Origin of the sequence: Streptomyces sp. NPDC046866, from assembly GCF_040704625.1 — a bacterium.
GTDB lineage: Bacteria > Actinomycetota > Actinomycetes > Streptomycetales > Streptomycetaceae > Streptomyces.
The window spans coordinates 112,188-169,858 of sequence record NZ_JBEYXN010000006.1 but is presented as its reverse complement, the minus strand read 5'-3'; the positions used below and the strand labels follow the sequence as shown (position 1 = coordinate 169,858).

Genomic DNA, 57,671 nt, shown 5'->3' with positions numbered 1-57,671 from the left:
TCACCGGCGCCGGCACCGGCCCGCGCCGCGATCTGCGGGTTCCGGGACTTCAGCACCGCCCAGCCGACCGCCAGGCACACCGCCCAGCCGGCACCCACGTACAGGGAGACGCGGCTGTCGGGGTCGATGGCGATCATCGCGGTGACCAGCAGCAGGAAGGCCACGGCGATCCAGCTGCACACCGTGCCGCCGGGGGCCGGGAAGGAGGAGGCGGGCAGCTTGCCGGCGTCCACCGCGCGGCGGTAGCGGATGTGGCTGACCAGGATCATCAGCCAGGTCCAGATGCCGGCCGCGGTCGCGACCGAGGTGACGTAGCCGAAGGCCTTCTCCGGAACGACGTAGTTGAGGACCACGCCGATGCCCATGAGGGCGACGGAGAGGGTGATGGCGATCGCCGGGGTCTTGGTGGAGCTCAGCTTGCCGAGCACCTTCGGCGCCTCGGAGTTGGCGGCCAGGTCGCGCAGCATGCGGCCGGTGGAGTACATGCCGGAGTTGCAGGACGACAGGGCCGCGGTGAGGACCACGAAGTTGACGATGGCCGCACCCGCCGGGATGCCGATCTTCGCGAAGGCCGCCACGAACGGGCTGACGCCCGGCTGGAACTCGGTCCACTTCACGACCATCAGGATCACGGAAAGGGCACCGACGTAGAAGACGATGATGCGCCACGGCAGGGTGTTGATCGCCTTGGGCAGGGTCTTCTCGGGGTTCTCGGACTCACCCGCGGTGACGCCGACGAGCTCGACGGCCAGGTACGCGAACATCACGCCCTGCAGGGTCATCAGGCTGGAGCCGACGCCCTTGGGGAAGATGCCGTCGAAGGCCCACAGGTTCGAGACGGCGGCGGTGTCGCCGGCCTGGCTGAACCCGAAGGTCACGACGCCGATGCCGATCACGATCATGCCGATCAGGGCGGTGACCTTGACCATCGAGAACCAGAACTCGATCTCGCCGAAGATCTTCACCGAGATGAGGTTCGCGACGTACAGGACGACCAGGAAGACCAGGGCCGTCACCCACTGGGGGATGTCCGGGAACCAGAAGTGCACGTAGATGGCTGCGGCGGTCAGCTCGGCCATGCCGGTGACCACCCACATGAGCCAGTACGTCCATCCCGTCACGAACCCGAAGAACGGGCCGAGGAATTCGCGGGCGTACTCCGCGAACGAGCCCGAGACGGGCCGGTACAGGAGCAGCTCCCCGAGCGCCCGCATGATGAAGAAGACGATGACGCCGGCGAGGGCGTACATGAGGATGAGGCTGGGCCCGGCCTTCGCGATGTTCGCGCCCGCGCCCAGGAAGAGGCCGACGCCGATGGCGCCGCCGATGGCGATCATCTGGACCTGGCGGCTGCCGAGCCCGCGCTCGTAGCCCTCCTCGGGCGTGGTGCCCGTGGCCGTGGTGTCGTCGCCGTGGTGGTTGTCGACCTGCGTCGAGGTCATGCTGTGGTGCGCCTTTCCGCTCCATGCCGACCCGCGCCGCGCTCGGCTGCGGATCGGGTTCCGATCCCCCGGATGCTGATGGAGTTGCATGCCGGCGGTCGGCCGGCGTCAGCGCCCCTGCTCGGACATGGGTGGTCCGGCAGGCGGTCGTGAAGATGTATCACGGCATCCGCCGCGCCACCGTGGCGTACATCACGGGCATATCGGTCATTCGCCTGTGACCAGGCCCAAAGGCCCTTGTCCGGTGATGCGATCGTTATCCGGATCTGAGCATCCTCTGAGCGAACACCGAATGACATGGCGGCAACCTGTGCCGCCCCCGGCACGAGCCCGCTCCTTACGGACACGTAGCGTGAACGCGATGTGCTGCGTGCCGGGTCTTGTGCAACTGCCTTCTCTCCGCTAGGAACCCGAACGCTGCGGCGCAGAGCCGTAGTTCACCGCGACGGGCATCCGCCGGCGCACGGCCCCGCGTCGGCCGGAGGCCGTCGGCGGTGTCACCGTGGGTGTCGGCCGGGGCCGGGAGCGGGGACTGCGGCCGGCGGGAACCCGGGGGGACGGGCATCCGACTGTCTGTTGCGTGGCCCTCCGCCACACCCTCCCCGCCCCACCCCAACCGGCAGGAGTACCGCATGCACCTCAACCGAAGGGACGTGCTCCGCGCGTCGACCGTGCTGGGCGCCGGCGGCGCCGTCGCGGGGCTGGGCGCCGCGGCCCCGGCTGCCGCGGCGGCGACCGCCGCCGTGGCAGCCGCGTCCGGTCCGTCCGCGTCCGGCACGCCCCGCTCGCCCCTGCGCGTGCACGTCGTCATGTTCGAAGGGGTCGAGGAGCTCGACTTCGCCGCTCCGTACGAGGTCTTCTCGGCTGCCCGCTTCTTCACGGACCGCCCCGTCGACGTCCGCTACGTCACCGTCCCGCACCGCCCCGCGGTCCGCGCGGCCTACGGCACGGAGCTCCGCGGGCTGCATCCCTGGGCGCCGGGGGAGGCCGACCTGCTGGTGGTGCCGGGCGGCGGTTACGCGCGCCGCACGGACCCGGGGGTGTGGGCCGAGATCGACCGGGGCACCCTGCCGCGTGCGCTGGCCGCGGCGGCCCGCCCCGGGCTCACCATCGCCGCCCTGTGCACCGGCGTCATGCTCCTGTCCGCCGCCGGGCTCACCAGGGGACGCCCCTGCACCACGCACCACAGGGCTCGGGCCGACCTGGAACAGCAGGGCGGCGTGCTGAAGAGCGCGCGCGTGGTCGACGACGGCGACCTGGTCACCGCCGGCGGCATCACCTCGGGCCTCGAGCTGGCCCTGTGGCTCGTACGACGCGAGCTCGGGCCCGACGCGGCCACCGGCCTGGAGGGCATGCTCGAGTACGAGGCCCGCGGAACCGTGTGGACCTCCGCCGCGCCGCCCCGGTAGGCGCCCGCCCTGGCACCCCGCGGGCCGGGCGCTACCCGTGCCAGATCTTCTCGTACGCCTCCCGGTAGCCCCTCGGGTCCCAGGACGTGGCCCCGCCGCTGTTGTCGGCCGTGACCACGTGCACGGGGGCGACGTACCCGCTGGGCGGCTGCCCGGCGAAGGCGCGGTTGAACTCGTCGACGACCTGCCAGCCCTGCTGCGCGAGCGGTTCGGGAACGGTGGCCGCCTGGTACTGCCTGCTGTTGATGCGCTGGAAGGCGGACGGGTCGCCGTCGCCCGCACCGATGTTGAACGGCGGCCCCCCGCCCGGCTCGCCGGCGGCGCGCAGGGCCGGGGCGGCATCGGCGAAGTAGAGGTCGTTGACGGCCACGGAGTGGGTCCACCCGCCGCCGAAGCGCGACAGCAGGGAGGAGACCTCCTGCGGGGTGCGCTGACTCGCGTCCGGGATGGGGATGTTCTCGGTGGCGAGGAGCCGCACGCCGGGGCAGCCGGCCAGCTGCTGTTCGATCAGGTCGGACTTGGTCCGGGCGAACGGGATCGAATCGTCGGTGAACACGACGACCCCGGCACGGCCCCCGGAGCGGGCGATCACCCAGTCGGCGCTGATCCTCGCGACGTCCTCCACCTTCGTGGTCACGTTGGTGAAGAGCGGCGGGTCCGTGCTCGGGCCGGGGGAGCCGACCGCGTGCCAGCCGACCAGGGGGATGCCCGCCGCCGCGGCATCGGCCACCTGTCGGGAGGTGAGACGGGGGTCAAAGCCGCCGATGACGATGCCGGAGGGTCTGAGGGTGACGGCCTGGCTGAGCGCGGCCTGGATCCCGGCGGGCGTGCCCTGCCCGTCGATCACCCGGACCGTCCAGCCGATGGCCGCGGCGGCCTTCTCGACGCCCTCGGCGACTCCGGCGACGCCCGGGTTGGTCATGGTCTGGGCGACGTAGACGAGGCTCTTGCCGGGGGCCGCGGCCGGGCCGCTCGTCGGGCCGTTCCAGGAGGCCCGGGTGCTCTCCGCCGCCCGTACGGCCGCCTGGGCCGCCCGCAGGGCGGCCGGGCAGCCGCCGGACGTCGACGGCAGGGCGCTCGCCGGCAGGCCGGTGCCCGGCGGCGCCCCGCCCCCGCACCCGGCGAGGGCGGCGCATGCGGCCCCCCACAGGGCAGCGGCCGCGAGGGCGGTCGTGCGGTTCGGGTACACGGTGCTCCTGACGCAGACGGATGCTGACGGATGCCGACGGATGAGGAGGCCGGCGAACGCGGGCAGCGCCGCGGACGCCGGGACAGCCGGGACGGGGTTTACCCGGTGCCCTGCCCGGCCGGCGCGGGCGGCGGCCCGGCGGGCGGCTGCCGCTCCGGGGCGGCCCGCGTGCGCAGCCGGCGCCGGGAGGCGTATCCGGCCAGGCCGACCGCCACGAGCAGGGCGCCGCCGTTGAACAGCGGGGTGGCCCAGAACGGGGCCCCGAGCTGGCCGATCCCGGCGAGCCCGACGGCGAGCAGGCTGACGGCCACGAGCGTGCCGAGGGCATTGGCCCGTCCCGGCTTGATCGTGGTCGAGCCGAGCAGCGCCCCGACGAACGCGGGCAGCAGGTAGTCCAGGCCCACGCTCGGGTTGCCGATCTGCTGCTGCGCGGCCAGCAGCACCCCGCAGACGCCGACGACCAGGCCCGAGCCCGTGAAGGCGTACACGCAGTACCGCCGGGTGGGGATGCCGAGCATGGCGGCGGCCCGGGGATTGGAGCCGATGACGTACAGGTACCGGCCCAGCGGCAGCCGCTCCAGCACCACCCACAGGACGACGACGACCCCGAGGACGTAGCAGGCGGGCAGCGGCAGGCCGAGGAACCGCCCGTCGTACAGCCCGGTGAAGCCGGCCGGCAGGCCCTCCGGGCCCGGGACGATGCGGCTGCCGCCGGTGATCAGGCCGGTGAGCGCGTACATGATGCTGCCGGTGCCCAGGGTGGCGATGAAGGAGTCGATCCGCCCGAACTCGACCACCACGCCGTTCAGGGCGCCGACCAGAGCCCCGCCGGCGACGACCGCCAGGCAGGCGAGCGGCCAGGCCACCCCCTCGGCGACGATCAGGTGCATCACCATGACGTGCCCCAGCCCCAGCCCGTAGCCGATCGACAGGTCGAAGTTTCCGCTCGCGACGGGGATCGTCGCGCCGAGCGCGAGGAGGGCGGGGACGGACTGGTTGAGCAGGATCGAGGAGACGTTCGCCCGCGTGGGGAAGGTCGCGGGCAGGGCGAGGGAGAAGACCAGGAAGAGCAGGGCGGTGAGGGCCACGAGCCCGTACGTGCCGAGAAGGTGGCCGGAGCCGCGCCGGAGCCCCGGCAGCCGGCGGGGCGCGGGCGGTCCGGCCGTCACCGGTGCACCGCGCTTCCGGTGATCGCGGGCATGGCCGAGGCGGTGCGGGCCAGTTCGGCGGCGGTCAGGGCCGCACCGGCCAGGTCGGCGGCGACCCTCCCGCGGACGAACACCAGCGCCCGGTGGGCGAGGTCGGCGACCTCCTCGAAGTCGGAGGAGACCAGCAGCACGGCCAGGCCGGAGCCGAGCGCGTCGTCGAGGATGCGGTGGATGGCGGACTTGGCGCCGACGTCCACGCTCGCGGTCGGCTCCTCGAGGACCAGCAGGCGCAGCCGCCCCCGCAGCCACCGCCCGACGACCACCTTCTGCTGGTTGCCTCCGGACAGGCCGGCGATCGGCACCTCGCTGTTGCGCGGGTGCACCGAGAACCGCTCGATCAGGGCGGCGGCCTCGGCGCGCTCCCGCCGCGGAGCGGTCCAGTGCCCGCCCGGTACCCCGGCCGCCCGCGGGTTGGCCAGGAAGTTCTCCCGTACGGTCAGGTCGGCGGCGCAGCCCTCCTCCAGGCGGTTCCCCGCCACGAAGCCGACACCGCGGCCGAGGGCGTCGGCGACGCTGCGGGGTCGGTACGGGCGGCCGCCGAGCAGCGCCCGCCCGCCGAGGGAAGGCCCCGCCCCGGCGAGGGCGCGGCCCAGGTGGAGGTGGCCGGCTCCGGTCAGGCCCACCAGGGCGAGGACCTCGCCCGGGCGGAGCTCCAGGCTGAGGGGTGCGGTGCGTTCGGTGGCCGCGCCGTCGAGCCGGAGCACGGGCGCAGGGCCGGCGACCGCTGCGGACGGGGGGACGGCGGGGGCGGCAGCGGCCGTGCGGTGCGCGGGCGGCTCGCCCCCGACGATGTCGCGCACCAGCCGGGCGGGGCCGTACGGGGCGAGGGGCCCGTGGCTGACCACGCGGCCGTCGCGCAGCACGGCGAAGGAGTCGGCGACCCGGTGGACCTCGTCGAGCCGGTGGCTGACGTAGAGGATGCCGTGGCCGCGGTCGCGCAGCGCGTGCAGGACGTCGAAGAGCCGGGCGCAGTCCGCGGCGGGCAGGGTGGCGGTCGGCTCGTCGAGGACGACGACCTCCGCCCGCCGGGCAAGGGCCCGGGCGAGGGCGACGAGGGCGCGCTCGGCCGGGGCGAGGTCGGCGATCCGCGCGTCGGCGTCCAGGTGCCCGGCCACGGTCTCCAGGGCGTCGGCGCAGCGCTCCCGGGTCCGCTGCCAGGAGATCAGGCCGAAGCGGCGCGGGTAGCCGGTGCCCAGGGCGATGTTCTCGGCGACGGTCATCCAGTCGACCAGTCCGAGGTCTTGGTGGATGAAGGACATCGTCCGCGCGGCGGCGTCGGAGCCCAGGGGGTGCCCGGCGACCGTCACCTCGCCGGCGTCGGCGGGGTGGACGCCGGCGAGCACCTTGATCAGGGTGGACTTCCCGGCCCCGTTGGGCCCGAGGAGGGCGAGGACGCTGCCGCGCCGCAGGTCGAGGTCGACGCCGTCCAGGGCGAGGGTGCCGCCGAACCGCTTGGACAGACCGCGCACCCGCAGGAGCGGCTCCGCGCCGGGGCGCCCGGGCGGGCTCGTCGAGGGGGCGGAAGGGTCATGCACGGACGTCTCCCAGGCCGGGGCGGTTCTCGTCCGCAGCGTAGGGCGGACGCGGGGGATCCACGGGGACCTGCGGTGCACTGCCCGGCACATGGCCGCCCCTTGTGGCTCCAATGGTCCAGTGGCCGGGGCGCCGCGCCGCGGTCATGCCACCGCGTCCAGGGCGCACTCCGCCCAGATGACCTTGCCCTGCGGGGTGTGGCGGGTGCCCCAGGCCCGGGAGAGCTGGGCGACGAGGAAGAGGCCGCGGCCGCCCTCGTCCGTGCCGGCCGCCCGGCGCAGGTGCGGGGCGGTGCTGCTGCCGTCGGAGACCTCGCAGATCAGGGTGCGGTCGTGGATCAGGCGCACCCGGATGGGCTCGGCACCGTACCGGACCGCGTTGGTGACCAGCTCGCTGAGCATCAGCTCCGCGGCGAACGCCAGCTCGTCCAGGCCCCATGCGGCGAGCCGGCGGGTGGCGGCGTTGCGGACGTCGGAGACGAGAGCCGGGTCGGCGGCCAGGTCCCATGCGGCGATCCGGTCGGCGGGCAGGGCGTGCGTACGGGCCACCAGCAGGGCGATGTCGTCGCCGGGGTGCTCGGGCGCCACGGCGTCGATGACCGCCCGGCAGGTGGCCTCGGGGGCCCGGTCCGGGTGGGCCAGGGCGCGGCGCAGCCGGTCGAGCGAGACGTCGATGTCGCGTTCGCGGTCCTCGATGAGCCCGTCGGTGTAGAGCACCAGCGTGCTGCCCTCGGGCAGGCGGACCTCGGCCGTCTCGAAGGGCAGGCCGCCCAGGCCGAGGGGCGGGCCCGCGGGAAGGTCGGGGAAGGCCACGGTGCCGTCGGGGTGGACCAGCGCGGGCGGCGGGTGGCCGGCGCGGGCCATGGTGCACTGCCCCGTCGTGGGGTCGTAGACGGCGTAGAGGCAGGTGGCGCCGGCGATGCCGGAGCTGCCGATCGCGTCGTCGTGCTCCTCCCGGTCCAGCCGTACCAGGAGGTTGTCGAGGTGGGTGAGGAGCTCGTCGGGGGCCAGCTCCAGTTCGGCGAAGGTGCGGGCGGCGGTCCGCAGCCGGCCCATCGTGGCGGCGGCGTGCAGTCCGTGGCCGACGACGTCGCCGACGAGGAGGGCGACGCGGGTCCCGGAGAGCGGGATGACGTCGAACCAGTCGCCGCCAACGCCGGATTCGGCCGGCAGGTAGCAGTGGGCGACCTCGACGGCGCCCTGCTCGGGAAGGCCGCGCGGCAGGAGGCTGCGCTGCAGCGCCAGGGCGAGGGTGTGCTCGCGGGTGTAGCGGCGGGCGTTGTCGATGGACAGGGCGGCGCGGGCCGCGAGCTCCTGGGCCAGCCGGCTGTCGTCGTCCCCGAACGGGGCCGGGTCCAGGGCGCGGTAGAAGCTCGCGATGCCCAGCAGGACCCCGCGCGCGAACAGCGGGACGGAGATGAGGGAGTGCACGCCGTGGGCGAGGATCCGGTCGGTGTGCTCGCTCCCCTGGCCCATCCAGCCGGCGGCGAGCCGCAGGTCGGGCTCCAGGACGGCCTGCCCGCTGCTCAGGCAGCGCATGTGCGGGGTCTCGGGGCGGAGTTCGACCCGTCGGCCGGGCGGGTGGAACGGGCAGTCCTCGCGGATGCCGTGGACGACCGTGCGCTGCAGCTCGATCGCGGGGCCGGCGGACTCGTCGCCGCGCAGGACGGCCTCGGGGACGTCGACGGTGACGTAGTCGGCCAGCCGCGGGACCGCCACCTCGGCGAGCTCCCGGGCGGTCCGCCCCACGTCCAGGGTGGTGCCGATGCGGGAGCTCGCCTCGGCCAGCAACTCCAGGCGGCGCCGCGCCGCGACGGCGTACTTCCCCACCCCGGGCTCGCCCACGAGCACCAGCCCGCGGGCGGCGTCCTCCGCGCCGCCGCCCGGCGTGCGGGGGCGTGCGGCGGCGCGGGGCGCGGACGGCGCGGCGGCCAGGTGGTGCACCGGCGGCGGCTCGCCCGTCAGGACCGCCTCGACGACCACCCCCTCCACCCCGGCGCGGCTGGTGACGGGGTGGCTGAGGAGGGTGACCTCCCGGCCGTGGGACAGCGCGACCCCCACCGCTGCCCGCCGGTTCGAGGAGATCAGCTCGGTGGCCCGCTCCTTGAGGACCGTCTGGTCCCGGGGGTCCAGCCCGCTGTCTGCCAGCTCCTCCAGCCCGAACGGCTGCCCGTTCCCGCCGCGGCCGGCGGTTGCCACGACCCCGGTCCGGGCGCGGGCCCGGGCGTCGAGGTAGGCGTACAGCAGGCCCTGCTCCCGGGCCGAGCTCTCCTCCATCAGGCGCAGCTCGATCGTCGCGGCCGCCCGGCGGATCAGCGCGGGCAGGACCGGGTCCTGGTAGCTGTGCGGGTACCCCAAGCACAGGACGCCCACGATGTCCCCGCTGAGCCGGTCGCGGATGGGAGTGGCGGAGCAGGCGTTCGCCTGGGACCTCTCGGCGAAGTGCTCGGCCCCGTACACCTGGATCAGGCGCCGCTCGGCGAGCGCGAGGCCGATGCCGTTGGTCCCCGCGTACCGTTCGGCGAAGACGAAGCCGGGCACGCTCTGGATGGGGGGCAGAGTCCGGGCCAAGGCGGGGTCCCCGAAGCGGCGTTGGAGCACGGTGCCGTTGCCGTCGGCCAGGCACACGTTCATCTGGCTGCCCGAGAACCGGGACTGCAGCCGGTCCAGTACGGGTGCGGCGGCGTGCACGAGCCGGCTGTCCGGGTCGAAGTCGTCCCGGTAGGGGAGCTCGGTCTGGTCCGGCGAGAGGCCCAGCAGCCGACAGCGCTCCCACGAGTTCATGATGTCGCTGCGCACGCCGGCACCGACCGGCTCGCCCAGCAGGAACCGCTCACGGGAGCGTGCAGGGCCGATCGGCTCTCCCCTGACCCCCATCTGCATCACTTCCCTAGTGGGACCGTGGGCCGCGCAGGGATGATTGCGCACTGAACCAGTCCATTTGAGTATATTCCGGGGCCTCGGCGGGCCTCATCATCACCGGCTGCGCTCGCCCCGCCGCCGCCCGGTCGCGGACTCCCGGAGGTGCGTCACAGGATCGCGACCGGATTGACGGGCGACCCCGTGCCGCCCGGCACGTCGAGCGGCGCGACGACGATCATGAACTCGTACCGCCCGGCCGCCGCGCAGGCGCCGGAGAGCCCCTCCAGGTCCAGGTTGTCCAACAGGGGCACCCCCATGGCGGCCACGGCGAGGGCGTGCACGGGGGAGTGGACGCCCTCGACCGGCGAGGGGCGCAGGTCGCTGTCCCCGTCGGCGCCCAGCAGGGCGATGCCGCGCTCGGCCAGCAGCGGTACGGCGTCCACGTACAGGCCGGCGCCGGCCGCGCCGACGTCCCAGGGGCCGAGCTCCCGGCGGCGGCGGAACCGGCCGGAGCGCAGCAGCACGGCGCAGCCCTCGTCGGCCGTGGCACCGAGCGCCTGCTCCGCGGCGAGGAGGTCCGCGGCCCGCACCGCATGCCCGGGCTCCAGCCAGTCCACCCCGAGGACCGCGGGCAGGTCGAGCAGGACGCCCTTGGCGACGAAGGGGCCCAGCGCCGCCACGGACCCGAAGCGGGCGCCGCCGGCGCCGACGGCCTCGCGGGCGGGGCGACCGCCGTAGAGCCGTCCGCGGTAGGCGACGTGGGACAGGGCGTCGAGGTGGGTCACCGCCTTGCCGTGGTAGTCGACGCCGAGGAAGTCCTTGTGGGTCGCCGGCTCCGGGGCCTCCACGTCGCCGAGGTCGGACATGTAGTGCAGCGCGGGCCTGTCGTTGTCCGGCCCGGGCCGGGTGTCCCAGGGCAGCCCCAGCGGCACCGCGGTCCCGGACCGGACCAGGGCCGCGGCCCGGCGCACGTGGTCGGCGGTCACCCGGTTCCAGGCGCCGCGGTCGGCCGGGGTCCAGCGGCCCCAGGTGCGGACCGCGGCGAAGAGGGCGTCGAACTCCTCGCGGGAGACCCGGGGCGCCGGGTCGGGGGCGGGCTCGGTGCTCATCCGTACTCGGGCTCCAGGGTTCGCAGGGGCCGGCACCCGCGGCCGGCGAGGCGGCGGGGGCGGGGCCGGGTGGGTGGGCGGCCGGGTCCGGCGGATGCCCGCCGACCGCCCGTACGGTGAGTCCGATGCCCGCGGGCCCCGGGCGCCACGCGCGCCGGTCCGCCGGGTCCGCCGTACGGCCCCGGGGCTGCGCGGCGGCGGGCGGCGAGTGGCAGCGGTCGGGCCGGGCGGGGCAGGCTGTACCCATGAGGGCGCTCTACCGCTCGCTCTCCCGGCCAGGGGCCGGCCGCCACCATGCCCTGTTCCTGTTGGCGCAGTGCGTGCCCTTCGTGATCGCGCTGATCGTGCTCGGCATCGAACTCTCGCCCGCACACGTCGTGTACACCGGCCCGCTGCTGGTGGCGACCCCGGCTCTGGCCGCCGTCACCATGGGCCCCAGAGGCACCCTGGCGGCGGCGCTGTGCGCCGCCGTGGTGAGCGTCATCACCGCCACGCACAACCACGCCTGGGGCGGCCAACAGGTCTATACCAATTTCCTCGCGCTCGTGCTGGTGTCGACCGCGAGCGTGATGACGAGCAGGACCGTGCGGACCCGCCGCCGCTACGAGCTCAACCAGGTCCGCCGGATCGCCGCGGCGGCGCAGGAGGTCCTGCTGCGGCCCGTTCCGGACCGCCTCGGCCCGGTCCGGGCGGCCAGCATGTACCTGGCGGCCGAGACGGGCGCGCAGATCGGCGGCGACCTGTACGAGGCGGTGGAGACCCGCTACGGGGTGCGGATGATCGTCGGGGACGTCCGGGGCAAGGGGCTCCCCGCCGTCCGGTCGGCCGCGGTGGTGCTGGGCGCGTTCCGCGAGGCGGTGCACTACGAGGACGACCTGGTGGAGGTCATCAACCACTGCGCGGCGGCGCTCGAGCGGGACGCCGTCGCGGCGAGCGCGGAGGACGCGCCGGGCCTCCTGGAGGGCTTCGTGACGGCACTGGTGGTGCAGGTGCCGGACGGCCCCACCGTCGAGGTGGTCAACCGCGGGCACCCCCCTCCGCTGCTGCTGCGCAACGGCGAGGTCCACGCCCTGCACCCCGCGGTCCCCCTGCCGCCGCTCGGGCTGGAGGAGTTCCTCGACGGCGCGTCCGCCGGCCCGGACAGCTACACCTTCGAACGGGGGGACCGGCTGCTGCTGCACACCGACGGCGTGATCGAGGCCCGAGACGGCGAGAACGTCTTCTTCGCCCTGCCCGAGGCGATGTCGGAACTGCGGGACTGCACCCGGCAGGAGTTCCTCGAAGGACTCCACGAAGGGCTGATGCGCCACACGCACGGACGGCTGGCCGACGACGTGGCGGTGATCGTCGTCGACCGGGCCGACGACGGTGGAGGCGGCGACCCCGCGGTGTGACGATTCGCTGCTGAGGGTGAGACGTGTGATCACCGTGAGTAGCGGCGGGCGGGCCGGGGAAGGCAACCGCGTGGATCGCCGACCGCCTGGGGGGATGGGATGGGATCAGCAGCAGGCCCCGGATCAGCAGCAGGATCCGGCATGCGCGCGCCCGCGCCGGCCGTGCAGCGCCGGGCGGCGCCGGACCGGGGTCCGGTCGTCCTGGCCCTGCGCCACTACGGGCGGGAGCTGGCCCGGCTCCGGCGGTACGCGGTGCCCGCGATGCTCGGCCCCGCGCTGGGCAACATCGGCATCAACTACATCGCACCGCTGCTCGTCGCGAAGCTCGTCGCCCGCATCGCCGGTGCCGAGCAGACCACCCTGGACAGCGCCCTGCCGTACGTCCTCGGGTTCGGCGGGGTCCTGCTGCTCTCCGAGGCGATGTGGCGCCTCGGCCTCCACTGCCTGAACCGGTTGGACGCCCTGGGCATCGAGCACCTGTACGTGATCGGCATGGACGAGCTGTTCGCCCGGGACGCCGCGTTCTTCCACGACAACTTCGCCGGATCGCTCACCAAGCGGGTGCTGAGCTTCGCCTCCCGCTTCGAGGAGTTCGTCGATGCGCTGACCTTCTCGGTCATCGGCCGCTTCGCCCCGCTGCTGTTCGGCTCGGTGGTGCTGTGGCAGTACGAACCGCTGCTCGTGGTGTGGCTGCTGGCGATGATCGCGGTGACCGGGCTGTGCGTGGCGCCCCTCATCCGCCGCCGACAGGCGCTGGTCGACCGGCGCGAGGCGGCGATCGCCCGGGTCTCGGGCCATGTCGCCGACAGCATCGTGAACATGGACACGGTCCGGGCGTTCGCGGCCGAGCCGCTCGAGGCCGCCGAACACCGCTCGCGCGTTGCGGAGTCGAGGCGGCTGATGCTGAGGTCGTGGGACTACGGCAACCTCCGCATCGACACCGTGGTCGCCCCGATGTCCGTGCTCACCAACGCGGTGGGCCTGCTGATCGCCGTGGCGATCGGGCTCGGGGCCGGCGGCACGGGCGGCGGCCACGGCGTGGAGGCGGTGGTGGTGGCCTTCACGTACTTCCAGAACGCCACGCGGATCATGTTCGAGTTCAACCAGATCTACCGCCGCCTGGAGTCCTCGATGACGGAGGCCGCGCAGTTCACCGAACTGCTGCGGACCCCGCCGACCGTCCTCGACCCGCCCGAGCCCGAACCGCTGCGGCGGCAGGCCGCCGACGTGCGCTTCGAGGGCGTCGGCTTCGCCCACGCGGGCGCCGAGCCGCTCTTCGAGGGGCTCGACCTGGAGGTGCCCGGCGGGGCCAAGGTCGGTCTCGTCGGCCGCTCCGGCGGCGGCAAGACCACCCTCACCCGCCTCCTGCTGCGGATGACGGACGTCGGTGCCGGCCGGATCCTCGTCGGGGGCCAGGACATCAGCCGGTTGCGCCAGGCCGACCTGCGCAGCCTCATCGCGTACGTGCCGCAGGACCCGGCGATGTTCCACCGCACGCTGCGGGAGAACATCGCGTTCGCCCGGCCGGACGCCACCGACGCCGAGGTCCGCCGCGCGGCCGAGGCGGCGCACGTCACGGAGTTCGCCGACGCCCTGCCGGACGGCTTCGACACGCTCGTGGGCGAACGGGGCGTCAAGCTCTCCGGCGGACAGCGCCAGCGCGTCGCCCTCGCCCGGGCCATCCTGCGCGACGCGCCGATCCTGCTGCTCGACGAGGCGACCAGCGCCCTGGATTCCGAGAGCGAGATCCTCGTCCAGCAGGCGCTGTGGCAGCTCATGGAGGGCCGGACGGCGCTCGTGGTGGCGCACCGGCTGAGCACGGTCGCCGCCATGGACCGGCTCGTCGTCCTCGACCGCGGGCGGATCATCGAACAGGGCACCCACCAGGAACTGCTCGCCCTGGACGGGGCGTACGCGAAGCTGTGGCAGCACCAGTCGGGAGGCTTCCTCGACGAACGCCCCCCGCCGACCGCACACGGCTGAGCGCGACCCCCGGCCCCCGGTTGTCAGTGGCGGCAGGCACCATTCCGTACATGATCCAGACGTTTCCGCTGGCGCTGCCCGGCCCTCTCGTGGACACCCACCGCATCGACTTCACCCGCCTGTACTCCACGGGTTGGGGCGTCAGCGCCCACGACGTCGCGGCGGCCCCGAACGGGGACGTGTACGGGCTGTACCGGGTCAGCCGGTACACGAGGGGCGTGGCCGAGGGCGAACCGGACCCGGCGCGGGCCAACTTCGCCTACATCGTGATCACCCGCTACTCGGCGAACGGCGAGGTCCTGGCGAGCGCCGTGGCAGGGCGGTCGGGCCGCAACTACCTGGACGGCACCGAATCGGCCCTGGCGACCGGCCGGGACATGACCCTGTGCGTGCTGCCCGACGGCACCCTGTCCCTGAGCGCCCACCCGAACTCCACCACGCTGATCGCCCCGGACCTGAGCCGGGTCCTGGCCGCCTACGCCTCGGACGACGGCCGCCCGTTCCGGCGCCCCTACGTTCCGGGCAACCCCTTCGCCGGCTCGATCGGCGTGACGCCCTCGGGCCGTCTGCTGTGCGTCGCCTCAGAGTACGGGGTGTGGAACCACGGCAGTGCGATCCCCAACCTGGTGGGACTGGCCGACGGCGCCCTCACCCCCGGACACAAGCCGGAGATCCGCGCGTTCGCCTCCCTCGACCCGGACCCGAAGCACCAGGGCGACGTCGACGTGCAGCCCCACGTCCGCCACCGGGGCGAGCCGGTCGGCCTCACCCACCGGCCCCGGCCCGCCCTGTCCGAACTCCTCGCCGGCGAGGACCGCTCCTGGCGCTGGCACGGCGCCCGCCTCCACCGGCCCGTCCCCCTGGCCGACGACCTCTTCGTCCTGCCCGTGTACGCGCGCACCCTGCGCGGCGGCAGCCGCGGCCTCGCCTTCTCCTACACCCTCGTGGACGACCAGGGCGCCCGGGCCGGCAGCCTCCAGGGCCTGCACGCCTACCGCGACAGCCCCTTCACCGGTTTCTGCTGGAACCTCGCCTCCGATCCGCACCGCGGCCGTGCCTACCACCTCAACCGCTATGGTCTCTACGCCTGGGACCGGGCGGGAGAGCTGCGCGCCCGGCTCGACACCGCGACCAAGGCCCACCGGCCGCTGACCCGCTTCACCCTGACCGCCTGCACGCCCTCCGGCGAGCTGCTGCTCGTCCACCAGAAGCAGCACCTGGTCCTGCGGGTGCCCGTGCCGGACGACCTCGGCGAGCTCGGCGCCTCCGTCGAGCAGGCCCTCGGCGCCTACGCCAGGCAGCGGACCGCCCTGAAGAAGCGGTGGGCCCCGCAGAACTGGCACTGGACCGACCCGTCCACCCCGGTCCACCACCTCTGACGCCTTGGCCGGTGCGCGCGCCCGCTGCGGCCGCCTGCCCGGCGCGGGCCGCTCCGGCCGGCGTCACCGACCGTCGGCCGGCGGCTCGGCCGCGCCTTCGCGCGCCCGGCGCACGCGTGCGTCGGAGGCCGGGGGCTGCGCGCCCGTCCCCGTCCGCGAGGGCGCGCCGGGCGCGCGGCCGTGGTCGTCCGCCGTCCCGCCCTCGTGCTGCAGCCGCGGCCGCGGGCTCTCGGCCGGGGCGGCGGGCCCCGGCGCCTCCTCGGGCTCTGCGGGCAGTACGGCGCGCAGCGCGCGCTCGGCGTCCTCGGGGTCCGGTACGGACAGCGCCAGCCGGCTGAAGGCCGCCTCCCCGTCCAGGTCGATGCAGAGCACGGGCCCGCCGGCCCTCACGGCGACGAAGTCCCTGCCCCTGCCCCCGTCCACCCGGCGGATCCCCACGCACCGCCCCGCCCGCCACACGCCCCGCTCGGGCGCCCCGCGCAGCACCCGCCACCAGCTGGGCTCCAGGCGGACCCCGCTCAGCGCCGCCACCGGCACGCGCAGCTCCCGCAGGCGCGCAGCCGGCCACTCCCGCCAGGACAGCCGGACGACGACCTCGGCGCCCTCGACCGATATCCGCGCCATGGCTCCTCCCTCGGCCTCGACGGCGGCCCTGCGCGGTGGCCCGCGCGGCGCCTACGCGCCTACCCGCGACAGCCGCCCGGACACGCGCCGGCTCAGCCGCCGCGCGGGGTGGGCCGTACCTCGAAGCGGCGGGAGCCGGCAGAGCCGTCAGAGTCGTCGGCTCCGCCGGCCGGGCCCGGGGGCTCCTCGTACACCTCGACCGCGCGCACCTCGGCCGTCGGCGGTCCGGTACGCATCCACTGGACCATCCGTGCGACGGCGTCCTCGTCCCCCTCGAACACGGCCTCGACCTCGCCGCCGGGCAGGTTGCGCACCCAGCCGGCCACTCCCCGGTCCAGGGCCGCACTGCGGCAGCTGTCCCGGAAGAACACCCCCTGCACCCTCCCCGAGACGACCACGCGCCGGCGCATCACGGCGCCGCCCCGGGGCCGCCGGGGCCGTGTCCACGCCAGGCCATGGGCATCGTCGCCTCCTGCTGCTGCTCCGGCCTTACCACCCCTCGACCCTGCCCCGGGCCGCCCGCCCGCGCAACGCGGCCCCACCCGGACCCGCGCAAGCGGCCTCAGCCGGCGGGAGCCTCCCCGGCGGGGTCCTCCAGCGGCACCACGAGCCCGATGCTCTCCGCGGCCACGGCGATGGCGTAGTCGAAGAACGCGGCCTCGTCCCGGACGCTGTCGTGGGTGCGGCTGAAGACCTGGAAGACCAGGAGCCCGATCAGATTGCTCCAGAGCACGATGCCGCGCTCGATCAGGTCCGGGAACGGCTCCCCGGGCACACCGCCGAAGAGCTCCGCCGCCGCCGGCAGGAGCAGCGGCGGACCGGGCACCGGCCGCCGCGGCGGGGTCAGTTCACCGGCCTCCAGTGCCGACCGTACGATGCCGGCGAGCACCGCGGGGGTACGCGAGGCGGGGCCGACGGTGTCCTGCGGGGCCTCGTAGCCGGGCACGGGCGAGCCGTAGATCAGCGCGAACTCGGCCGGCTGCTCGAAGGCCCAGTGCCGCAGCGCCCGCGCGGCCGCGAGCAGCCGCGCACCCGCCGACGCCCCGGCCTGCGCGGCGGCCCGGTCGGCCTGCTCCATCGCGGCGCCGGACGCGTCGTAGGCGTCGACCACCAGCGCGGTCAGCAGGTCGTCCCGGTGGGGGAAGGCAGCCTCCACCTCGGCCTGGGCCAGACCGGCCGCCCGGGCGACGGCCTCCAGGGACAGCCCCGCGGCCCCCGCTTCCCCCAGGTGCCGACGCGCTGTCTCCTTGACGGCAGCGGCTGACCCGGCGCCGGTGTCGGTCGAACTCAGAGCGGAATGGTCCATGTTGGAACCCTACCCGCCGGCCGGCACGGCCCTCCGTGCGGCCCGACGGGTGCCCCGCGGCGCGCTCAGCGGTCGTCTCGCATGTCGTCGAGGTCCCCCTCGTGCAGGTCGTGCATCACGTCGCGCATCGTCGCGTCCTCCCGGCCGCGCTCGTGGGCGACCTCGTCCGGGGTGCGCGGCCGGCCACCGGTCTTCAGCTGCTCCGGCTCCGGCGACCGCCCGCGGATCTGCTCCTCGCGGCCCTTGCCCGGCGTCTGGCGCTTGTCGTCCATACCGCCGCCCTGCTGCCTGTCTGCCCTGTCTGCGCCCATGACGGCTCACCTCTTCGCAATCCCCCTGAGCGGCGCCTATCCGCTCCCGCGCCCCCCAAACCCGCACGGCGCCCGGGCCGCCCCGTTACCGCCGTTTACCCCCGTGGGGCCCGGGCAGGCGCCGTCACAAGGGCATTCCAGAGGGAGGAATCCATGTCCCAGAAGATCCGAGAGATCATGACCGAGCGGCTCGTCACCACCGCGGCACAGGTCTCGGTGGCCGAGGCCGCGCGCCGGATGCGCGACGAGGACATCGGCGACGTCCTCGTCGTCGACGACGGCCACATCAAGGGCGTCGTCACCGACCGCGACCTCGTCGTACGGGTCCTCGCCGAAGGCAGGGAGCCGGAGCAGACGACCGTCGCAGACGTGTGCAGCGGAGACGTCGTCACCGTCAGCCCTGACGACGACATCGAGAAGGCCGTCGAACTGATGCGCTCCCACGCGCTGCGCCGGCTTCCCGTGACCGAGAAGGACCAGCCGGTGGGCATCGTCTCACTGGGCGACCTGGCCATCGACCGCGACAGCACCTCCGCACTCGCGGACATCAGCTCGGCCGAGCCGAACACCTGAGTCCCGGCCGCACCGCCCGCCTCTCCGGCGCCGCCCTCCCCGGGCGGCGCCGGCCCATCCCTCCCGGCCGGCCCCCGGCCGGGAACGCGTGTGCCCGGGGCGCGGCTACGGTTCAGCACGACCCGTCTCACGGAGGAAGTGCACATGAACCGCTCGTCCGAGTCCTTCCGACTCCTCCCCGGCGCCGCTGCCTCGCCGGTGATCCTGCACGTGCCGCACTCCGCGCGCGCCATACCCGAGTCCGTCCGCAGCGGCATCGTGCTCGACGACCGTGCGCTCGAACGCGAGCTGGACCACATCACCGACTCCCACACCGCGGACATCGCCGCGGCGGCCGCTGCCGCCTGCGCCGTCACCCCCTGGCAGTTCGTCAACCGGTTGTCCCGGCTGGTCGTCGACCCCGAGCGGTTCCCCGACGAGCGCGAGGAGATGCTCGCCGTGGGCATGGGGGCGGTGTACACGCGCACCACCCACCGGGAGCCCCTGCGCCCGGACGGCTTCGACGGACGGCCGCTGGTCGAGCGCTACTTCCACCCGTACGCGGAGGCGATGACACGGGCCGTGGAGGACCGGCTGACCGCCGTCGGGCGCGCCGTGGTCATCGACGTGCACTCGTACCCGGCGCAGGCCCTCCCGTACGAACTGCACGGCGACGGCCCCCGGCCGCCGATCTGCCTGGGCACCGACCCCTTCCACACCCCGCCGGCCCTGCGCGCCGCGGCCGAGAAGGCCTTCGCGGGCTTCGGCGGCACCGGGCTCGACAGCCCGTTCGCCGGCACGTACGTACCCTTGCCGCACTACGGGCGCGACCGGCGCGTCGGCGCGCTGATGGTCGAGATCCGCCGCGATGTGTACATGGCCGAGCCGGGCGGGCCCGCCGGCCCCGGGCTCGACGCCCTGGCAGGAGCCCTGGCGGAACTCGTCGACGCCCTCCACGCGTAGCGGCCGGCCCGCGCGGAACGCCCTGGGAGGTCCCGGAGAGCCGCCGGCGACCCGGCCGTCGGAGGAATCGAGCCCTCCGCTCCCTGCGTGCCAGACTGCGCGGATGCCGCCCTTCGTGACCGTCGCCGCCTATGCCCCGCCCGGAGCGGGGATGCTCGCCGCCGGGATCGCCGCCGAGGTGTTCGACGCCCGGGGGCCGGGCCTGCCCGCGTTCGACTTCGCGCTGTGCACCGACCGGCCCGGCCCGGTGCGCACCGACACCGGGCTGCCGCTGGTGGCCGAGCACGGCCTGGACCGGCTGGCCGCCGCCGACCTGGTCATCACCCTGCCCTGGGCGGACTTCCGCACGCCGCCCGGCCCGGCCGTGCTCGACGCGCTGGCCGCGGCACGCGAGCGCGGAGCGCTGCTCGCGGGGCACTGCGTGGGCGCCTTCGCGCTCGCCGCGGCGGGGCTGCTCGACGGGCGGCGCGCCACCACCCACTGGCGCTTCGCCGCGCTGCTGGCCGAGCGGTACCCGGCCGTGACCGTGGAACCGGAGGCCCTGTACATCGACGAGGGGCAGGTCATCACCGGCGCCGGGGCCGCAGCCGGCTTCGACCTCTGCCTGCACCTGCTGCGCCGCGAGTACGGGGCGGCGGCGGCCAACACCATCGCCCGCGACCTGGTGCTGCCCTCGCACCGGGACGGCGGCCAGGCGCAGTACCTGGCCACGCCCGTTCCGCAGGACTGCCAGGACGAGCGGCTCGCCGAAGTGCTCGACTGGGCCCGCGCCCACCTGCACGAGCCGATGCCGGTGGCCGAGTTGGCCCGGCGCGCCCTGATGAGCAGGCGCTCCTTCGCCCGCCGCTTCGCCGCCGCGACCGGCACCACCCCGCACGCCTGGGTGCTCGGACTCCGGGTGAGCCGGGCCGAGGAACTGCTGGAGACCACGGAACTGCCGGTCGACGAGGTGGCCCGGCTGGTCGGCTTCGGCAGCGCGGCCGTGCTGCGCGCGCAGTTCGTGCGCCGACGCGGGGTGCCTCCGCGCTCGTACCGGCGTTCCTTCACCCGCCTGCCCCGCCCCGGGGCGACGGCCTGAGGCCGGCCGGGTCGGCGCAGCAGCAGTTCTGACGGACGGTTCGCAGCCACGAACCCCTCGCGTGTTACCCGCCGGTAAGCAATGATGGCGGGCGACCAACGACACGGCCGGGGGCTGAGGCAGCGGTGACGACTTACGACGAACGGGCCAGGGTGCACGCCTTCCGGGACGACGCCCTGGGAGAGCACGACGCCGTCGGCCTCGCCGCGGCGATCCGGCGGGGCGAGGTCTCCGCCGCCGAGGCCGCCCGGGACGCGGCGGAGCGGGTCCGGGCGGTCGAGGGCCGCCTCAACGCGGTCCAGGTCCGCATCGACGACCCGGCGCCCACCCGCCCGCACGCCCGCGCCGCCGCAGCCGGCGGCGCCTTCGCCGGGGTGCCCACCTTCGTCAAGGACAACACGGACTACGCGGGCCTGCCCACCGGCCACGGCAGCGCGGCCTTCCGCCCGCGGCCGGCCCCCCGGCACGCCCCGTTCACCCGGCAGTTCCTGAGCAGCGGCGTCACGGTACTGGGCAAGACCAGGCTGCCCGAGTTCGGCTTCAGCCCCAGCACCGAGTACGAGGGCGCCGAGCCGGTGCGCAACCCGTGGCACACGGGCCACTCGGCCGGCGGCTCCTCGGGCGGCAGCGCGGCGCTCGTCGCGGCCGGCGCCGTACCGATCGCCCACGCCAACGACGGCGGCGGCTCGATCCGGATACCGGCCGCCTGCTGCGGGCTCGTCGGGCTGAAGCCGACCCGCGGCCGGGTCGTGGCGAACGCCCAGAGCCGCCGACTGCCGCTGGACATCGTCAGCGACGGCATCGTGAGCCGCTCCGTGCGGGACGCCGCCGCGTTCCTCGCCGCCGCCGAGGCGTACCGGCGCAACCCGCACCTCCCGCCGGTCGGACGGATGGAGGGCCCCTCCGGCGGGCGCCTGCGCATCGGCTTCCTGCTCGACTCGCCGAACGGCGTCCGCTCCGACGAGGCCACCCGGGCGGCGGTCGACCGGACCGCGGCCACGCTCCAGCGCCTCGGCCACACCGTGGAGCCGGTGGAACTGGCCGTCGACCCGCGCTTCACCGACGACTTCCTCACCTACTGGGGCATGCTCTCCTTCCTCCTGGGCGCCACGGGCCGCACCCTCGGCGCGGACTTCGACCGGCGCCGCATGGACGGCCTCAGCCGGGGGCTGCGCGAGGCGTACCTGGACGGCTGGCGGCGGACGCCCGGCGTGCTGCGCAGGCTGAAGCGCACGAGGGAGGCGTACGCGGCGTCGTTCCGCGGGCTCGACCTCGTCCTCTCGCCGGTGCTCGCCCACACCACGCCGCCGCTGGGCCACCTCAGCCCGACCGTCCCGTACGCGGCCCTCATCGAGCGGATCCTCGCCTACGTGGCGTTCACCCCGGTCAACAACGTCGTCGGCACGCCCTCGATCTCGGTGCCCGCCCCGGGTGCGACGGAGGAGGGGCTGCCCATCGGCGTCATGTTCTCCGGCCGCCCCGGCGGTGAACGGCAGCTGCTGGAGATCGCGTTCCAGCTGGAGGCCGACCGCCCGTTCCGGCGCATCCAGGACCTGTGACCTCCTCATGCGGGCCGGGCCGGCCCGCACGGGGCCGTCGAGGTGCGCGGGTTCCGGCCCGGCGGTAGCGTCGGTCGTGTGCGTTCCGTCCGCACCGCTGAGGCGCCGCCCGGCAGGGCAGCTCGGGGATTCCGGCACAGGAACGGGATCACATGGTCAAGCAGCCCCTCGACACGGCGGCCACGGCGGCCACGGCGGCCGCAGCGGCCGTCCTGACGTGCATGGCGGCGTTCGGCCCGGTCCCGGGCAGCGCCGCCGCCCCCGGCGCGGACGGCGCCATCGCAGGCACCGGCCCCACGGCCGGAGCGCGGTTCGTGCCCGGCCCCTGTCCGAAGACGCCGGAGCCGATCGCCGCCCTGGGCAAGGCGCGGTGCGGCTTCCTCGAGGTCCCCGAGAACCGCTCCCGGCCCGGCAGCCGGACCGTCAAACTGGCGGCGGCGGTGATACCGGCCGTCAAGGCGAAGTCCGGTGCCGATCCGGTGGTGTTCATGTCCGGCGGCCCCGGCGGCGAGACGTTCGACGACATCCCGTTCCTCGTCGACTCCGGCCTGAACCGGGACCGGGACCTGGTCGTCATGGCCCAGCGCGGCAATCTCCACGACCAGCCCAACCTGGCCTGTCCCGAGCTGGACCGCTTCGCCGCACGGTCCGTGGGGCTGCCGTCGTACGCCCCGTCGACGCAGCGGCTCATGGTCGACGCGGCGAAGCGGTGCCGGGACCGCCTGGCGGCCGACGGGACCGACCTGAGCGCGTACAACAGCACCGAGAACGCAGCCGACTTCGCCGACCTGCGCACGGCGCTGGGCATCAAGCGGTGGAACGTCTACGGCCACTCCTACGGCAGCGACCTGGCCCTGACCTACCTGCGCCTGCACCCCCAGGGGGTCCGCGCGGTGGCACTCGACTCCGCCGCACCTCCGCAGTACGTCTCCCTGCCGTTCGCCTGGGCCAGCGCGGGGGAGGGCCTCGGCCACCTCTACCGGGCCTGCGCGGCGGAGCCCGCGTGCAAGAGCCGCTACCCGGACCTCGCGCACACCCTGAACGAGCAGGTGCGCAGGCTGGAGGCCCATCCGCTGACGCTGAACGTGCGGCCGCCGCAGGGCGGAGACCCGGTGAAGGTCGTCCTCGACGGCGGCGCACTGGTGAACGTGCTGGTCGCCAAGGGGATTCCGTTCCCCGATGTCCCGGCGGCGATCGACGAACTCGCCCGGGGCCGTCCCGAGCGCTTCGCCAAGGCCCGCGCCGCGGGCTCGGTCCAGGTCGTCGGCCAGACGGCCCACGGCTTGACGAACTCGGTGGTGTGCAGCGAGTGGGTACCGGGCCACTCGGCGTCCGGCGTGCTGGAGGCGGGCCGCCGGGCCTTCCCCGCGTGGCCGGACCCGGTCCTGGCGCAGGCGCCCCAACTGGCCTTCCAGGAGCAGGTGTGCCGGGTCTGGAACGTCCCGGACCGCACCGCCGTGCAGCGGGTGGCCCCCGCCGGTTCGGTGCCGACGCTCTTCCTCAACGGGACGTTCGACATGAAGACGGGGGCGAGCTGGGCGCGGAGGACGGCCCGTGCGCTGCCCCACTCGACCACCGTGCAGATCCCCGGCATCGGCCACTGGGTGGTGCCCCAGTCGCCCTGCGCCCAGAAGGTGCTGGCCTCCTTCCTCACGCGCCCGACGGCGCCCGACACCGGATGCGTGGCCGGCCTCAGGTGGGAGCCGTTCACCATCACCCCCAAGTGACCAAGTGACCAAGTGACGGAGCGACCGAGCGACCGATTGGCCGAAGCGACCGAGCAACCGGGAGGGCAGATGTCTCCCCACCACGTGTTCCGCCGCCGTCCCGGGCGGCGGATGCGCGCCGCACCGGCCGTGGCGGCAGCGGGCATCCTCGTCACCGGCCTGCTCGCCGTCCCCGCGAGCGCGCAGGACACCCCCGTGCCGACCCCCACCGCCACCCCCGGCACCGGAGCGCTCGGAACGGTCGCACGGACCGCAGGCGGCGCCCGCTACGAGCCGGGACCCTGCCCCAAGACGGCCGACCCGGTCCCGGAGCTCGAGGGGGCCCGCTGCGGAACGCTCACTGTGCCCGAGAACCGCGCCAAGCCGAACGGCCGCACCGTCAAGCTCGGCGTCGCGATCGTGCCGGCGGCGGCCGCCACCCCGAAACCGGACCCGATCGTGTGGCTCGCCGGCGGACCCGGCGACGACGCGGTCGGAGAGGCGAAGCTGGCGGTCGACGGCGGCCTGAACCGCGACCGGGACCTGATCCTCATGTCCCAGCGCGGAACGTACTCCGCCGACCCGGCGCTCACCTGCGCCAACATCGACGAGTTCAACGCACGCGCCACCGGGCTCGTCTACGACGCGCCGTCCACCGAGCGCGTGCACGTCCAGGCCACGAAGGCCTGCCGCGACAAGCTGGCGGCCCGGGGGGTCGACCTCAGCGCCTACAACGACATCGAGAGCTCCGCCGACCTCGCGGACCTGCGCAAAGCGTTGGGCCTGAAGCAGTGGAACGTCTTCGGCATCTCCTACGGCACCCACCTGGCGCTGGTCTACATGCGCCTGCACCCGCAAGGCATCCGCTCGGTCGGCATCGACGGCATCCTGCCGCCGTCCACGGCAGGCTCCGCCCTGACCTGGAGCGCCGCCAAACAGGGCTTCGACGGCGTGTTCAAGGCCTGCGCCGAGCAGCCCGCCTGCAACCGCCGCTATCCCGACCTCCCGGCCACCTTCGAGCGCCTCGTCCGTCGGCTCGAAGCCCGGCCGGTCACCACCACCGTCACGCTGCCGGACAGCAGGAAGCAGGTCAAGGTCGTCCTGGACGGCGGAGCGCTGGTGAACTGGATGACCTCCGCCACCCATGTGGCGCCCCAGGTACCGCTGGCCCTCGACGAGCTGGCGCACGGCAAGCCCCGGCGGATCGCCGAGCAGTGGGCGGTCGCCAAGTACGGCCCCCAAGCTGTCGGCAGGCTGTCGCACGGGCTGGTCTACGGCGTGTTCTGCAGCGAATGGACCCCGTACGAAACCGAACAGCAGGCACTCGAGGGGGGCCGGGAGGCCTTCCCGTCGTTCCCCCGATCGGTCCAGGCGCAGGCTCCCCAGCTGACCTTCCTCCGTGCCGACTGCGACGCCTGGAACGTCCCCGCGGTACCGCGCTCGATCCGGGACGCCACACGCAGCGACATCCCCACGCTCGCCGTCTCGGGCGGGTTCGACGCCCAGACCGGGGCCGCGAACGGCCCGTACGTCGCCCGCACGCTGCCCAACGCCACGGTCGTCACGGTCCCCTACGAGCCCCACGTGGTGTTCGCGACGTCGAAGTGCGCGCAGGACATCACCGTCTCGTTCTTCGAGACCCCCACCGCACCGAAGACCGCGTGCCTCAAGAGCCTCAAGCCACCGCGGTTCGAGACGGGCCCCTGACAGGCCCGTACGCCGCCCGCACGCCCGCTTGACCGATCAACCTGCGGCAACGTACCTTCTGCCGCACCGACTCGTGAGCTGAGGGAAGGAGGCGACGTCGGATGTCCACCATCTCCGCACTGCGTCGCCTCGCCCACCACGTCGCCTGGACCCCGGGTCGTGTAGCACACGGCTGCTGAGCAGCCCTTTTCCCGGTGTGCCCTCGTGCGGCCCCGGTCTCTTTCGATCTCTGCAACCGCCTGCGGTTCGTCACCGCCTGCGCCTCGTCACCGCCTGCGGCACGTCGCCGCGCGCCGATGCGCACTGCGGCGGATTCCTTCCTGAGCTACGCCACCGAAACAGAAAGCTCCTGACATGGCGATGAGGACCACCGGATCCACTGCGCACCGAAAGGGGGATGTGCCGTGGTAGACGCGCAGATCACCGTCAACGGGAAAGAAGCGCCGATCGCACCGGCTGCGCCCCACACCACGGTGCTCGACTTCCTGCGCGAGCGCGGCCTCACCGGGACCAAGGAGGGCTGCGCCGAAGGCGAGTGCGGGGCCTGTTCGGTCCTGGTGGCCCGTCCCGGGGTGAACAACCCCACCGACTGGGTGGCGGTCAACGCCTGCCTGGTCCCGGTCGCGGCGCTCGACGGCCAGGAGATCGTCACCTCCGAAGGGCTCGCCACGCCCGGCGCACCCGGCACGCCGCCCGCGCTGCACCCGGTGCAGGAGGAGATGGCGGTCCGCGGCGGCTCCCAATGCGGCTACTGCACCCCGGGTTTCGTCTGCAGCATGGCCGCGGAGTACTACCGGTCCGACCGCTGCGCGCACGCCGATGGGGATGCCGGTGCCGGTGCCGATGCCGATTCCGGCGCAGGCCCGGCCGGCGCCACCGGCCCCGAGCACGGCCCGAACGGCTTCGACCTGCACGCGCTGAGCGGAAACCTGTGCCGTTGCACCGGCTACCGCCCGATCCGCGACGCCGCGTTCGCCGTCGGCACGCCCGCGAAGGAAGACCCCCTGGCGCAGCGCCGGGAGCAGTCCCCGCCCGAACCGGTCGCCACCGCGTACGTGAAGGACGGCAGCGCGTTCCTGCGTCCGAGCACCCTGAGCGAGGCGCTGCACCTGCTCCGCGAGCGGCCCGACGCGGTCGTGGTCGCCGGAAGCACCGACTGGGGCGTGGAGGTCAACATCCGCTCCCGCCGTGCCGGTTGCGTGGTCGCCGTCGACCGGCTGCCCGAACTGCGGGAGTTGCGCGTCGCATCCGACCACATCGAGATCGGGGCGGCGCAGACGCTCACCGAGATCGAGCGCCGCCTCGACGGAAGCGTCCCCCTGCTGGCCGAGCTGTTCCCGCAGTTTGCCTCCCGGCTCATCCGCAACAGCGCGACCCTCGGCGGCAACCTGGGCACCGGTTCGCCCATCGGTGACAGCCCGCCGGTGCTGCTCGCACTGGAGGCGTCGGTGGTGCTCGCCGGCGCCGACGGCGAGCGCGAGGTCCCGCTGGCGGACTACTTCACCGGGTACCGGCAGAGCGTGCGCCGCCCCGGCGAGCTCATCCGCGCCGTGCGCATCCCGCTGCCCCTGTCGCCGGTCACGGCCTTCCACAAGATCGCCAAACGCCGCTTCGACGACATCTCCAGCGTGGCGGTCGCCTTCGCCCTCGACATCGAGGACGGGACCGTCCGCAGGGCGCGCATCGGCCTGGGCGGCGTGGCCGCCACCCCGATCCGCGCCCTCGCCGCCGAGGCGGCCCTGGAGGGCAAGCCGTGGGCGGCACCGACCGTCGAGGCCGCCGCCCGGGTGCTCCGGGACCAGGGCACGCCGATGGACGACCACCGCGCCAGCGCCCGGTACCGCTCCGCGATGCTGGGCCAGAGCCTGCTGAAGCTGTACGCACAGACCACCGAGGCGGTGCCGTCATGAGCCATCTGTCCGAACGCCCCGAGAAGCCCGTCGTCGGCCTCCCGCTGCCCCATGAGAGCGCCCACGCGCACGTCACCGGGACGGCCCTCTACACCGACGACCTGGTCCACCGCACCAAGGACGTGCTGCACGCCCACCCGGTCCAGGTCATGAAGGCCTGCGGCAGGATCACCGCACTGCGCACCGGGCCCGCGCTCGCCGTGCCCGGCGTGGTCCGCGTACTGACCGGCGCCGACGTGCCCGGCGTCAACGATGCCGGCATGAAGCACGACGAACCGCTCTTCCCCGACGAGGTCATGTTCCACGGCCACGCCGTGGCCTGGGTGCTCGGCGAGACCCTGGAGGCGGCCCGGCTCGGTGCCGCGGCCGTCGAGGTGGAACTCGACGAGCGGCCGTCCGTGATCACCCTGCAGGAGGCGATCGCCGCGGGGAGCTTCCACGGCGCCCGGCCCGTGATGGTCTCCGGCGACATCGACGCCGGCTTCGCCGACTCCGCGCACGTCTTCACCGGCGAGTTCCAGTTCTCCGACCAGGAGCACTTCTACCTGGAGACGCACGCGGCCCTGGCCCTCGTCGACGAGGCCGGGCAGGTGTTCGTCCAGAGCAGCACCCAGCACCCCTCGGAGACGCAGGAGATCGTCGCCCACGTACTCGGCCTGCACAGCCACGAGGTGACCGTGCAGTGCCTGCGCATGGGCGGCGGCTTCGGCGGCAAGGAGATGCAGCCGCACGGGTTCGCGGCCGTCGCCGCACTCGGCGCCAAGCTGACCGGCCGCCCCGTCCGGGTACGGCTCAACCGCACCCAGGACCTGACCATGTCCGGCAAGCGCCACGGCTTCCACGCCGCCTGGAGGATCGGCTTCGACGCCGAGGGCCGCATCCAGGCCCTGGACGCCACCCTGACCGCGGACGGCGGCTGGAGCCTGGACCTGTCCGAGCCGGTGGTGGCCCGCGCGCTGTGCCACATCGACAACACCTACTGGATCCCCCACGCCCGCATCGCCGGCCGCATCGCCAGGACCAACAAGGTCTCCAACACCGCCTTCCGCGGCTTCGGCGGACCGCAGGGCATGTTGGTGATCGAGGACATCATGGGCCGGTGCGCGCCCCTGCTCGGCCTGGACCCGATGGAGCTGCGGGAGCGCAACTTCTACCGGCCGGGCCAGTACACCCCGTACGGACAGCAGGTCGTCCAGCCCGAACGGATCTCCGCCGTCTGGCAGCAGGTGAAGGACAACGGCGGGCTCGCCGAGCGCAGGCGCGAGATCGCCGCCTTCAACGCCGCGCACCCGCACACCAAGCGGGGCCTCGCGCTCACCGGCATCAAGTTCGGCATCTCGTTCAACCTCACCGCCTTCAACCAGGGCGGCGCGCTGGTGCTGGTCTACAAGGACGGCTCGGTCCTGATCAACCACGGCGGCACCGAGATGGGCCAGGGCCTGCACACCAAGATGCTCCAGGTGGCCGCGACCACGCTGGGCATCCCGCTGCACAAGGTACGGCTGGCCCCCACCCGCACCGACAAGGTGCCCAACACCTCCGCCACCGCCGCCAGCGCGGGGGCGGACCTCAACGGCGCGGCGGTGAAGAACGCCTGCGAGCAGCTGCGCGGGCGGCTGCTGCAGGTGGCCGGCACCCGGCTGGGGGCGAATCCGTCGGACGTGCGCATCGTCGAGGGCGTCGCCCGCGTCCTCGGCAGCAGCGAGGAGCTGGCCTGGGACGACCTGGTCCGCACCGCCTACCTCCAGCGCGTCCAGCTGTCGGCGGCCGGCTTCTACCGGACCGAGGGCCTGCACTGGGACGCGAAGGCGTTCAGGGGCTCGCCGTTCAAGTACTTCTCCCACGGCGCGGCCGCGGCCGAGGTGGAGGTGGACGGCTTCACCGGCCAGTACCGCATCCGCCGGGTGGACATCGTCCACGACGTCGGCGACAGCCTCTCCCCGATGATCGACATCGGCCAGGTCGAGGGCGGCTTCGTCCAGGGCGCGGGCTGGCTGACCCTCGAGGACCTGCGCTGGGACACCGGTGACGGGCCGCACCGCGGCCGGCTGCTGACCCAGGCCGCGAGCACGTACAAGCTGCCGAGCTTCTCGGAGATGCCCGAGGAGTTCAACGTCACGTTGCTGGAGAACGCCACCGAGGAGGGAGCGGTCTACGGGTCGAAGGCGGTGGGCGAGCCCCCGCTGATGCTCGCGTTCTCGGTACGGGAGGCGCTGCGGCAGGCCGCCGCGGCCTTCGGCCCGCCCGGGGTCAGCGTGGAGCTGGCCTCCCCCGCGACACCCGAAGCGGTGTACTGGGCCGTCGAAGCGGCCCGCGGGGCCCACGCCGCCCCCGCGCACGGAACCCCCGCGGGCACCGGCGCCCTGAGCCATGCCTGACCTGACCTGGGTGACCGCGGTCGCGCGGTTGCGGGCGCGCCGGGAACCCGGCGTGCTCGTGACCGTCGCGACCGTGCGCGGCCACGCACCCCGCAAGGCCGGGGCCAAACTCGTCGTGGGACGCACCGAGACCTGGGGCTCCATCGGCGGCGGCAACATCGAGGCCGTCTCGATCGACCGGGCCCGCGAGGTGCTCGAGGCACCCGACCCGGAGCCGGAGCTGATGGAGTTCGCCCTCAACGACAAGGTCTCCGGCCGGCACGGCGTGCAGTGCTGCGGCGGAGCCGTCGGCGTCCTGCTCGAACCGCTGCCGGTGGTCCCGGCGGTGGCGGTCTTCGGCGTGGGGCACGTGGGACTGGAGCTGGCCCGCATCCTGGCCCGCCAGGACCTGGACCTGCACCTGGTCGACAGCCGCCCCGGCCAGCTCGCCGACGAGCGCCTCGCCGTCCTCTCGGACGCGGTGGCCCGGATCCACGTGCACCACACCCCCCTGCTGCCGGAGGAGGTGCTCGCCGAACTCGCCCCCGGCACCCACGTGCTGATCATGACCCATGACCACGCCGAGGACGCCGCGCTGTGCGATGCCGCCCTGCGCACCCCCGGTCTCGGCACGATCGGGCTCATCGGCTCCGCCGCCAAATGGGCCCGCTTCCGCCACCGCCTGTCCACCGAGGGCGGCCACGATGCCACCGCGATCGACCGCATCAAGACCCCGATCGGAGTGGCCGGCATCACCGGCAAGGAGCCCGCCACCATCGCGGTGGCGGTCGCGGCAGACCTCCTGCGGACCTTCGAACACGACGGCGGGTGACCGGCCCCGGTCACGGGCCGTCCGCCTGCTGCTCCGCGTCCGCCCGGGCCTGAGAACGGCGAAGCCGTCGGAGGCGTTCGCTCCCCTGGCGGGGTGTCCGCGTGTGCCCGGCCGCGGCCGGGAACGGACCGGGCCGGCCATGCGTTGGAAAGGGCAGTGGCCGACGAGAGGTGGAGGTGTCCGCTGATGTCCACACGTGCGGTGATCGCGGCAGCCGGGATCCCGGTAGCCCTGCTGCTGTTCTGGCTGGTCGGGTTCTGGGCGGGCCTGCTGGTCCTGATCGGCGTGCCGGTGGCCGCCTACCTGCTGCTCGACCCCTCCCAGCGGCGCCGCGTGCGGGGGTTGTCCCGCAAGCAGCTCGGCCGCTGACGGCGCTCCGGCGCCTGGGCCGGGGCGGCGGGGATCAGTAGTAGTCCCGCATCAGCTCCGTGGCCCACTCCGGCTGCCGGTGCAGGCCGCGGGGGCCGAACTCCGCCATGTACGGCTTCAGGTCCAGGACCGGCGTGCCGTCCACCGCGTCCAGGCCCTCCACGTGCACGTCCAAGCCGTCCACCCCGAGGATCCGGCACCGCGACAGACCCAGCCGGTTCGGCCGGTTCTTGCCGCGCTGGGCGAAGATGCCGACCAGCGGCCAGTCCGGGTTGCCGCGCGGCCGCCGGGCCCCCGTCTCGACCTTCTCCACCGGGACCCGGTCGAAGTGGTACACCACCTCGACGTGGGAGAAGGCCTCCAGCCCGTACAGCGCCTCCGGGCCGAACCGGTCCGCGTCCAGCCGGATCACGGCCGTCTCCCGCCCCCAGTCGTCGTCGACCACGGCGGTGCGGCCGCCGACCACCACGGCCACCGGCCGCGATTCCACCAACATGACGTCTCCTCCCCGGTGTCCGGTCTGACGATCATGCCGGGCGCACGGCGACGCGGTCCAGAGCCGCGAGCAGCCCCGGCAGCTCCGGAAGCCCCCGCTCGCCGCCCCGCGGGACCGACAGCACCTCGCCCGGCTCCTCGTCCAGCAGGACGAAGGCCGGCCCGTCCGTACGGGCCACCAGCGACCACCCGGGCCCGTCCACCCGGAGCACCCGCGCGCCCTCCCCGGCGAAGGAGGACCGCACCCGGCCCGGCGGCGGGGGCGTGCGCGTGTACTCCAGCGCCTCGGCGAGCGCCCGGGCCAGCCCCGGATGCGCGGCGGCCGCGGCCCCGCCGTCCGTCGCGACCCGCTGGCGCCAGTCCGACCACTCCCGGGCGACCTGGTCCGCTCCCATCCGCCGCTGCACCGGGCCCCAGGCCTCGGCGGACGGCGGGGCGAGCGGCACCCGCCCGGTGCCGTCCGCGCCCTGCTCCGGGTCGTGCGGCTCGGGGATCCCGGGGGCGGCCACCGACAGCTCCAGCGGCCAGCCCGCCAGGGAGGCCACGATCGACCGCTCGTCGGGCGACAGGTCGTACTCCATCCCGCAGTCCCAGGACGCGATGGCCGCGGCGACGAGCGAGACGTCGTCCACGACGACCGTCCAGCGGGCGCCCTCCTCGTCCTGCCCCAGGACGAGCCCGTAGCCCCCGGGGGCCGGCGGGACGCCGAGCAGCGAGCAGGCCTGCGGGAAGTCGTCGCCGAAGACGCCCGGGAACTGCGCGGGGGTCAGCAGTACGGCGGTCAGCACGTAGAGCGAACCGCCTCCCTCCTCGTCGGACACGTGGCCTCCCGGTGCAGCGCTCGTCCTGTGGTGTCGTCGGCGTGCGCGCACCCTAACCAGTGAGTAGCCGCGGCGTCGAGAGGCTTCGCCCGAGGACCTGAGCCCGCGCTCCGCGCCCGTTCCCGCCGCCTGCCGGGCCCGGGGTCAGCCGTCCGTCGCCAGGCGGGCGGCGGTCTCCAGCAGGAGGGCGTGGACGAAGGCCTGGGGGAGGTTGCCGCGCAGCTGGCGCTGCGTGACGTCGAACTCCTCCGCGTACAGGCCCGGCGGCCCGCAGGCCGCGCGGTTGCGTTCGAACCAGCGCGCGGCCTCGACCGCGTGCCCCAGCCGGTGCTCGGCCAGGGCGACGACGAACCCGCACAGCAGGAACGCGCCCTCGGAGTCCTCCAGGGGCAGCGCGTTGTGCCGGAAGCGGTAGCAGTAGTGGTCCCGCGCGAGCTCCGCCAGGACCGCGTCCAAGGTGGCGCGGCTGCGCGGGTCCTCGGCCGGCAGGGCGCCGCGCAGGGCCGGAAGCAGCAGCGCCGCGTCCACGGCGGGGTCGGTGGGGGAGCGCTGCCAGCGGCCGTCGGGGTGCAGGCTGTCGGCGGCGGTGTCGGCGGTGATGCGGTCGGCGAGGGCCTGCCAGTCGGCCGCGAGGCGGCGGCTCGGCCGGGGCAGGGCGCCGGCCATCGCGCGGAGCCCGGCCGCACAGGTCAGCCGGCTGTGGGTCCAGTGGTCGGGGTGGAGTTCCCAGATGCCGGAATCCCTGCGGGTCCGGCGGGCGGCGATCGCCTCGGCCGCGGTCCGGGCGGCCTGCCGGCCGTCCGCGTCCAGCACGTCGTGGCGGGCAGCGGCGGCGAACAGCAGCAGGCTCTCGCCGAAGCAGTCCAGTTGGAACTGGCGGTCGACCCGGTTCCCGACGATGTCGAAGCCGCCCGGATACCCCGGCAGGTCCAGCCGCTTCGGGGAGGGCACGGCGTCGCCGTACACGGTGCAGGCGGGCGGCAGGTCCGGACCGTGTTCGAGCAGGCGCGCCGCGACGAACCGTACGGAGTCCTCCAGCAGCGGACGGGCCCCGGCCTCGGCGGCGGCCCTCCCGATGTAGCACTGGTCGCGGATCCACGCGTACCGGTAGTCGTAGTTCCGTCCCTGCTCGACGCGTTCGGGGAGGCTGGTGGTGGCCGCGGCGACCGTGCCGCCGCCCGGGACGGTCATCGCGCGCAGGACGGCGTACGCGTGGCGGGCGTCCGGGGGGCCGGGCACGGCGCGGAGCCCGGGCAGGTGCGCCTGCCAGCCGGCCTCCGTGGCCCGCCACAGCCGCTCCGCCGGCTCGCGCCGCTCCAGCGGGTGTTCCGCGAGCTCCAGGACGAGGTCCTGGCGGCCGCCCGGCTCCAGGCGCAGCCGCGCCTGCAGCTCGGGAAGACCGCCCGCCGTGCCGATCCGCGTATCCGGCGGACCGCTCCAGCGCATCCGCAGCCGGTTGCCGGCCCGCGCCGTCCAGCACCCGTCCTCCCCGCGCACGGGATCGCCCGTCCGCTGCCCGCCGAAGCCGGGGGCGACCTGGAGCCGCACCGTCAGCTCGGCCGGGCCGTCGACCGCCTCGATCCGGCGCAGCAGCACGGCGCGGTCCCGGTGGCCGGGATACGCCAGGGCCTCGCGGCATTCGACGATCCCGGTGCGGGTCACCCAGCGGCTGCGCCAGATGAGGCCGCCGGGCTCGTAGAAGCCGCCCCACACGTAGGGGCCCACCGGGGTGATGGTGTACCAGCCGGGGCCGCCGATCAGGGCGGCGAAGACGGCGTCGTCGTGCCAGGCCGGCGCGCACATCCACACGATCTCGCCGTGCGGTCCCACGAGCGCCCCGCGCCGGCCGTCCGCGAGCAGGGCGTAGTCGCGCAGCGCGTGCGGTGGGGGTGCATCGGGCGGCGCCAAGGGGACCTCCTCCCTGGGACGTGCGGTGGGGCTCAAGGGCCGGGGCGCCGCCCCGGAGCCCGCGCCGGAACGCCTGCAGGCTCCGACGCGCCGGCGGCAGCCCCTCCGGCCGGCCGGGCGTACCGGTCGAGCACCTCCGGCCGCGGTGTGAGGCCGAGGCCGGGGGACCCGTCGGCGCCGGGGAGCAGTTCGCCGCCCGCAGGGTCGAGGGCGCCGTCGAAGAGCAGGCGTTCGATGCGGACGTGGTCGTGGAACCACTCCACGTGCCGGAGGTTGGGCAGCGCGGCCGCCGCATGGGCGTGGGCGTGCGGGGCGCAGTGCGCGGAGAGCTCCAGAGCGTGGGCCTGGGCGAGCGCCCCGGCGCGCAGCCAGACGGTGAGCCCACCGCACCGGGTGGCGTCGGCCTGGAGGCAGTCGACGACGGGCGCCATGGCGGCGAAGTAGGGGAGGGCGAATCCGTACTCGCCGGCGGCCACGTCCGCACCGGTGGCGGCGCGGACCCGGGCGAGCCCCGGCAGGTCGTCGGAGGAGACCGGTTCCTCGAACCAGCGGACGTCGTACTCCCGGAAGCGCTCGGCCACCCGGATCGCCTGCTTGGCCGTGTAGGCGCCGTTGGCATCGACGTAGAGTTCCGTGTCCGGGCCCACGAGTGCGCGGGCCTGCCGGATGCGGGCCAGGTCCCGGTCCTCCCGGGTTCCCCACGACTCGCCAATCTTGATCTTGACGCGCGGAATCCGCTCCTGCGCGGCCCAGCCGCGCAGCTGCCGCTCCAGCTGCCCCTCGTCGTAGCAGGTGAAGCCGCCGCTGCCGTAGACCGGCACACTGCTGCGGGCACGTCCCAGGAGGTCGGCCAGCGGCACGCCCAGCAGCCGTGCCTTGAGGTCCCACAGGGCGATGTCGACGGCGGACAGGGCGTAGCCGCCGATGCCGGGGCGGGCGGCGTTGCGCAGCGCGCGGTGCATGGCCTCGTTCGCGGCCGGGACGTCGAAGGCGCTGCGGCCGGTGACCTGCCCGGCCAGCAGCTCGGTGACGACGCCCGCGGCGGCCGCCGCCCCGTACGTCCACCCCACGCCGCGGTGGTCCCCGGCGGCCGCCTCCACCAGGACCATGGTGGTGGAGTCCCAGGACGCGGTCCCGTCGGCCTCCGGGGCATCGGTCGGGAAGTCCAGGACCCGCACGTGCAGGGCCTCGACCAGCGGAGCCGGGCCGGGCGGCGTCGCGGTCCCCGCGGTCATGGGGTGCCTTCGGCCTGGTCCCCGCCTTCGGCCTGGTCCCCGCCCTCGGCCTGGTCCCTGCCCTCGGCCTCGTCCCCGCCCCCGTCCTGCTCCTCGTCCTCCCCGGACCCGCCCTCGACCGCGTGGTGGGCGGCCTCCCGCGCGAACTGCAGGAAGTCCGATCCGGCCAGCGCGGCCAGCGTGGCGCAGGCCAGCCGGGTGGCACCGGGGAGGAAGACGGAGCCGCCGGCCAGCGCGGTCGAGATCCACAGGCCGGTGCAGAAGGGGCAGGTCAGCAGCTCCCCCACCGCCTTGCGGGCGCCGCTCCCGCGGACCTCCTCGGCCAGTTCGGCCGGCCCGGACGTGCCCTGGAAACGGGTGAACGGCATCCGCAGCGGGCTGGTGACCGGATCCTTGGTGAGGAGCCGGGACAGCTGGTGGGTGGCGACCGCCTGGAGGGCGATGTCCTGCAGGCCCGGTGCCGGCGGCCGGCGCCCGGCGGCGCGCGCGATGCCGGCGAAGGCGAGGACGGTCGCGGCGTAGAGCCCCATGGCGCCGGTGTAGGCCCCGAGCGGGCGGTCCTCCCCGGCCGAGTAGCGGTGTGCTTCGTGGTCGAGGCGGTCGCGGATCGACCTCCAGGCGTGCTGTGCGGTGGTCACGGGTTCCTCCTGACGTCGCGGCCGCGTCGGGCGGCACGGGCGGTGGCCGCCCCGGCCGCCGTGCCGATCAGCCCGCCCAGGGCTGCGGCGGCGGCCGCACGGGCGGGCCCGGGCCGCGGCCGGGGCCGCGGGACGGCCTTCTCGGGGTGGTCGGCGGGCAGCGGCCCGTCGAGGGCGAGGGCGAGCGCCTCGGCCAGGTGCAGGGCCCGGCGCCCGGTGTCGGCCTGTTCGATCTGGGTGCGGCAGCTGAAGCCGTCGGCCAGGACGAGGGCGCCGGGCGCGGTGGCGCGGACGGCCGGCAGGACGCCCTGTTCGGCGATGGCCAGCGACAGTTCGTAGTGCCCGCGCTCGAAGCCGAAGTTCCCGGCCAGCCCGCAGCAGCCGGCGTCCAGGACATCGGCGTCCAGGCCGGCGCGGCGCATCAGCTCGCCGTCCGCCCCGGCGCCGAGGACGGCGTGCTGGTGGCAGTGGGTCTGCACGGTCGCCGCCCGGTCGGCCCGCGGCGGCCGCCACCCCTCGGGGGCGTGGTGGACGAGCTGTTCGGCGAGGGTACGGGTCCGACCGGCCAGCCGCCGGGCGTCCTCGTCGCCGGCGAGCAGGTCCGGGGCGTCGGAGCGGAACACGGCCGCGCAGGAGGGTTCGAGCGCGATGACCGGCGTCCCGGCGTCCAGCCACGGCCGCAGGCCGCGCAGCGTGCGCTCAAGGACCCGGCGCGCGCCGGCCAGCTGCCCGGTGGAGATCCACGTCAGGCCGCAGCAGACCGGCCCCGGCGGCACCGCCACCCGGAAGCCGGCGTCCTCCAGGACGCGCACGGCGGCGCGGGCGATGTGCGGGTGGAAGTGGTTGGTGAAGGTGTCCGGCCACAGCAGCACGGTGCGCGGGTCCCGCGGGTCGGGCTCGGGCCGCGCCTGCGCGCGCCACTGCTGCTGGAAGGACGCGGCGGCGAACGGGGGCGCGGCGCGCCGCGGGTCGACGCCGGCCGCCAGCTTCCCCAGTCGGCCCAGGCCCGGCGCCTGCAGCACGGCGTTGGCCAGGGTCGGACTCGTACGCCGCGCCAGCTGCGCCCACACCGGCAGCAGGCCCAGGGCGTAGTGCGCGGGCGGGCGCAGCCGCCCCCGGTAGTGGTGGGCGAGGAACTCGGCCTTGTACGTGGCCATGTCCACCTCCACCGGGCAGTCGGACGCGCAGCCCTTGCAGGCCAGGCACAGGTCCAGCGCGTCCCGCACCGCCGAGGAGCGCCAGCCGTCGGTGACGGGGGAGTCGCCATGGCCGTCGATCATCTCGAACAGCAGCCGGGCACGGCCGCGGGTGGAGTGCTCCTCCTCCCGCGTGGCCCGGTAGGAGGGGCACATCACCCCGCCCTCGTGGGAGCGGCAGTTGCCGACGCCGACGCAGCGCTGCACGGCCCGCCCGAAGTCGTGGCCGTCGCGGGCGAACGCGAAGTACGTGTCGCGCTGCGGCCGGGGCCGCCAGTCCGGGCCCAGGCGCAGGTCCTCGTCGGCGCGGTGCGGGTGGACCACCTTGCCGGGGTTCATCCGGTTGTCCGGGTCGAACAGCGCCTTGACCTCGCCCATCGCCCCGACGAGCGCCGGGCCGAACATCCGTGGCAGCAGCTCCCCGCGGGCCTGCCCGTCGCCGTGCTCACCGGAGAGCGAACCTCCGTACGAGGCCACCAGATCGGCCGCCTCGTACAGGAACGACCGGAACGCCTGCACGCCTTCGGCGTCGCGCAGTGCGAAGGGGATCCGGGTGTGCACGCAGCCCTGGCCGAAGTGCCCGTACAGCGACGCCTTCTGGTAGCCGTAGCGTCCGTAGAGCCGCTCCAGGTCCCGCAGATAGTCCCCGAGCCGCTCCGGGGCCACCGCCGAGTCCTCCCAGCCCTCCCAGGTCTCCGAGCCGTCGGGCGGCCGGGCGGTGACGCCGAGACCCGCCTCCCGGGTCTTCAGGAACTCCTGCTCCCGGGCGGGGTCGTCGGAGAAGGCCACGGAGGGGTCGTCCTGCGCCCGGCCGAGCGCGTGCAGCAGCTCGTACGCCTGCCGGTCGGCCTCGTCCTGCGTCGCGCCGCCGAACTGGACGAGCAGCCAGCTGTCGCCCTCCGGCAGCAGGTCCAGGGAGTCGAGGTGGACCTTCTCCTCGCGCATCAGCTGCGCCATCCGGCCGTCGACGGCCTCCAGTTGGGTGGGACGGCTGTGCTCCAGCAGCGCCGGCACCGCGTCCGCGGCGGCGAAGACGTCCTCGTACCCCAGGACCAGCAGGGCCTCCGCCGCCGGGACCTCCACCAGCCGGAGTTCCGCCCGCAGTACCGTCACCAGCGTGCCCTCGCTGCCGACGAGGGCGCCCGCGACGTCGAAGCCGTTCTCGGGGAGCAGGGAGTCCAGGTTGTAGCCGGAGACCCGGCGGGGGATCTTCGGGTAGCCGCGCCGGATCTCGGCCAGGTGGCGGGCGGCGATGTCCTTCAGGCCCCGGTAGAGCCGCCCGCGCGGGCCGCCCTCGGCCACGATCCGCTCGTACGCCTCCGTGTCGGTGGGCCCGGCCCGGAAGCGGACGCCGTCGTAGGTGAGGACCTCCAGGGTGCGGACGTTGTCGACCGTCTTGCCGTACGCCTGGGCGGAGGCGCCGCAGCTGTTGTTGCCGATCATGCCGCCCAGCGAGCAGTGGCTGTGCGTGGCCGGCTTGGGGCCGAACTTCAGCCCGTACGGCGCCAGCTGCCGGTTCAGCTCGTCCAGCACGATCCCCGGCTCGACCACGCAGGTCCGCGCCGCGGGGTCCACGGAGACCAGCCGGTTGCAGTACTTGGTCCAGTCGAGGACCACGGCCGTGTTGGTGCACTGCCCGCCCAGGCTCGTACCGCCGCCGCGCGAGAGCAGGGGTGCGCCGAAGCGGGCGCACACGGAGACCGCCCGCGCCCCCGCGTCCACGGTGCGGGGGACCACCACGCCGAGCGGGACCTGCCGGTAGTTCGACGCGTCGGTGGAGTACGCGCCGCGGCTTCCCGCGTCGAAGCGGACCTCCCCGTCCACCTCGGCGCGCAGCGCCCGTTCCAGACCGGCGAGGTCGGTCCCGGAGCCTGCTGCCACCGTCACTCCTCCTTCTCGCCGCCGCCCGGCAGGAACTCCTGGACCTTCGCCCGGAAGCCCTGGCGGACCACGGCGGCGCGGTCGCTGTCCCCGCGCAGCACCGAGGCGGCGGCGGACTTGATCTGGTCCCACGTGGCGTGCGGCGGGATGGGCGGCACCGCCGGGTCCGTACGGAAGTCGATGACGTACGGCCGGTCCGCGTCCAGCGCCCGGCGCCAGGCCGCGGTCACGCCGTCGGGGGACTCCACCCGCTCGCCGTCCAGGCCGAACAGGGCGGCGACCTCGGCGTAGGGCACGTCCGGGATGCTCTGCGAGGGCTCGAACGCCGGGGCGCCCTGCATGGCGCGCATCTCCCAGGTGACCTGGTTGAGGTCCTGGTTGTTCAGCACCGCCACGATCAGCCGGGGGTCGGACCACTCGCGGTGGTACTTCGCCGCGGTCAGCAGCTCCGCCAGCCCGTTCATCTGCATCGCGCCGTCGCCGACGAGGGCGACGGCCGGCCGGTCGGGGTGGGCGAACTTCGCGCCGATGGCGTACGGCACGCCCGGCCCCATCGTCGCGAGGGTGCCCGAGAGGGAGCCGCGCATCCCGTCGCGCATCCGCAGGTGCCGCGCGTACCAGTTCGCGGCCGACCCGGAGTCCGCGGTGATGATCGCGTTCGACGGCAGCAGCTCGTCCAGCGCATGGACCACGTACTCGGGGTTGACCGGATCGGCCGGCACCTCGGCCCTCCGCTGCATGACCTCCCACCAGCGGGCGGTGTTGGCCTCGATCGTCTCGCGCCACGAGCGGTCGGTACGCCGCCGGAGCAGCGGCGCGAGGCGCCGCAGCGTCTCGGCCGCGTCCCCGACGAGGTTCAGCTCGAAGGGGTAGCGCAGGCCCACCATGGCCGCCTCGATGTCGATCTGCACCGCGCGCGCCTGGTCGAACTCCGGCAGGAACTGCGTGTACGGGAAGCTGGAGCCGACCACGAGCAGGGTGTCGCAGTCCCGCATCATCTCGTACGAGGGCCGGGTGCCGAGCAGCCCGATCGCGCCCGTGACGTACGGCAGGGTGTCCGGCAGCGCGTCCTTGCCGAGCAGCGCCTTCGCGACCCCCGCACCCAGGAGGTCGGCGACCTGCTCCACCTCGGCGCGGGCGTGCCGGGCGCCCTGCCCGATGAGCATCGCCGGCCGCTCGCCGGCGTTGAGGATCTCCGCCGCCCGCGCGAGGTCCTCGTCGGCCGGCACGGGGGCGTAGTGCCCGACACCCAGGCTGGAGGGGACCTGCTTGAAGACGTGGGCCGGCGGCTCGTAGTCGAGTTCCTGCACGTCGGCCGGGATGATCAGCGCGGTGGGGGTGCGCTGGGTGGCGGCGATCCGCAGGGCCCGGTCCAGGACGTTGGGCAGCTGCGCCGGTACGTTGACGGTCTCGCAGAAGGCGGAGGCGACGTCCTTGTAGAGGGAGGCCAGATCCACCTCCTGCTGGTAGGAGCCGCCCATGGCGCTGCGGTCGGTCTGCCCGACGATGGCCACCACCGGCACGTGGTCGAGCTTCGCGTCGTACAGGCCGTTCAGCAGGTGGATCGCACCCGGTCCCGAGGTGGCCGCGCAGACCCCGGTACGGCCGGAGAACTTGGCGTAGCCGACGGCCTGGAACGCCGCCATCTCCTCGTGCCGCGCCTGGATGAAGCGGGGCCGGTCCTCGGCCCGCCCCCAGGCCGCCAGGAGGCCGTTGATCCCGTCGCCCGGGTACGCGAATACGTGTTCGACGTCCCATGCGCGCAGCCGCTGCAACAGGTAGTCGGCAACCTTCATCGTCCTGCTCCCTCGTGGTCGGTCCGCTCGCGTCCGCCCCCGCCTCCCGCGTCTGCCCGACCGTCCGTGCCCCATGCACCCCCGGTCGGCCCCGGCTACCGGCACGTAGAGTTGGCCCTCCGCAACGGAAAGGGAGCACCAGGTGCAGCGTTACGACCGGCTGAAGGAGATCCTCCGTCTGGACCCGGACAAGGACTTCCTCACCATCTACCGGCTCACCGCCACCTACGAGTTCCCCTGGGACTTCACCCGCGCCCTCGAGCTCGCACTCTTCCGGACCTACGCCGTCCCGAGCATCGGCCGCCTCCTCGCCGAGACCGGCGAGTTCACCGGGCGCGCACAGAAGCGCTACGACGACACCTCCCTGCTCCTGGACGCCGTCGTCGAGCACGGCTTCGAGCACGACACCGCGCGCACGGCGATCCGCCGCATCAACCAGATGCACCGCAGCTACGACATCCCGAACGAGGACATGCGCTACGTCCTGTGCACGTTCGTGGTCATCCCGCCGCGCTGGCTGGACGCCTACGGCTGGCGCCCCATGACCCACCACGAGCGCCGCGCCTCCGCGCACTACTACGCCACCCTCGGCCGGCACATGGGGATCAAGGACATCCCGGCCTCCTACGAGGAGTTCGAGGAGACCCTGAACGCCTACGAGGCGGAGCACTTCGGCTGGGACGAGGGCGGCCGCAAGGTCGCCGACTCCACCCTGGACCTGATGGCCTCCTGGTACCCGGCGCCGCTCGCCCCCGCGGTGCGCGGCGCAAGCCTGGCGCTGCTGGACGAGCCGCTGCTGGACGCCTTCCGCTTCGAGCGCCCCCGCCCGCAGGTCCGGAAGCTGGTCCGCGGCGCCCTGCGGCTGCGCGGCCGCGCCGTACGGCTGCTGCCCCCGCGCAGGACCCCGCACTACGCCCGCCAGAACCCGGAGATCAAGGGCTACCGCGGCGGCTATGACGTGGGCGAGCTCGGCACGTTCCCCGTGCCCGGCTCCGGGGGGTGCCCCCTGCCGCATCCCCGCCGGCCGGCCGGAGCCGAGGCCCAGCCCCCGGCCTGATCCGGAGCACCTGCGCGGGCCCCGGGGGCGGGGCCCTCGTACACAGGAAGGGCGGACCGGCTCGGGGGCGCGGTTCAGGCGCGGCGCAGGGCGACGGCCAGGAAACGCGCGTCCTCGTCGGCGTAGCGGAGCAGCTCCCAGCCCGAACCCGCCAGCAGGGGGCCGAGGTTGTGCTCGGCGCGCAGGTCGTCCGGGGTCAACGCGCGGCCGTGGCGGGCCGCCAGCGCCGCCCGCCCGATCGGGTGGAACAGGGCGAGCCGGCCGCCGGCGCGGACGACCCGGGCCAGCTCCCGCAGGTTCGCCGCCGGATCGGGCAGGTGCGCGACGAGCCCCGAGGCGAACACCGCGTCGATCGCCGCGTCGCGCAGCGGCAGCCGGGACACGTCCGCGAGCAGCAGCGCGCCGTCCGCGTCCCGCCCCGCCCGCCGCGCGGCGGTCAGCATCTGCGGGGTGAGGTCCGCGCCGAGCACGGTGCCGGCCGGGCCCACGGCCGCACGCAGCGCGGGCAGCGCCCGCCCGGTCCCGCAGCCGGCGTCGAGCACGCGGTCGCCGGGGCGCAGCCCGAACTCGGCCACGGCGCTCTCGAACGCGGGCCCGTCGTCCGGGAACTTCTCGTCCCAGCCGGCAGCGCGCTGCCCGAAGAACTCCTGCACCTGCCGGGGATCGCGGTCGTCCCGGGGCTTGTGGTGGTCCCGCGGCTTGCGGTCGTCCCGGGGCTCGGGGTCTTCAGTCATGGGCCCATGATCCCGCATCGGTGCGCACGCCGTCCGGCGCGCCCCCGCGCGGGCGGCCGGCGCGCAAGGTGGCGTCCGGTGCGGTCGAAGACGAACGTAGCTCTGTCATATTCCAGCAGTTCCCGCTGGTTTTGAAATGCTCCCCTTGTTCGGCACCTCACCCGGACTAGCGTCCCGGGGCCATGGGACACCTCGACCACGCGGCGTACGGCTGGCTCACGCCCGTCCTGTCATACGTGATGGCATGCATCGGCGCCGCCCTCGGGCTGCGCTGCACCGTCCGCGCGCTCGCCGCGACCGGACCCTCGCGCCGGAACTGGCTCCTCACCGCAGCATCCGCCATCGGCACCGGCATCTGGACCATGCACTTCGTCGCGATGCTCGGCTTCGACGTCACGGGCACCGAGATCCACTACGACGTGCCCCTGACCGTCCTCAGCCTGCTCGTCGCCATGGTCGTGGTCGGCGCCGGCGTCTTCGCCGTCGGATACGGCAACCAGCGCCGCCGCTCCCTCCTCCTCGGCGGCCTCACCACCGGCCTGGGCGTCGCCAGCATGCACTACCTCGGCATGGCCGCCCTGCGGCTGCACGGCAGCGTCTCCTACGAGCCCCTCACCGTCGGGCTCTCGGTCGCCATCGCCGTCGTCGCGGCCACCGCCGCGCTGTGGGCCGCGCTCCACATCAAGGCGCCGGCCGCCGTCGCCGTCGCCTCGCTGGTCATGGGCGCGGCCGTCAGCTCCATGCACTACACCGGGATGACGGCCGTCGCCGTGCGGGTGGCGCCCTCGGCCCAGGCCCTGCCCGGGGCCACGGCCATGCAGTTCGTCTTCCCGCTCGCCGTCGGGCTCGGCTCCTACCTCTTCCTGACCTCTGCGTTCGTGGCCCTGTCGCCCACCGCCGACGAGCGCGCGGCATCGGCTTCGGCATCGGCGTCCGCATCGGCGTCAGCCTCTGCGCCCGATTCCGCTTCCGCCTCTGGGTCCGCGTCCGCTTCGGCCGCCGCGTCCGCCCGCTGACCCGCCGCCCGTCCACCCGCCCGCAGGACCGGACCCGGAACGAGGAGCTCCATGCGCACATCCCGCAGACGACCGGACGCGGCGCCGCCGCGGCTGCCCGCACCACCGGCGCGCGGCCGGCGGGCCCACGCCGGGCCGCCCGCCGAGGAGCCTGAGCCTGAGCCGGGGGCGGCCGGGGAGCGGACGGCGGCGGGGGCGGCTGCGGAGGGTCCGGTCGGCGCGGGGCGTGTCCGGCCGGGTCTGCGCCTGCGGCCCGCGACGGTCCGGGCGAAGGTCGTCTCCCTGCTGATGGTCCCGGTGGTCTCCCTGCTCGCCCTCTGGGGCTTCGCCACCGTCAACACCGCCCGCGACATCGCCCGGATCGGCCGCGTCCAGCGGATCGACCAGGAGATCCGCACCCCGGTCGCGGCCGCCGTCGGCGAGCTCCAGGCCGAGCGGCGCGCCGCCGTCCGCTACCTGGCCGAGCCCGCCGCCGAGCGCGCCACCGAACTGGACCGCCAGCAGCGCCGCACCGACGACGCCGTCCGGCGCCTCCGGCTCGGCGAGCGGCACACCGTGGCCGAGTCCGGCGACCAGCGCACGGAGGTCGTCGTCCGCCTCGGCGCCTTCGTCGCGGCCGCCGAGGGGCTCGGCACCGCCCGCAAGGACATCGCCGACCGGCGTGCGACCGCGGACGCGGCGTACGAGACGTACACCCGTGTCGTGGACGCCGCCCTCGCCGTCACGGGCTCCCTCTCCGGCGGGGCGCAGGCCGAGCTCGGCCCCGGGGCACGCGTGCTGCTCGAATTCGCCCGCGCGGGGGAACTCCTGGCCCGGGAGGACGCGTTGATCTCCGTACCGGGCCAGCGCAGCGCCGAATCGGTTCGGCGGCTCACCGGCCTCGTCGAGACCCGCCGCGCCCTCACCGACAGCTCCGCGGGCGACCTGCCCGCCGCCCAGCAGGACGCCTGGCAGGCCGTCGCCAAGGGTGCCGCGTACGCCGAACTGACCGGCGCCGAGGACCGGGTGCTGGCCGCCGGCACCGCCAAGGACCCGCGGGGCGCGGCCGCCGGCTGGGAGGCCGCGTACACGAGCGTCAGCAGCTCCATGCGGGAGATCGAGGCGGCCGCGCACGCCGGAGCCGCCGACCGCCGCGACCCCCTCGCCGCAGGCGCGCTCGGCCCCGCCGGGGCCGCCGTGCTGCTGGGCCTGGCGGCCGTGGCCGCCTCGCTCGTGATCTCGGTCCGCATCGGCCGCGGCCTCGTCGTGGAACTGGTGTCGCTGCGCAACACCGCCCTGGAGATCGCCCACCGCAAGCTCCCGCACGCCATGGACCGGCTGCGCGCCGGCCGGGACCTCGACGTGGATGCGGAGGCACCGTCCCGGCCCGCCGCGGAGGACGAGATCGCCCAGGTCGGCGCCGCCCTCGCCACGGTGCACCGGGCCGCGCTCGGCGCCGCCGTCGAACGCGCCGAGCTCGCCAGCGGGGTGAGCGGCGTGTTCGTCAACCTGGCGCGGCGCAGCCAGGTCCTCGTGCACAAGCAGCTCACCCTGCTCGACTCCATGGAGCGGCGCACCGACGACCCCGGCGAGCTCGGCGACCTCTTCCGCCTCGACCACCTCACCACCCGCATGCGCCGCCACGCGGAGAGCCTGATCATCCTGTCGGGTGCCGCCCCGGGGCGGGCCTGGCGGGTGCCCGTCCCGCTGACGAACGTGGTCCGGGCCGCCGTGTCGGAGATCGAGGACTATCCGCGCGTGGAGGTCCGGCAACTGCCGGAGGCCGCGGTCGTCGGCGGGGTCGTCGCCGACCTCACCCACCTGCTCGCCGAACTCATCGAGAACGCCGCCCAGTTCTCGCCGCCCCACACCAAGGTCCGGGTCAGCGGCGAGCCCGTGGGTGTCGGATACGTCCTGGAGGTCGAGGACCGCGGCCTCGGCATGGGCCGCGAGGCCCTGGACGAGGCCAACCGCCGCATCGAGCAGTCCGGCGCCCTCGACCTCTTCGACAGCGACCGGCTCGGGCTCTTCGTGGTCAGCCGCCTGTCCGCCCGGCACGGCGTGCGGGTGCACCTGCGTCCGTCGCCGTACGGGGGCACCACCGCCGTGGTGCTCCTGCCGAACTCCGTGCTCCAGGGGGCGCTCGGGCCCGCGTTCGGCCCGGCCGTGCACGACCCGGGCCGGGAGGCGGCGCCGGAGGTCGCGGCGGCTGCGGCCCGGCAGGGGGAGGCCGTCCCGCAGCAGCCCGCCGTGGCAGCCGTGCCCGCGGCGTCCGCTGTGTCCGCTGTATCCGCCGTGCCAGCATCCGCGGTATCCGCCGTACGGGAGGAAGCGCGCGGGGTCCCGGCCTCCGGCGGCGGTGCCGTACGGGAGGAGCCCGTGCACCCCGGCCTGCCCGCGCCGGTGGCCTCACTGCGGCCGCGCGGCGGCGCGGGGAGCGCGGCTCCCCGTACGCAGGCCCCCGCGGCGGCGCAGGCACCCGAACCCGCCGCGCCCGCCGCGGAACTGCCGCGCCGTGTGCGCCAGGCCAGCCTGGTCCCGCAGCTGCGCGAGGTCGCGGCCGAGAAGGCGTCGGCCGCGGCGGCCCCGCCCGCGGATCCGCCGCGGCGCAGCCCGGAGCAGGCCCGGGACCGGATGGCGGCCTACCGGGCCGGCTGGGTCCGCGGCGCCCGGGAGAACTCCGACCACCCAGGCAGCAGCGAAGGAGAAGCGTGATGATCGAGTACCGCAGATCCGGCCCCGGCGGCGGTGTCCGCAGGGCCGGTGAACTGGACTGGCTGTTGGACGAGCTGGTGGTCCGCGTCCGCGAGGTCCGCCATGCCGTGGTCCTGTCCGGCGACGGGCTCCCGGTGGGTGCGTCGAGCGCCCTCGGCCGGGAGGACGCGGAGCACCTGGCCGCCGTGGCCTCCGGTTTCCACAGTCTGGCCAAGGGGGCGGGCCGGCACTTCCGGGTCGGCGGAGTGCGGCAGACGATGGTGGAGATGGACGAGGGGTTCCTCTTCGTCGCCGCGGCGGGCGAGGGCTCCTGCCTGGCCGTGCTCAGCACGGGCGGCGCCGACATCGGGCTGATCGCCTACGAGATGGCCCGCCTGGTGAAGCGGGTCGGGGAACACCTGTACACGCCGCCCCGGTTCGGGGCCGAGCCGCCGGCCGCGGGCTGAGGACGGCGGTCCGGTCCATGGACGTCCAGTGGTACGACGCCGAAGCGGGCCCGCTCGTCCGCCCGTACGCCATGACCGGCGGGCGTACGAAGCCGGGCCCGCACGGGGTGCGGTTCGACCTGATCGCGCTGGTCGTGGTGGACGCCGGGGCCGCGGACGCGGCGGACGAGGCGCTGCTCGGCCCCGAGCACCGGGCGCTGCTCCGCCTGTGCCGGTCCGAGACCCAGTCGGTGGCGGAGCTCGCCGCTGACGCGGACCTGCCGGTGGGGGTGGTGCGGGTGCTGTTGGGCGACCTGCTGGAAGCGGGGCACGTGAGGGTCAGCAGGCCGGTACCGCCCGCCCGGCTGCCGGACGAGCGGATTCTGCGGGAAGTCATCGAGGGATTGAGAGCGCTGTGATGGGACGAAGGCATGACGACCGGGACGCCGAGGACGCCGAGGCCGGCGGTGACGGCGGCGAACCGGTGGCCCTCGCGCTGAAGATACTCGTGGCAGGCGGCTTCGGGGCCGGCAAGACCACTCTGGTCGGCGCGGTCAGCGAGATCCGGCCGCTGCGGACGGAGGAACTGCTCAGCGAGGCAGGCGAGCTGGTCGACGACACCGGCGGCGTCGCGAGGAAGACGACCACGACCGTGGCCATGGACTTCGGGCGGATCACCGTCCGGGCCGGTCTCTCGCTGTACCTGTTCGGGACGCCGGGGCAGGACCGGTTCTGGTTCCTGTGGGACGAGTTGGCGCAAGGAGCCCTGGGGGCCGTGGTGCTGGCGGACACCCGGCGCCTGGAGGACTGCTTCCCGGCGGTGGACTACTTCGAGCACCGCCGCATCCCGTTCGTGGTGGCCGTCAACTGCTTCACGGACGCGCGCCGGTACGGGGCGCCCGACGTGTCGCGGGCGCTGGACCTGGAGACCGGGACTCCGGTGGTGCTGTGTGACGCCCGGGACAGGGATTCGGGCAAGGAAGTCCTGATCAGGCTGGTGGAGTACGCGGGGAGGGTGCACACCGCGCGGCTGCTGGAGTCGGTTGATCCGCAGGCCGGAGCGGTGTGAGCCGGCCCGCTGCGGGGTCGCGGGGCGCCGGCGGGGTCCGTGGCGGCGTTGGTTCGGACCTTGCCGGAAAGGCCCTGGTGGGGAAGGCTTGCGGCACGTACTGCGCGGGGTGCGGCGCGGCCGGGCCGGCGGCGTCGACGGGGAGGGGCTGGGTATGGCACTGGACAAGCAGCTCGACTGGCTGCTGGACGACCTGTCCCGCAGGGTCCAGCAGGTCCGGCATGCGGTGGTGCTGTCCAACGACGGGCTGGTCACGGGCGCGAGCGCCGGGCTGGTACGGGAGGACGCGGAGCACCTGGCGGCGGTCGCGGCGGGGCTGCAGAGCCTGGCGAAGGGGTCGGGACGGCACTTCGGGGCCGGGGAGGTGCGGCAGACCATGGTCGAGTACGACGACGGGGCCCTCTTCGTCATGGCGGCGGGCTCGGGCAGTTCGCTGTGCGTGCTCAGCTCTGCGGAGGCCGACATCGGGCAGGTCGCGTACGAGATGACGCTGCTGGTCAACCGGGTGGGCGAGCACCTGGGGGTGGCGGAGCGGCGGATCACCGGCGGCTGACGGCAGCGGGCCGGGATCCGGTCCCGACCTCGGGTTCGGCCTCGCTTCGGGAGTTATCCACAGGCCGCGCAGGGTGTCGTGACGGTGGGTTACGTTCTTCACGCAGAGTGATGGAGATGCGATGCGTGAGGGGGATCGTCATGAACGTTGCGACGCAGCCGCGGGTCCGGGCCGGGGTGTCCGCAGCAGCGGGGCCGACGGTGGGCGGGGCCAGGGCCGCCGGCGAGCTCGGGCTGAGCCGGGGCGAGTTCGCCCGGGCCGTCCAGCTGGGGATCGTACGGGCCGCGCCGCCGGCCCCCGGCGGAGGAGCCCGCTACACGCGGGCCGAGCTGGACCGGGTCAGGGCGGCGGAGGGCTTCCCGGACGCGCTCCGCGCGCGGGTCGAGACCGTGGCCGGGGCGGAGCCTGCGGGCGCGCTCATGGGGATCGGGCCGAGCCGGTTCATCCGGCTCGCCCGGTGCGGGCACCTCGCCCCCGTCGGCTACCGGGTCAACCGGTACCGGGCGGTGGTGTGGCTCTATCTGGCCGCCGAGTTGCGGAAGTTCGCCGCCGCGCAGCCGGAGCTGCTGAGCGGGGGCGCGCCCGCGCAGGACCGTGAGCTGATGGCGGCCAAGGCGGACCTGCGCCCGCGGCAGTGGCGCAGCCGGCACGTGGGGCTGCTGCTGAGACGGACCGCCGACCCGTGAGAGCGGGCCGCCGTCCTGGCCTCCGTGCTCCCGGAGGAGGAGCTGGCACAGGCCGTGCCCGACCCGGCGGAGCGGGTCGTCCTCGCCGCCCTGGCCCCGCCCCTGCCGTACGGCCACCCGCAGCACCCGGCCGCGGCGGCCGTCGCCCAGCGGCTGCTGCGGGCCGAGTCGCCGGAGGAGGTGCACTGGTACCGCACCAGCCTGGACTTCGCCCTGACCGGGGTGCGCGGTCAGTCGAACTCGACGGGGGAGAGGGGGCCGACGTAGACCCAGGCCCCGCCCTCCCGGGTGAAGGCGCTGTTCTCGTGCAGGGACCCGGCGTGCCGGCCCTCGCGGTAGTGCGCCCGGAACTCCACCGAGCCCTCCGTCTCGAACATCCCGCCGCGCTCCGTGCCGAGGATCTCCAGCTTGACCCAGCGCTGGTCGGGGTCCAGGTCGAGCGCGCCGGGGCGGGTGTCCGGGTGCCAGGACCGCATCAGGTAGGCGGTGTCGCCGACGGCGAAGGCGCTGAAGCGGGACCGCATCAGCAGTTCGGCGGTGGGGGCCTGCTGCGCGCCGGAGTGGAAGCGGCCGCAGCACTCCGGGTAGGCGGCGGGCAGCCCGCAGGGACAGGGGAGGGCCGGCTGGGGCATGGCGGTGATCAGCTCTTCGGGGTCGGTGCGGCCGGCGCGGACGGCCGGGCCTGCGGGGAGGGATAGGGGCGGAAGAGGCCTTCCTGGACCACGGAGACCAGCAGCCTGCCCTCCAGGTCGTAGATGCGGCCGCGGGCCAGGCCGCGGCCGCCGTGCGCGATCGGCGACTCCTGGTCGTACAGGAACCACTCGTCCGCCCGGAACGGCCGGTGGAACCACATGGCGTGGTCGAGCGAGGCCATGTCGAAACCGCGCATGCCCCACAGGGGCTCCACGGGGATGCGCACGGCGTCGAGGAGGGTCATGTCACTGGCGTACGTGAGGGCGCAGGTGTGCACGAGAGGGTCGTCGCCCAGCGGGCCGACGGCGCGCATCCACACCGCGCTGCGGGGATCGGCGTTCTTGAGCTCCTGCGGGGTCCAGCGCAGCCGGTCCGTGTACCGGATGTCGAAGGGCTGGCGGCGGGCCATCCGCTCCAGCGCCTCGGGCAGCGCGCCCAGGTGCTCGCGGATCTCGTCCGCCACTTTCGGGAGCGTGTCCGGGTGGGGGAAGTCGAGGCGGGGAGGGAGCTGGTGCTCGATGCCGCCCTCCTCCGGATGGTGGAAGGAGGCGGTCAGATTGAAGATCGTCTTGCCTTGCTGGACCGCGGTGACGCGGCGCGTGGTGAAGGACCGCCCGTCGCGCACCCGCTCCACCTGGTACACGATCGGCACCCCGGGGATGCCGGGGCGCAGGAAGTACGCGTGCAGGGAGTGGACCGGCCGGTCGCTCTCGGTGGTGCGGCCGGCGGCCACCAGGGCCTGGCCGGCAACCTGCCCGCCGAAGACGCGCTGGAGTGACTCCTGCGGGCTGGCGCCGCGGAAGATGTTGACCTCGATCTGCTCCAGGTCGAGCAGATCGACCAGTCTCTCGGCGGGGTTCGTCATCAGAGCCTCTCCACTGTCGTCTCCGGTCGGGCCGGTCGCCCTCCGGCGGGGGTCAGAGCGTGCCGAGCTCGCCGACCGAGGTCACCCGGATGACCGCCCGGCCCTCCTCGTCGGAGGCGGCGAGGTCCACCTCGGCGCTGATGCCCCAGCCATGGTCGCCGTTGGGGTCCGCGAAGGTCTGGCGGACCCGCCACAGGCCGTGCGCCGGGTCCTCCTCGATCTGCAGCAGCTTCGGGCCGCGCGCGTCGGGGCCGGTGCCGAGGTCGTCGTACTCGTCCCAGTAGGCGTCCATGGCCTCGCCCCAGGCGTCGGCGTCCCAGCCGGACTCGGCGTCCAGCTCGCCCAGCTCGTCGATGTGGTCCAGGGCGGCCAGCTCCACCCGCCGGAACATGGCGTTGCGGACCAGGACGCGGAAGGCGCGCGCGTTCGCGGTGACCGGCTTGACCTGGTCGGCCTTGTCCTGGGCCTCCTCCGCCGTCTCCACCTCCGGGTTCGCCAGCTGCTCCCACTCGTCGAGCAGGCTGGAGTCCACCTGGCGCACCAGCTCGCCGAGCCAGGCGATCAGGTCCTCCAGGTCCTCGGACTTCAGGTCGTCGGGGATGGTGTGGTCCAGCGCCTTGTAGGCGCTCGCCAGGTACCGCAGGACGATGCCCTCGGTGCGGGCGAGCTCGTAGAAGGACGTGAACTCGGTGAAGGTCATCGCGCGTTCGTACATGTCGCGGATGATCGACTTGGGGGAGACCGGGTGGTCGCCGACCCACGGGTGGCTCTTGCGGTACACGTTGTAGGCGTGGTGCAGGAGCTCTTCCAGCGGCTTGGGATAGGTGACGTCCTGGAGGCGCTCCATCCGCTCCTCGTACTCGATCCCGTCGGCCTTCATGGCGCCGACCGCGATGCCGCGCTCCTTGTTCTGCTGGGCGGCCAGGATCTGGCGCGGGTCGTCCAGCGTGGACTCGACGACCGAGACCATGTCCAGCGCGTAGGAGGGGGACTCCGGCTCCAGCAGGTCGAAGGCGGCCAGCGCGAAGGTGGACAGCGGCTGGTTGAGCGCGAAGTCCTGCTGGAGGTCGACCGTGAGCCGGATGGTGCGGCCCTCGGCATCCGGGGTGTCGAGCTGCTCGACCACACCGCCGTCCAGGAGGGACCGGTAGATGGCGATCGCCCGGCGGATGTGCCTCAGCTGGGCCTTGCGCGGCTCGTGGTTGTCCTCGAGCAGGCTGCGCATCGCCTGGAAGGCATCGCCCGGACGGGCGATGACGGACAGGAGCATGATGTTGGTGACCTTGAACCGGGAGGTGAGCGGCTCCGGGTCGGCGGCGATCAGCTTCTCGAAGGTGGTGTCCGACCAGGCGACGAAGCCCTCGGGCGCCTTCTTGCGGACCACCTTGCGGCGCTTCTTCGGGTCGTCGCCCGCCTTCGCCAGGGCCTTCTCGTTCTCGATGACGTGCTCGGGCGCCTGGGCGACGACGAAGCCCGCCGTGTCGAAGCCGGCCCGGCCGGCCCGGCCGGCGATCTGGTGGAACTCGCGGGCGCGCAGCGTGCGGACCCGGTTGCCGTCGTACTTGGTCAGCGCGGTGAACAGCACGGTGCGGATCGGGACGTTGACGCCCACGCCCAGGGTGTCGGTCCCGCAGATCACCTTCAGCAGGCCGGCCTGGGCCAGCTTCTCCACCAGGCGCCGGTACTTCGGCAGCATGCCGGCGTGGTGGACGCCGATGCCGTGGCGCACGTAGCGGGAGAGGTTCTGGCCGAACTTCGTGGTGAAGCGGAAGTTGCCGATCAGCTCGGCGATCTTGTCCTTCTCCTCGCGGGAGCACATGTTGATGCTCATCAGCGACTGCGCGCGCTCGACGGCCTGGGCCTGGGTGAAGTGCACGATGTACACCGGCGCCTGCCGGGTCTCCAGCAGCTCCGTGATCGTCTCGGTGATCGGGGTGGTGACGTACTCGTACGACAGCGGCACGGGGCGGGTCGCGGAGCGCACCACCGACGTCGGCCGGCCCGTGCGCCGGGTGAGGTCCTCCTCGAACCGCGTCACGTCGCCGAGGGTCGCCGACATCAGGATGAACTGCGCCTGCGGCAGCTCCAGCAGCGGGATCTGCCAGGCCCAGCCGCGGTCCGGCTCGGCATAGAAGTGGAATTCGTCCATCACGACCTGGCCGATGTCGGCGTACTTGCCGTCGCGCAGGGCGATGGAGGCCAGCACCTCGGCCGTGCAGCAGATCACGGGGGCGTCGGCGTTCACGGAGGCGTCGCCGGTCAGCATGCCCACGTTCTCGGTACCGAACAGCTTGCACAGGTCGAAGAACTTCTCCGACACGAGCGCCTTGATCGGCGCGGTGTAGAAGGTGACCTTGTCCTGGGCCAGGGCCGTGAAGTGCGCACCGGCCGCGACGAGGCTCTTGCCGGAGCCCGTCGGCGTGGACAGGATCACGTTCGCTCCGGAGACGACCTCGATCAGCGCCTCCTCCTGAGCCGGGTACAGGCTGATGCCCTGGTCCTCCGCCCACGAGGAGAAAGCCTCGAAGAGGGTGTCGGGGTCGGCGTTCGGCGGGAGCTGATCAATGAGGGTCACGCCCCCCATCTTGCCTGGCTTCGCCCCGGATGGGGGAACCGGCCGCCGCAACGAAGATCACCACCGGTACGCTGTGCCGTTGACCGGGGCCGGACGGGATCGTCAGCGGGGCCCGACCAGCACACCACCGGGGCGGGAAACGAGCATGATGGGTCCGGCGCACTCACTGTCCGGGGCGGCAGCCTGGCTGGGGGTGGGCGCCGCAGCCGCGGCCGCCGGGCACCCCATGCCCTGGCCGGTCCTCGTCGTCGGCGCGCTCATCTGCGCGGGCGCCGCCCTCGCCCCCGACCTGGACCACAAGTCGGCGACGATCTCCCGGGCCTTCGGCCCGCTGTCCAAGGGCCTGTGCGAGGTGGTCGACAAGATCTCCTACGCCGTCTACAAGGCCACCCGGGCCCCGAAGGACGCCCGCCGCTCCGGCGGCCACCGCACCCTGACCCACACCTGGCTCTGGGCCGTCCTGATAGGCGCCGGCTCCTCCGTGCTCGCGGTCACCGCCGACCGGTGGGGCGTGCTGGCCCTGCTGTTCGTCCACCTCGTGCTCGCCGTCGAAGGCCTGCTGTGGCGGGCCGCGCGGATGTCCAGCGACGTCCTCGTGTGGCTGCTCGGCGCCACCGGCGCCTGGATCCTGGCCGGCGTGCTGGACGAGCCCGGCAACGGCGCGGACTGGCTCTTCGGCCCCGGCCAGGAGTACCTGTGGCTGGGGCTGCCGATCCTGCTCGGCGCCCTGGTCCACGACATCGGCGACGCCCTGACCGTCTCGGGCTGCCCGATCCTGTGGCCCCTGCCGATCAAGGGCAAGCGCTGGTACCCCGTCGGCCCGCCCAAGGGCATGCGCTTCCGGGCGGGCAGCTGGGTGGAGCTCAAGGTCCTCATGCCCGCGTTCATGCTCCTCGGCGGCGTGGGCGGGGCCTCCGCCCTCGGCTTCATCTGACCGCCGGGCGACGGCGCCGACCGACCGGCCCCCCCGCCGACGCGGGGGCCCGGTCGACGGCGCCGACCGACCGGCCCCCCCCGCCGACGCGGGGGCCCGGGGGCGGGAGCCGGTCAGCCGTGCCAGGAGCGCCACAGGGCCGCGTACGCCCCGTCGGCCGCGACCAGCTCGTCGTGCGAGCCGAGCTCGCTGATCCGGCCGTCCTCGACCACCGCGATGACGTCCGCATCGTGCGCCGTGTGCAGGCGGTGGGCGATCGCGATGACCGTTCGGCCGTCCAGCACCCTGGCCAGCGAGCGCTCCAGGTGCCGTGCGGCGCGCGGGTCCAGCAGCGAGGTCGCCTCGTCGAGGACGAGGGTGTGCGGATCGGCCAGCACCAGCCGGGCCAGTGCGACCTGCTGGGCCTGCGCCGGCGTCAGCGCCGTGCCGCCGGAGCCGACCTCGGTGTCCAGGCCGGCGTCCAGGGCCCGCGCCCAGCCGTCCGCGTCCACCGCGCCCAGCGCCGCCCACAGCTCGGCGTCCTGCGCCTGCGTCCGGGCCAGGCGCAGGTTGTCCCGCAGCGTGCCCACGAACACGTGGTGCTCCTGGTTGACCAGCGCCACCTGCTCGCGCACCCGCTCGGCGGTCATCCGCGAGAGCTGCGCCCCGCCCAGCGTCACCTCGCCCGTCCGCGGGGCGTAGATGCCCGCCAGCAGCCGGCCCAGGGTGGACTTGCCGGCGCCCGAGGGGCCGACCAGCGCCATGCGGGTGCCCGGCGGAACCGCCATCGACACCTCGTGCAGCACGTCGACGCCCTCCCGGTAGCCGAAGCGGACTTCCTCGGCCCGGACGTCCCGGCCCGCCGGGGCGACGCCGGGGTCGCCGCCGTCCGGCTCGATCTCCCGCACGCCCACCAGCCGGGCCAGCGACACCTGGGCGACCTGGAGCTCGTCGTACCAGCGCAGGATCAGTCCGATCGGGTCGATCATCATCTGCGCCAGCAGCGCGCCGGTGGTCAGCTGCCCGACCGACAGCCACCCCTGCAGGACGCAGAAGCCGCCGATCAGCAGCACGGAGCCGAGGATCGTCACGAAGGTGGCGTTGATGACGGGGAAGAGGACCGTGCGCAGGAACAGGGTGTACCGCTCCCACGCCGTCCACTCCTTGATGCGCCGTTCCGACAGGGCGATCCGGTCCGGGCCCAGGCGGTGCGCCTCCACCGTGCGGCCCGCGTCCACCGTCTCGGTGAGCGCCGCCGAGACCGCCGCGTAGCCGGCGGCCTCCGAGCGGTAGGCCGAGGGCGCCCGGCGGAAGTACCAGCGGCAGCCGGCCACCAGCACGGGCAGGGCGACCAGCGCCGCCAGCGCCAGCGGGGGCGCGGTCACGGTGAGCGCCCCGAACAGCAGCCCCACCCACACCACGCCGATGGCCAGCTGCGGCACGGCCTCGCGCATCGCGTTGGCCAGCCGGTCGATGTCGGTGGTGATGCGCGACAGCAGGTCGCCGGTGCCGGCCCGCTCCAGGACGCCCGGCGGCAGGCCCACCGACCGCACCAGGAAGTCCTCGCGCAGGTCGGCCAGCATCTCCTCGCCGAGCATGGCACCGCGCAGCCGGACCAGCCGCACGAACACCGTCTGCACGAGCAGGGCCAGCGCGAACAGCGCCGCCACCGGCACCGGGTGGAGCTCCCGGGCCCCCGCCGCGAGCTGGTCCACGACCCGGCCCAGCAGGTACGGGCCCGCCATGGAGGCGGTCACCGCGACCGCGTTGACCGCCACCAGGGTCGCGAAGGCCCGCCGGTGCCGTCGCAGCAGGCCGCGCACGTAGCCCCGTACGGTCGCCGGCGTGCCCACGGGCAGGGTGGCGGCCGATTCGGGGGCCGCCGGGTCGTAGGGCGGCGGCGCCACGCCGATCATGCGGATTCCTCGATCTCTGTGAGTGCTTCCTCGGTGCGTGCTTCGCGGAGCAGCGCCGGTTCCAGCCGGGCGGTCCGCTCTTCCTCTTCGGTCTCCCGGGTGACGACCGCCCGGTAGCGCCGGTCGCCGTGCAGCAGCTCGCGGTGGGTGCCGGTCGCGGCGACCGTGCCCTCGTGGAGGAAGACGACGCGGTCGGCACGGTCCAGCAGCAGCGGCGAGGAGGCGAGCACCACGGTGGTCCGCCCCTTGCGCAGGGCGCGCACCCCGTCGGCGATGCGTGCCTCGGTGTGCGAGTCGACGGCCGAGGTCGGCTCGTCGAGGACGAGCACCTCGGGGTCGGTGACCAGGGAGCGGGCCAGCGCGAGGCGCTGGCGCTGCCCGCCGGACAGCGACCGTCCGCGTTCGGTGAGGTGGGCGTCCATCGGGTCGTCCACCCCGTCCGGGGCGGCCTGGAGCACCGCGTCGAGGACGTCCCCGCACTGGGCGGCGGCCAGCGCCGCGGCGGGCTCGACCGCCCCGGACGCCGGTACGGCGAACAGCCGGCGCAGGGTGCCCGAGAGCAGCACCGGGTCCTTGTCCTGGACGAGGACCAGCGTGCGGGCGGTCTCCAGCGGGAGTTCGTCCAGGGCCACCCCGCCCAGCAGGACCGAGGCCCGGCCGGGGGTGGTGGGGCCGCTGCCGGGGCTGTCCCCGCCGCGGCCGTTTCCGCCGCGGCCGTCGGCGTCCCGGCCGTCGGCGTCCCCGCCCCGGGCGTCGGCCCCCTTGCCGTCCGGCTCGCCGTCGGCGCCTTCCGCCGGGTGCCCGCCGAGGCGTTCGGCGAGCCGGCCCGCGAGGTCCGGGTCCCCGCACACCACGGCCGTGAGCAGGCCGGCCGGGGCGAGCAGCCCGGTCGCGGGGTCGTACAGGTCCCCGCCGGGCTCGGGGGCCCGTACGGCCGCGGACGACGGCCGCTCGGCGGCGTCGGTACGGGTCAGCGACAGCACCCGGGCGGCCCGCTGGGCGGAGGGCCGGGAGAAGGAGTACGCCATCGCAATCTCCTCGAAGTGCCGCAGCGGGTAGAGCATGGTGGCCACCGCACTGAAGGCGGCGACGAGTTCACCGACCGCCAGCCGGCCGTCCAGGACGAGCACGGAGCCGTACCAGACCACCGCGATCATCAGCAGGCCCGGCAGCAGCACCTGGATCGCCGAGATCAGCGCCCACATCCGCGCACTGCGCACGGCGGCCTTGCGGACCTCCTGCGAGGCCTCGCGGTAGCGGCCGAGGAACAGTTCCTCGCCGCCGATGCCGCGCAGCACCCGCAGGCCCGCCACCGTGTCGGAGGCCAGTTCGGTGGCCTTGCCGGCCTTCTCGCGCTGGAGGTCGGCGCGCCGGGTGGCGCGCGGCAGCAGCGGCAGCACGGACAGGGCGAGCACCGGCGTGCCGAGGGCCACGACGGTTCCGATGGCGGGCGCGTGGTACAGCAGGCCGACGCAGATGACCACGACGGCGAAGGCGGCGGCGAGGAAACGGGAGACCGCTTCCACGAACCAGCCGATCTTCTCCACGTCGCCGGTGGAGACGGCGACGACCTCCCCCGCCGCGACCCGGCGGGTCAGCGCCGAGCCGAGCTCGGCGGTCTTGCGGGCGAGCAGCTGCTGCACCCGCGCGGCGGCCGTGATCCAGTTGGTGACGGCGGTGCGGTGGAGCATGACGTCGCCGACCGCGATCGCGACGCCGACCAG

Annotated in this window: 45 protein-coding genes and 1 pseudogene (2 of these 46 cut by a window edge); 23 read left to right on the top strand and 23 right to left on the bottom strand. The window is 74.6% G+C overall.

The window, feature by feature from the left end:
* Positions 1 to 1,442: the 5' portion of an amino acid permease gene (locus tag AB0953_RS12280; RefSeq protein WP_366859361.1), read on the bottom strand. It extends 28 nt beyond the left edge of the window; 1,442 of the gene's 1,470 nt are visible here — the first part of the coding sequence; the start codon lies at positions 1,440 to 1,442; its stop codon lies off the left edge, out of view.
* Between the two features lie 632 nt (positions 1,443 to 2,074).
* On the opposite strand from AB0953_RS12280, the gene AB0953_RS12275 reads away from it, so the two are divergent.
* Entirely contained in the window at positions 2,075 to 2,851 is a 777-nt protein-coding gene (locus AB0953_RS12275) for a DJ-1/PfpI family protein (protein WP_366859360.1), read from the top strand.
* Positions 2,852 to 2,882: 31 nt separating this feature from the next.
* Here AB0953_RS12275 and AB0953_RS12270 read toward each other — a convergent pair whose 3' ends face one another.
* The 5 genes from AB0953_RS12270 to AB0953_RS12250 form a co-directional block, all read right to left on the bottom strand.
* On the bottom strand, positions 2,883 to 3,938 hold the full coding sequence (locus tag AB0953_RS12270) for a substrate-binding domain-containing protein (RefSeq protein WP_366859495.1): 1,056 nt from the start codon (positions 3,936 to 3,938) through the stop codon (positions 2,883 to 2,885).
* Positions 3,939 to 4,138: 200 nt separating this feature from the next.
* On the bottom strand, positions 4,139 to 5,209 hold the full coding sequence (locus tag AB0953_RS12265) for an ABC transporter permease (protein ID WP_366859359.1): 1,071 nt from the start codon (positions 5,207 to 5,209) through the stop codon (positions 4,139 to 4,141).
* Positions 5,206 to 6,783 (bottom strand): sugar ABC transporter ATP-binding protein, encoded by a 1,578-nt coding sequence (locus AB0953_RS12260; protein WP_366859358.1) that lies wholly within the window; start codon positions 6,781 to 6,783, stop codon positions 5,206 to 5,208. Before AB0953_RS12260 ends, AB0953_RS12265 begins: the two co-directional genes overlap by 4 nt.
* 141 nt (positions 6,784 to 6,924) lie before the next feature.
* The gene (locus tag AB0953_RS12255) at positions 6,925 to 9,657 is read right to left on the bottom strand and encodes a SpoIIE family protein phosphatase (protein ID WP_366859357.1); all 2,733 of its coding nucleotides are present in this window, start codon (positions 9,655 to 9,657) and stop codon (positions 6,925 to 6,927) included.
* A gap of 152 nt (positions 9,658 to 9,809) precedes the next feature.
* Positions 9,810 to 10,751, bottom strand: coding sequence for a cyclase family protein (locus AB0953_RS12250; RefSeq protein ID WP_366859356.1), 942 nt, complete (start codon positions 10,749 to 10,751; stop codon positions 9,810 to 9,812).
* A 245-nt stretch (positions 10,752 to 10,996) separates the two neighbouring features.
* On the opposite strand from AB0953_RS12250, the gene AB0953_RS12245 reads away from it, so the two are divergent.
* The 3 genes from AB0953_RS12245 (at position 10,997) to AB0953_RS12235 (ending at position 15,507) form a co-directional block, all read left to right on the top strand.
* Complete coding sequence (locus AB0953_RS12245; protein WP_366859355.1) at positions 10,997 to 12,145, top strand: PP2C family protein-serine/threonine phosphatase; 1,149 nt, start codon at positions 10,997 to 10,999, stop codon at positions 12,143 to 12,145.
* A gap of 141 nt (positions 12,146 to 12,286) precedes the next feature.
* Positions 12,287 to 14,128, top strand: coding sequence for an ABC transporter ATP-binding protein (locus AB0953_RS12240; RefSeq protein WP_366859354.1), 1,842 nt, complete (start codon positions 12,287 to 12,289; stop codon positions 14,126 to 14,128).
* A 50-nt stretch (positions 14,129 to 14,178) separates the two neighbouring features.
* Complete coding sequence (locus AB0953_RS12235; RefSeq protein ID WP_366859353.1) at positions 14,179 to 15,507, top strand: hypothetical protein; 1,329 nt, start codon at positions 14,179 to 14,181, stop codon at positions 15,505 to 15,507.
* A gap of 63 nt (positions 15,508 to 15,570) precedes the next feature.
* Here AB0953_RS12235 and AB0953_RS12230 read toward each other — a convergent pair whose 3' ends face one another.
* The 4 genes from AB0953_RS12230 to AB0953_RS12215 form a co-directional block, all read right to left on the bottom strand.
* Positions 15,571 to 16,131 (bottom strand): hypothetical protein, encoded by a 561-nt coding sequence (locus AB0953_RS12230; protein ID WP_366859352.1) that lies wholly within the window; start codon positions 16,129 to 16,131, stop codon positions 15,571 to 15,573.
* Between the two features lie 92 nt (positions 16,132 to 16,223).
* Positions 16,224 to 16,541 (bottom strand): acylphosphatase, encoded by a 318-nt coding sequence (locus AB0953_RS12225; protein WP_366859351.1) that lies wholly within the window; start codon positions 16,539 to 16,541, stop codon positions 16,224 to 16,226.
* 152 nt (positions 16,542 to 16,693) lie between these two features.
* Positions 16,694 to 17,437, bottom strand: coding sequence for a TetR-like C-terminal domain-containing protein (locus AB0953_RS12220; RefSeq protein ID WP_366859350.1), 744 nt, complete (start codon positions 17,435 to 17,437; stop codon positions 16,694 to 16,696).
* Between the two features lie 65 nt (positions 17,438 to 17,502).
* Positions 17,503 to 17,748, bottom strand: coding sequence for a hypothetical protein (locus AB0953_RS12215; RefSeq protein WP_366859349.1), 246 nt, complete (start codon positions 17,746 to 17,748; stop codon positions 17,503 to 17,505).
* Positions 17,749 to 17,901: 153 nt separating this feature from the next.
* On the opposite strand from AB0953_RS12215, the gene AB0953_RS12210 reads away from it, so the two are divergent.
* The 10 genes from AB0953_RS12210 (at position 17,902) to AB0953_RS12165 (ending at position 30,781) form a co-directional block, all read left to right on the top strand.
* Complete coding sequence (locus AB0953_RS12210; RefSeq protein ID WP_366859348.1) at positions 17,902 to 18,321, top strand: CBS domain-containing protein; 420 nt, start codon at positions 17,902 to 17,904, stop codon at positions 18,319 to 18,321.
* A gap of 144 nt (positions 18,322 to 18,465) precedes the next feature.
* Entirely contained in the window at positions 18,466 to 19,263 is a 798-nt protein-coding gene (locus AB0953_RS12205) for an N-formylglutamate amidohydrolase (protein WP_366859347.1), read from the top strand.
* 103 nt (positions 19,264 to 19,366) lie between these two features.
* Positions 19,367 to 20,341: a helix-turn-helix domain-containing protein gene (locus AB0953_RS12200; protein WP_366859346.1), complete on the top strand. Its 975-nt coding sequence runs from the start codon at positions 19,367 to 19,369 to the stop codon at positions 20,339 to 20,341.
* Between the two features lie 125 nt (positions 20,342 to 20,466).
* On the top strand, positions 20,467 to 21,900 hold the full coding sequence (locus AB0953_RS12195) for an amidase (RefSeq protein WP_366859345.1): 1,434 nt from the start codon (positions 20,467 to 20,469) through the stop codon (positions 21,898 to 21,900).
* A gap of 152 nt (positions 21,901 to 22,052) precedes the next feature.
* The gene (locus AB0953_RS12190; RefSeq protein WP_366859344.1) at positions 22,053 to 23,627 is read left to right on the top strand and encodes an alpha/beta fold hydrolase; all 1,575 of its coding nucleotides are present in this window, start codon (positions 22,053 to 22,055) and stop codon (positions 23,625 to 23,627) included.
* Between the two features lie 69 nt (positions 23,628 to 23,696).
* The gene (locus AB0953_RS12185) at positions 23,697 to 25,313 is read left to right on the top strand and encodes an alpha/beta fold hydrolase (RefSeq protein ID WP_366859343.1); all 1,617 of its coding nucleotides are present in this window, start codon (positions 23,697 to 23,699) and stop codon (positions 25,311 to 25,313) included.
* Between the two features lie 404 nt (positions 25,314 to 25,717).
* Complete coding sequence (locus AB0953_RS12180) at positions 25,718 to 27,223, top strand: FAD binding domain-containing protein (protein ID WP_366859342.1); 1,506 nt, start codon at positions 25,718 to 25,720, stop codon at positions 27,221 to 27,223.
* Positions 27,220 to 29,601, top strand: coding sequence for a xanthine dehydrogenase molybdopterin binding subunit (gene xdhB, locus AB0953_RS12175; RefSeq protein WP_366859341.1), 2,382 nt, complete (start codon positions 27,220 to 27,222; stop codon positions 29,599 to 29,601). Before AB0953_RS12180 ends, xdhB begins: the two co-directional genes overlap by 4 nt.
* Positions 29,594 to 30,412: a xanthine dehydrogenase accessory protein XdhC gene (gene xdhC, locus AB0953_RS12170; RefSeq protein WP_366859340.1), complete on the top strand. Its 819-nt coding sequence runs from the start codon at positions 29,594 to 29,596 to the stop codon at positions 30,410 to 30,412. The genes xdhB and xdhC overlap by 8 nt, the downstream gene beginning before the upstream one ends.
* A gap of 186 nt (positions 30,413 to 30,598) precedes the next feature.
* Complete coding sequence (locus AB0953_RS12165; RefSeq protein ID WP_366859339.1) at positions 30,599 to 30,781, top strand: hypothetical protein; 183 nt, start codon at positions 30,599 to 30,601, stop codon at positions 30,779 to 30,781.
* A gap of 34 nt (positions 30,782 to 30,815) precedes the next feature.
* Here the strand turns inward: AB0953_RS12165 and AB0953_RS12160 are convergent, their stop codons facing one another.
* The 7 genes from AB0953_RS12160 to AB0953_RS12130 all read right to left on the bottom strand — a co-directional run bounded on the left by AB0953_RS12160 (position 30,816) and on the right by AB0953_RS12130 (position 40,751).
* Positions 30,816 to 31,277, bottom strand: coding sequence for an SAM-dependent methyltransferase (locus tag AB0953_RS12160; protein WP_366859338.1), 462 nt, complete (start codon positions 31,275 to 31,277; stop codon positions 30,816 to 30,818).
* A 31-nt stretch (positions 31,278 to 31,308) separates the two neighbouring features.
* Positions 31,309 to 32,097, bottom strand: a complete 789-nt coding sequence (locus tag AB0953_RS12155) for a hypothetical protein (protein WP_366859337.1) — start codon at positions 32,095 to 32,097, stop codon at positions 31,309 to 31,311.
* Positions 32,098 to 32,241: 144 nt separating this feature from the next.
* Positions 32,242 to 34,005, bottom strand: coding sequence for a glycoside hydrolase family 15 protein (locus tag AB0953_RS12150; protein WP_366859336.1), 1,764 nt, complete (start codon positions 34,003 to 34,005; stop codon positions 32,242 to 32,244).
* 32 nt (positions 34,006 to 34,037) lie between these two features.
* On the bottom strand, positions 34,038 to 35,240 hold the full coding sequence (locus tag AB0953_RS12145) for an enolase C-terminal domain-like protein (RefSeq protein ID WP_366859335.1): 1,203 nt from the start codon (positions 35,238 to 35,240) through the stop codon (positions 34,038 to 34,040).
* A complete protein-coding gene (locus AB0953_RS12140; protein ID WP_366859334.1) occupies positions 35,237 to 35,878 on the bottom strand; it encodes a DUF1360 domain-containing protein in 642 nt (213 codons plus the stop codon). Before AB0953_RS12140 ends, AB0953_RS12145 begins: the two co-directional genes overlap by 4 nt.
* Positions 35,875 to 38,955: an FAD-binding and (Fe-S)-binding domain-containing protein gene (locus tag AB0953_RS12135; protein WP_366859333.1), complete on the bottom strand. Its 3,081-nt coding sequence runs from the start codon at positions 38,953 to 38,955 to the stop codon at positions 35,875 to 35,877. Before AB0953_RS12135 ends, AB0953_RS12140 begins: the two co-directional genes overlap by 4 nt.
* A gap of 2 nt (positions 38,956 to 38,957) precedes the next feature.
* Entirely contained in the window at positions 38,958 to 40,751 is a 1,794-nt protein-coding gene (locus AB0953_RS12130) for a thiamine pyrophosphate-requiring protein (RefSeq protein ID WP_366859332.1), read from the bottom strand.
* Between the two features lie 142 nt (positions 40,752 to 40,893).
* Between AB0953_RS12130 and AB0953_RS12125 the strand changes: the two genes are divergently transcribed.
* A complete protein-coding gene (locus tag AB0953_RS12125) occupies positions 40,894 to 41,808 on the top strand; it encodes an oxygenase MpaB family protein (protein ID WP_366859331.1) in 915 nt (304 codons plus the stop codon).
* Positions 41,809 to 41,882: 74 nt separating this feature from the next.
* On the opposite strand, the gene AB0953_RS12120 is transcribed toward AB0953_RS12125, so the two are convergent.
* Complete coding sequence (locus tag AB0953_RS12120) at positions 41,883 to 42,542, bottom strand: class I SAM-dependent methyltransferase (protein ID WP_366859330.1); 660 nt, start codon at positions 42,540 to 42,542, stop codon at positions 41,883 to 41,885.
* 182 nt (positions 42,543 to 42,724) lie between these two features.
* Here AB0953_RS12120 and AB0953_RS12115 point away from each other — a divergent pair, with 182 nt between their 5' ends.
* The 7 genes and pseudogenes from AB0953_RS12115 to AB0953_RS12085 all read left to right on the top strand — a co-directional run bounded on the left by AB0953_RS12115 (position 42,725) and on the right by AB0953_RS12085 (position 49,252).
* Complete coding sequence (locus AB0953_RS12115; RefSeq protein ID WP_366859329.1) at positions 42,725 to 43,558, top strand: MHYT domain-containing protein; 834 nt, start codon at positions 42,725 to 42,727, stop codon at positions 43,556 to 43,558.
* A 51-nt stretch (positions 43,559 to 43,609) separates the two neighbouring features.
* Positions 43,610 to 46,252 carry a nitrate- and nitrite sensing domain-containing protein gene (locus AB0953_RS12110; RefSeq protein ID WP_366859328.1) on the top strand — a complete coding sequence of 881 codons (2,643 nt, stop codon included), beginning with the start codon at positions 43,610 to 43,612 and terminating at the stop codon, positions 46,250 to 46,252.
* The gene (locus tag AB0953_RS12105; RefSeq protein WP_366859327.1) at positions 46,252 to 46,698 is read left to right on the top strand and encodes a roadblock/LC7 domain-containing protein; all 447 of its coding nucleotides are present in this window, start codon (positions 46,252 to 46,254) and stop codon (positions 46,696 to 46,698) included. Before AB0953_RS12110 ends, AB0953_RS12105 begins: the two co-directional genes overlap by 1 nt.
* Positions 46,699 to 46,715: 17 nt before the next feature.
* Positions 46,716 to 47,096, top strand: a complete 381-nt coding sequence (locus AB0953_RS12100) for a DUF742 domain-containing protein (RefSeq protein WP_366859326.1) — start codon at positions 46,716 to 46,718, stop codon at positions 47,094 to 47,096.
* Entirely contained in the window at positions 47,096 to 47,746 is a 651-nt protein-coding gene (locus AB0953_RS12095; RefSeq protein WP_366859325.1) for an ATP/GTP-binding protein, read from the top strand. The genes AB0953_RS12100 and AB0953_RS12095 overlap by 1 nt, the downstream gene beginning before the upstream one ends.
* 154 nt (positions 47,747 to 47,900) lie before the next feature.
* Positions 47,901 to 48,299, top strand: coding sequence for a roadblock/LC7 domain-containing protein (locus AB0953_RS12090; RefSeq protein WP_366859324.1), 399 nt, complete (start codon positions 47,901 to 47,903; stop codon positions 48,297 to 48,299).
* Positions 48,300 to 48,409: 110 nt separating this feature from the next.
* Positions 48,410 to 49,252 (top strand): annotated as a pseudogene (locus AB0953_RS12085) (DUF6397 family protein).
* Here AB0953_RS12085 and AB0953_RS12080 read toward each other — a convergent pair.
* The 3 genes from AB0953_RS12080 to AB0953_RS12070 are packed head-to-tail and all read right to left on the bottom strand — an operon-like array spanning position 49,216 to position 53,118.
* Complete coding sequence (locus AB0953_RS12080) at positions 49,216 to 49,617, bottom strand: YchJ family metal-binding protein (protein ID WP_366859323.1); 402 nt, start codon at positions 49,615 to 49,617, stop codon at positions 49,216 to 49,218. The pseudogene AB0953_RS12085 and the gene AB0953_RS12080 overlap by 37 nt on opposite strands.
* Positions 49,618 to 49,625: 8 nt before the next feature.
* A complete protein-coding gene (locus tag AB0953_RS12075; RefSeq protein ID WP_366859322.1) occupies positions 49,626 to 50,543 on the bottom strand; it encodes an acyl-CoA thioesterase II in 918 nt (305 codons plus the stop codon).
* Between the two features lie 52 nt (positions 50,544 to 50,595).
* Complete coding sequence (locus tag AB0953_RS12070) at positions 50,596 to 53,118, bottom strand: DUF3516 domain-containing protein (protein WP_366859321.1); 2,523 nt, start codon at positions 53,116 to 53,118, stop codon at positions 50,596 to 50,598.
* A 145-nt stretch (positions 53,119 to 53,263) separates the two neighbouring features.
* On the opposite strand from AB0953_RS12070, the gene AB0953_RS12065 reads away from it, so the two are divergent.
* On the top strand, positions 53,264 to 54,052 hold the full coding sequence (locus tag AB0953_RS12065; RefSeq protein WP_366859320.1) for a metal-dependent hydrolase: 789 nt from the start codon (positions 53,264 to 53,266) through the stop codon (positions 54,050 to 54,052).
* 113 nt (positions 54,053 to 54,165) lie between these two features.
* Here the strand turns inward: AB0953_RS12065 and AB0953_RS12060 are convergent, their stop codons facing one another.
* Positions 54,166 to 55,947, bottom strand: coding sequence for an ABC transporter ATP-binding protein (locus tag AB0953_RS12060; protein WP_366859319.1), 1,782 nt, complete (start codon positions 55,945 to 55,947; stop codon positions 54,166 to 54,168).
* Positions 55,944 to 57,671, bottom strand: partial view of an ABC transporter ATP-binding protein gene (locus AB0953_RS12055; protein WP_366859318.1) — the 3' portion only. The gene runs 234 nt beyond the window's last position; 1,728 of the gene's 1,962 nt are visible here — the last part of the coding sequence; its start codon lies off the right edge, out of view; its stop codon occupies positions 55,944 to 55,946. The genes AB0953_RS12060 and AB0953_RS12055 overlap by 4 nt, the downstream gene beginning before the upstream one ends.

Bases quoted from the DNA above. Each gene is read 5' to 3' on its own strand.
- AB0953_RS12240 (WP_366859354.1), top strand. From the start codon at position 12,287: ATGCGCGCGCCCGCGCCGGCCGTGCAGCGCCGGGCGGCGCCGGACCGG.
- AB0953_RS12190 (WP_366859344.1), top strand. From the start codon at position 22,053: ATGGTCAAGCAGCCCCTCGACACGGCGGCCACGGCGGCCACGGCGGCC.
- AB0953_RS12165 (WP_366859339.1), top strand. From the start codon at position 30,599: ATGTCCACACGTGCGGTGATCGCGGCAGCCGGGATCCCGGTAGCCCTG.
- xdhC (WP_366859340.1), top strand. From the start codon at position 29,594: ATGCCTGACCTGACCTGGGTGACCGCGGTCGCGCGGTTGCGGGCGCGC.
- AB0953_RS12230 (WP_366859352.1), bottom strand. From the start codon at position 16,131: ATGGCGCGGATATCGGTCGAGGGCGCCGAGGTCGTCGTCCGGCTGTCC.
- AB0953_RS12095 (WP_366859325.1), top strand. From the start codon at position 47,096: ATGGGACGAAGGCATGACGACCGGGACGCCGAGGACGCCGAGGCCGGC.
- xdhB (WP_366859341.1), top strand. From the start codon at position 27,220: ATGAGCCATCTGTCCGAACGCCCCGAGAAGCCCGTCGTCGGCCTCCCG.
- AB0953_RS12065 (WP_366859320.1), top strand. From the start codon at position 53,264: ATGATGGGTCCGGCGCACTCACTGTCCGGGGCGGCAGCCTGGCTGGGG.
- AB0953_RS12080 (WP_366859323.1), bottom strand. From the start codon at position 49,617: ATGCCCCAGCCGGCCCTCCCCTGTCCCTGCGGGCTGCCCGCCGCCTAC.
- AB0953_RS12110 (WP_366859328.1), top strand. From the start codon at position 43,610: ATGCGCACATCCCGCAGACGACCGGACGCGGCGCCGCCGCGGCTGCCC.
- AB0953_RS12215 (WP_366859349.1), bottom strand. From the start codon at position 17,748: ATGGGCGCAGACAGGGCAGACAGGCAGCAGGGCGGCGGTATGGACGAC.
- AB0953_RS12245 (WP_366859355.1), top strand. From the start codon at position 10,997: ATGAGGGCGCTCTACCGCTCGCTCTCCCGGCCAGGGGCCGGCCGCCAC.
- AB0953_RS12235 (WP_366859353.1), top strand. From the start codon at position 14,179: ATGATCCAGACGTTTCCGCTGGCGCTGCCCGGCCCTCTCGTGGACACC.
- AB0953_RS12105 (WP_366859327.1), top strand. From the start codon at position 46,252: ATGATCGAGTACCGCAGATCCGGCCCCGGCGGCGGTGTCCGCAGGGCC.
- AB0953_RS12225 (WP_366859351.1), bottom strand. From the start codon at position 16,541: ATGCGCCGGCGCGTGGTCGTCTCGGGGAGGGTGCAGGGGGTGTTCTTC.
- AB0953_RS12145 (WP_366859335.1), bottom strand. From the start codon at position 35,240: ATGACCGCGGGGACCGCGACGCCGCCCGGCCCGGCTCCGCTGGTCGAG.
- AB0953_RS12185 (WP_366859343.1), top strand. From the start codon at position 23,697: ATGTCTCCCCACCACGTGTTCCGCCGCCGTCCCGGGCGGCGGATGCGC.
- AB0953_RS12130 (WP_366859332.1), bottom strand. From the start codon at position 40,751: ATGAAGGTTGCCGACTACCTGTTGCAGCGGCTGCGCGCATGGGACGTC.
- AB0953_RS12250 (WP_366859356.1), bottom strand. From the start codon at position 10,751: ATGAGCACCGAGCCCGCCCCCGACCCGGCGCCCCGGGTCTCCCGCGAG.
- AB0953_RS12205 (WP_366859347.1), top strand. From the start codon at position 18,466: ATGAACCGCTCGTCCGAGTCCTTCCGACTCCTCCCCGGCGCCGCTGCC.
- AB0953_RS12115 (WP_366859329.1), top strand. From the start codon at position 42,725: ATGGGACACCTCGACCACGCGGCGTACGGCTGGCTCACGCCCGTCCTG.
- AB0953_RS12220 (WP_366859350.1), bottom strand. From the start codon at position 17,437: ATGGACCATTCCGCTCTGAGTTCGACCGACACCGGCGCCGGGTCAGCC.
- AB0953_RS12200 (WP_366859346.1), top strand. From the start codon at position 19,367: ATGCCGCCCTTCGTGACCGTCGCCGCCTATGCCCCGCCCGGAGCGGGG.
- AB0953_RS12255 (WP_366859357.1), bottom strand. From the start codon at position 9,657: ATGGGGGTCAGGGGAGAGCCGATCGGCCCTGCACGCTCCCGTGAGCGG.
- AB0953_RS12075 (WP_366859322.1), bottom strand. From the start codon at position 50,543: ATGACGAACCCCGCCGAGAGACTGGTCGATCTGCTCGACCTGGAGCAG.
- AB0953_RS12210 (WP_366859348.1), top strand. From the start codon at position 17,902: ATGTCCCAGAAGATCCGAGAGATCATGACCGAGCGGCTCGTCACCACC.
- AB0953_RS12090 (WP_366859324.1), top strand. From the start codon at position 47,901: ATGGCACTGGACAAGCAGCTCGACTGGCTGCTGGACGACCTGTCCCGC.
- AB0953_RS12060 (WP_366859319.1), bottom strand. From the start codon at position 55,947: ATGATCGGCGTGGCGCCGCCGCCCTACGACCCGGCGGCCCCCGAATCG.
- AB0953_RS12275 (WP_366859360.1), top strand. From the start codon at position 2,075: ATGCACCTCAACCGAAGGGACGTGCTCCGCGCGTCGACCGTGCTGGGC.
- AB0953_RS12120 (WP_366859330.1), bottom strand. From the start codon at position 42,542: ATGACTGAAGACCCCGAGCCCCGGGACGACCGCAAGCCGCGGGACCAC.
- AB0953_RS12160 (WP_366859338.1), bottom strand. From the start codon at position 31,277: ATGTTGGTGGAATCGCGGCCGGTGGCCGTGGTGGTCGGCGGCCGCACC.
- AB0953_RS12100 (WP_366859326.1), top strand. From the start codon at position 46,716: ATGGACGTCCAGTGGTACGACGCCGAAGCGGGCCCGCTCGTCCGCCCG.